Raw genomic sequence first — 57,671 nt, 5'->3', positions numbered from 1 at the left:
AGTTTAAAGAAGCCGTGGTTCTTTCAATATTATTTGTTTTAATAATACCATCTTGATTTAGATATCCTAAAGATAGTCTATATGGTAATCCTTTAATTCCTCCAGATAATGATACTGAATTATCAAATCCTAAAGCTTTCTGATAAATCTCATTCTGCCAATTAGTATTTGAATTACCCAACAATGCTTGATAGGAAGGAAGCGCCTTATTCAAGACTACATCTCTAAATTGTTCTGTAGATAACATATTGATATTACCCATTTTCTCATATAAAGAAGTTGTAGCTGTATAATTAACCTTTATTTTTCCTGAAGTTCCTTTTTTTGTTGTAATAATTATTACACCATTAGATGCTCTACTCCCATATATTGCCGTTGCAGAAGCATCTTTTAAAATACTGAAACTTTCAATATCATTTGGGTTAATTAAGGCCAATGGATTTGACGCTCCACTAATTCCATTATTATCCACAGGTACACCATCAATAACAATCAAAGGATCATTACTAGCATTTAAAGAAGCTCCTCCTCTAATCCTAATTGTTGCCCCTGAACCTGGTGCACCACCATTATTAGTAATTTGTAAACCTGAAGCCCTTCCTTGTATTAATTGTTCAGCTGAATTAATGCTCCCTTCATTAAAATCTTTAGCTGAAATAGCAGTAATAGATCCCGTTAGATCAGTCTTCTTCTGTTTACCATACCCAATCAGTACAACCTCCTCTATTTTTTTCTCTTTTGTGATAGAGTCTTTAGTTTGCGCATGAATTACTGTACTAGCCAATAAAAATGCAGGCGCGATTTTTAATACCGTTGTAAAATTTTTCACAATCTTGTTTTTATTTTATATAGTTTCTTTTATCCATAATCTGGTGAAAAACCAGACTTGCAATTTATAAAAAAAATAGAGTTATCATAATTTTAATCTATTTTTACATAATTTTTCTTAAATTAATTGCTAACCAACAATTAAAACACTGCTTTACAACCAGTTAAATTAAATTCCTAAATACAGAAGATATTTAAAAGTTAATAAAAAGTTAAACATACGTTTAACTAAATTTAATATCACACTTCAAACAAGGTTAAAAAGCATAAAAAAACTGTATCAATACTTTCTGGATTATCCTTATCTTTGCACAACAAAATTCAACTATAAATGTCAAACAGAAAGATGATTACGGCTGCTTTGCCTTATGCAAACGGACCGGTTCATATAGGACATTTAGCAGGAGTTTATATCCCTGCAGATGTTTACGCAAGATTTCAAAGAAGATTAGGAAAAGATGTAGCTTTTATTTGTGGTTCAGACGAACATGGGATTCCTATTACAATCAGAGCGAAAAAAGAAGGTGTCACACCTCAGGATATTGTAGATAAATACCATGAAATCATCAAAAAATCTTTCTCAGACTTAGGAATTTCTTTTGATGAATATTCAAGAACTACCTCAAAAAAACATTACGAGACAAGTCAGGACTTCTTTAAAGTTCTTTATGAAAAAGGAAAATTTACTGAAGAACTATCCGAACAATATTTTGACGAACAAGCTGGAGAATTTTTAGCTGACAGATACATTGTTGGAACATGTCCTAACTGTGGAAATGACAATGCTTATGGAGACCAGTGCGAAAAATGTGGCTCCACCCTTTCTCCATCAGAGCTTATCAATCCAAAATCAATGTTAAGTGGGAATGTACCAATTCTGAAAGAAACAAAAAACTGGTATCTTCCTTTAAATGAATATGAAAATTTCCTAAACGAATGGATTATTGAAGGTCATAAAGACGATTGGAAACCCAACGTTTACGGACAAGTAAAATCTTGGTTAAACGATGGTTTAAAACCTCGTGCCATGACCAGAGATTTGAACTGGGGAGTTCCTGTTCCGCTTCCGAATGCAGAAGGAAAAGTACTTTATGTATGGTTTGATGCACCAATCGGATATATTTCTTTCACCAAAGAATGGGCAGAAAAGAACGGAAAAAATTGGAAAGATTATTGGCAAAGTGAAGAAAGTGATTTGGTTCACTTTATCGGAAAAGATAATATTGTATTCCACTGTATTATTTTCCCTTCAATGATGAAAGCTCACGGAGATTACATCATGCCGAAAAATGTTCCTGCTTTCGAATTTTTGAACCTTGAAAACGATAAAATTTCTACTTCTAGAAACTGGGCGGTTTGGGCGCATGAATATGTAGAAGATTTCCCTGGACAGCAAGATGTTTTGAGATACGCTCTGCTTTCATCTGCTCCGGAAACCAAGGATAATAATTTTACGTGGAAGGATTTCCAGACGAAGAATAATTCTGAACTGGTAGGAATTTTCGGAAACTTCATCAACAGAGTTGCCGTTCTTATTCATAAATATTATGATGGAATTGTTCCTCAAGGAGATTCTAATACTCCTGAATTAGCAGAAATCAACAAAGCAGCTAAAGAAATTTCAGGATTCTTAGAAAATTATGAGTTTAGAAATTCTTTAACAGCATTAATGAATTTAGCTCGTTTCGGAAATCAATATCTTCAGACAGAAGAGCCTTGGAAAACAATTAAAGATAATCCTGAAAAAGCAGCACATTCATTATTTGTGGGAGCTCAAATTGCTGTGGCATTAGCACAACTTTCTGAGCCATTTATGCCTTTCAGCTCTGAGAAATTACTAAACATGTTCAATGTTGAAAAATCAAACTGGAATGATATTGAAACTAAAAATGTTTTAATTGAAACAGGTCACAAAATCAATGAAGCATCTCTTTTATTCTCAAAAATTGAAGATGATGTAATTGAAGCTCAGATTCAGAAACTGGAGAATACAAAGCAAAATAACAAAAAAACAAACCCTAACGCCAACCCTATGAAAAACGAAATCACTTTTGATGATTTTACGAAAATCGACTTGAGAACAGCAACAATTTTAGAAGCTGAAAAAGTAGAAAAAGCTGATAAATTGCTAAAGCTTACCGTTGATACTGGTGTAGATGTAAGAACTGTAGTTTCAGGGATTGCAGAAAGCTTCACTCCTGAAGAAGTCGTAGGTAAGCAAGTAATGATTTTATTAAATCTTGCACCAAGAAAAATCAGAGGAATTGAATCTCAGGGAATGTTATTGTTAACAACAAAATCAGACGGAAAACTATCTTTCGTTACTCCTGATGATAAAGTAGAAAATGGTATTGAAATAGGATAAATCTTAATCAGATCTATAATAAATGGGCATATAATATGCCCATTTTCTTTTAATCATGGTCAAAAAAAGTGCATTAATTAAACTTTCCGATGCTGAATTAGAAAAATATGTAAAAGACGGGAATCGTTTTGTACCCGAAGCGATAGAAATTGCCATGATTATCCTAGAAGAAAGAGGACGCCTTTTTACAGAAAAAGAAAAAGCTAAAATTCAGCAAATCATTCAGCATAAGAAACAGGTTGAAGAAGACAAACTCAATGAAGAGCGAGAACTCTGGAAAGATCATATTACAGAAGACCCAAATGCCATAAGACTTTATTCCAGAGAATTGATCTTAATTATCTCTTTATTTTTAGGTAGTATTCCAGGATCAATTTTATTAGCACTCAATTTTATTAAGTTAAAGAAAAATATCCCTGCTGCTTTAACCTTAATTTTTGGCTTTATTTTCTTACCAATTCAAAATTTCTTGGTTCCTTTTATATATGAAAACACCAACAAAAACTTTTTTACTTATAAATACAGTCCAGAATTTTTCGTTTCTAGTATTGGCTCATTAATTTTACTTGTATTTTGGGTAACTTTCACACCCAAAAAACTTCCTTATAAAGCCAAGTCTCCTATTCTTCCAATTATAATATCTTTAATAATACTTTATTTAATCATTATTAATTATCAAAACTGGTTTTCATCTTATTTCTTGGTAAGTTTTGCTAAATAAGAATCATCTTCCTGCAAAATCATTTCAATTTTAAACCCATTATTTTCAGCAGCATTTTTCAACGTATTAAAATCAAGATAAAGCCATTTTATCGGGTCTTCAGATTCACCTTTGTAATGAACTATATAATCTAATTCACCATAATACCCTTCTGCAGGAATATAAAATCCTCCATCTTCATCCTGGTCAAACATATATAAAATATCCGTACCATCAATCAAAACCTGACCTCCCGAGTTGAGTAAAGAATGAAGTTTTTTAAGATAAATATCGATTATCAAAAGACTTTGAAAAATTCCGGTTCCGTTCATTAATAACAGAATAGTATCAAAAGTTTCTTCCGAAAAATGAAGCACATTTTCAGAAACAGCCTTTTCAATTCCTCGGAGTTTACAGACTTCAATAGATTTTGGAGAAATATCTAATGCTGTAACATCCAATTCTTTTTCATTTTGAAGATATAAAGAATGGGAACCCGCTCCTGCTCCAACATCAAGAACTTTTCCTTTAGATAACTCTAAAGCCTTTCTTTCTATTGTATTCATTTCTTCAAAATCTCTGAAAAGATAATGTACCGGAAGTTCATCCAATTCCGAAATTGAAGTTTCAGTCTGCAAATCTTCAGGATTTTCATTGTGGTAATAGTCCCAAATTGCCTTACCCATTAAGTCTTTCATAGCTGTAATTATGATTACAAAGATAATGGTTTTTGAACTGATATTTCCGGGGGGTTTTCATTGAAATTACCCTTTATGGAATAAAATTTTCGCTACAAAATTTTATTAGCCCCGATAGAAACGGTTACCCCATAGCAAAGGCAGGATACAGCGTTGGAGCGAGGAGTAAAAGTGGATAGCGGGAAAAAGCTCCTAATAAAAAAGTAAAGCCAATTCTCAGGAACAAGAACTGACTTTACTCGTGAAAAACAAGGTATTTTTTTACATCGCAGGACCTGCGGCGTCCTTTATTTCTTCCATTAATTTTTTGCGTTCCTGAAGTCTTCTTCTGGCAATTACTGATTTTCCGCCCAATACTCTGATAAATCTTAAATATTGGAAACGTTCTTTTCCGAAGTGGTGAGTGAAAACATAAATCAAAACTCCAAAACCAACTAAAATAATATATCCGAATATTTTCTTATTGGCTACCAAAATGGCATTTAACTGAATGGCTTTCAGATTTGAAGCTACCGTTTGCGGAGTAATTGTCATTCCGTCCATATAAACCGCCAAATCTCCTATCGCAACCACCTGAAAACGATACTGAAACCAAGAGTAAAAAGCAGAGAAAAACCCGACAGCCAAAAAAGTTCTCCAAACCAAAACCAATCCGATTGCTGCAAGCATATCATTTATTTCAAGTTTATCCAGTGTATAAAACCAAACCGCAATGAAAAGCGAACACATACCATAACCTTTCAAAAACATCGGTAAATACCAGCCTTCAAAGTTAAATTCCAAAACCATCGAAAAATACATGATGATAGCATACCCCATCATTGCCGAAAACCCTGAAAAAATGTACATTTTCAACGGAAATTCTTTTTTGAACCAAAATAAAGCCACAATCCCAGCAAGAAGCAATCCCGGAATCATTAATAAACTTAATTTTGCGTTCGTGAGTTGGTCGTATCCTAAAACACCGATTGCAAAAGTATTTTGTATAGAAGCAGTTCCCAAAAACATTCCTATCCAAAACAACATAAACAAACCATGCTGTACATTATTTTTAGTAAAAATTTTAAATGACAAATACGGTCTTTTAAGAGTCAACTGACGAATTGTAAGACATGCAAAACTTATAAAAGCTGCAATACTTGCATTGATGATATTCTTTGAATTCCACCAATCCTGCTGTTTTCCGAATGAAAAAACATAGGCAGAAAACATAAATGTTGCCGCAAAAAGCAAAATACTCAGCCAATCGATATAATGCAACGGAACTTTCAGGGCAAAATATTTATCATGCATAACAACCCAATGCAAAAGAGCAAGAGCAAAGCATCCTATTGCCATAATAATATAGAAATGCTGCCAATTGTATTTGATTGAAATCTCAACCGCATAATATCCCGAAATCTGACTTATAACCAAAACAAAAGTATAGAAAGCGCCATAAAACATTCCTCTGTTCCCAATCATCATCATTAATGGTAAAAACAATTCTATAGTGGTCATCATCTTAAAAAAACCAATAAGCAATGACGAAAAAACGAAAATCATTGGTTCTAAAGTGGTAGAATTAATAAAACTCAACAATCCTAAAGCTACTAAGAGGAAAACCATTTTATCACGAACCTTAAATCTCATTTTCGTTCTGAGAACAATTGGCATACTCGCTCCCATCCCAATTGTAGTAGCATAATTTGCCCACATGAAATATTCAGACATCGCTCCGGTTCCACTTACCAGATAGCTTATATTTCCTGTATAAACCCCTCCAAGAGGCATCACTACAATAAGCAGCAATATGATAAATAATAGCTGTACAGGTTTTGGAACCCAATCATGATATAAGCCTTTATTATACATATTTTAATTACTTATTGATGTTTACATTTACATTCATTCCTGCACGGAGTTTAGCAACGTCTTCTTTTTTGTTAGCATCTGTAAACTCTATTCTCACAGGAATTCTTTGCTGTACTTTAATAAAATTACCTGTGGAGTTATCCGTCGGAACATTAGAATATCTTGAACCTGTTGCTGCTGAAATTGCTGTAACTACCCCTTCAAATTTTTCTCCACCTAATGCATCAACAGACAACGTCATTTTTTGACCTATTTTTATATTCGGCATCTGACTTTCAAGAAAATTAGCAGTTACCCATTTTTGCTCGTTTAAAACAATTGTAGCAACCTGTTGCCCCGGTTGAATCAACTGACCTTCAGAAATCGTTCTTCTTCCCATTACTCCGTCATAAGGAGCTGTAATCACTGTATAAGAAAGATTAATTTTTGCCATTTCCAGAGCAGACTTCGTTCTTTTGATTTCCGCATCAATAATTCCGAACTTACTTTTAACTTCTGTGGTAGAAAGATTGGCAGATTGTTTTTGATTTACCAATGTTTCATAAGCTGCTTTTTGAGCATCATATTCGGTTTTCACCTGGTCATATTGTTGTCTTGTTACCGCTTCGGAAGCCAAAAGATTTTTGTATCTGTTCAAATTTTGCTCAGCATTCCATAATCTTGCTTTTGCTCCTGCAATATTAGATTCCATAACGTTTACATTATTAGAAACCGTATTTACAGATGAACTCGTCGCTGCTCTTTGAGCCAAAGCATTTTGATAAGCAGCTTCAGCCTGTCCTAATTGTGTTAAAATTTCACTGTTATCAAGAATCACCAGAGTATCCCCTTTTTTTACATTTTGGTGTTCAATAAATTTAATTTCCTTGATGTAAGCTGAAACCCTCGTATTAATTGGATTAATAAATTCCTCAACCTGAGCTGCTTCTGTATATGTTTTGTTCCCGATGTGAAAATACTCACGAACCAGCCAAAATAATCCGAAACCTAGAACCAGAAATACGATAATGTTTGAAATAATCGCTCTTATTCTATTCTTTTTAGTTTCTTTTTTCTTAATCACTGCACTTGATTCAGCTGGAGTTGCCTGTGTATTTTGAGTATTTTGTTCTTTATTTTCCATTGTCTTGTTTTTCAGTTTAAAATAATTAAAGAGTTCCTGTAGATTTCAGAAGGTTATAATATTGGTACAATACATTGATTTCTGCATTTGCATAATCTAATTCTGATTGTAATTTTTGATTTTGCGCATCAATCATTTCTGCTTGTACAGCCAATTGGTTAAGATATTTAGCTTCGGTAATTTTGTAATTTTCTTCAGCTAATTTTTTAGCGTCATTCAAGATTTCAGCCTGTTGAATAGATTCCTGATGCTTCACATAAGCTGCATTTACCATCATATCAATATTTTGAGCAGTAAGAGTCATCGCATCATTTGCCTGATTCTTTTGAAGTTCACCCAATTTTACTTTTTCCTTTGTTTTGTAAAGGTTATCAATATTATAACTGATAGAAACTCCCGTTTGCCAACCTCCCGAATACATATCCAAAACAGGATTTCTTGTCGTAACAGGTCTTTGTAAAGTATATCCTCCAAAACCTGCTACAGTTGGCATTTTATCGGTTTTTATGATTTCTATATTTTTGTCGGCAACATCAATATTTGTTTTTACCGATTTCATCAAAGGATTGCTTTCATGAGCAAGACTCATGTAATAATCTAGCCCAATTCCGCTTTCTTTATTTTCTATATTTTCAATCGGAATAATTTCTGTGTCGGGCGGTAATCCTAATGCAATATTTAGATTGTAGTTAAGGATTTTTCTATTATTAGCTAAAGTCAGAATCCCTTGGTCTAAATTTTTAATTGCTAATTCAGCACGAATAACTTCGTTTCGGGTAAGCATACCTTGTTGATAGAATTTCTGAATATTTTTCAGGCGCTCCTGAGCCAGCTTTTTATTGTTTTCAAAAACTTGTTGCTGATTCAAAATTTTATAAATATCTAGATAATTAGAAATCACTAAAAGTTTAACATCCTGTTTGTTCTTTTCTAAATCTAACTCTGAAAGTTGCTCACGAAGTTCCGCCATCTCAATAGATTTATTTACCAACCCTCCTTTGAAAATTAGCTGACTTGCTTGAACGGCATAAGAACTTCCATAATGAGGCATTGGAATAGTCGTAGAATTGGAAAAATCTTTATCTATCGCTACAGCATCCCCCAAATAAAACTGACTTGTAGAGGCCGTCACAGTTGGTAATTTTTGAAGTTTAGCAACATTGGTGTTCTGTTTTGCTATACCAATATTTTGTTCTGTAACCTTTAGTTGTTGGTGATTTTGTATCGCAAGTTCTGCAACTTCACTTGCAGTCAACTTTTTTATTTCTTGTGAGAAAAATAGCGCAGGAAAAACTGCTATCAGTAGAGATAGTGCTTTTTTTACATTATTTGTCATTTTACCTTGTTTTACAGATGCAAAATTACAGCATCGTCAAAATCAAACAAATGTTTAATTTTTGGAAAAAGATGTTCAAATGTAAGATTTTAACTTTTAAACTGATTTCTATATTGTGAAGGGCTTTCGTCTACATGTTTCTTAAAAAAATGCGAAAATGAATATTGGTCACTAAAACCAAGAGTAGAAGAAATCTCTGAAATAGTCTTATTTGATGAGTTTAATAATACTTTTGCCTCATTCAGAACCACTAAAGCTATAATCTGGCTTGCAGATTTACCTGTAATTTCCTTTACAACAGACGAAAGATGTCTGGTTGTAATCGACTGCCGTTCAGCGTAAAACTCAACTGTACGTTCAGTATGATGATGTAAAGCAACATCATTTAAAAATTTAAAAACAATCTCTTCTTGCCTAGACATCTGAGTCATAGAATTATTATCCTCTTTTGAAATAATCCCAGCCATTTGATAACAAAAAACAGAGAAAAGATGCCTTACAATATCTTTCTTGTAAATCATATCTGTCTGAGAATCCAAAATATATTTGATGAAATCCAAACTTTTCCAGACAACCTCCAGCTCATCAGGGTGAAATGGCACACCTATATTCATCTGTTGCCTGAAATAACGATAAGTAATTAACCTATTGAACTTCAAAGATAAAGCCGAAATAAACTCTCTTTTATAAGCAACCATTCTCGATTGAAAATCATCACTCACAGAAATAACTTCATAAACAGTTTGTGGATCCGTCACCATAAACATATTTTCAGAAAGTTCTAAATCGTTGAAATGTTGTCTCAACTTCATTTTCCCTGACTTCACAAACATAAACGACGGGTTATCAGGACGAAAAGGCTTTGCAAGAGCTACCCTCTCGAATACATTAAACTGTGTAAAAATCTCAACTCCGAATTTTTCTAAGACAGACATAATACAAATGTAAGCAAACTCATGAACGGTTACAAAATTTTATTATTTTAGTGTATTCCAAATTCCTAACCATGAGAAAGATTGATTTATTACTAGCAGAATATGGCGAAAGTCACAGAAATTCAACCAATAAATTCATTCATTGGATTTGTGTTCCCTTGATTTTCTGGACAATTTTAGGGTTTATTTCTTATATTCCTACGCCTAATATGTATTTGAAATATTTTGGTTTTTTGAGTATTGCAAGTTTTATCTCTATAATTTTAGTCACAGTTTTTTACCTGCGATTGTCTTGGAGAATTGCATTCATTATGATTTTTGTGATGCTTTTAATGGAACATTTCGTTTCTTTAGTTAACGTAACTTTCGGAACAAAATCATGGATTTTATACCTATCAGTTTTTATAATAACCTGGATTTTTCAATTCATTGGTCATAAAATTGAAGGTAAAAAACCATCTTTTCTGAAAGATTTACAGTTTCTTCTAATCGGCCCGATATGGCTTTTAAGTTTTATTCTTAAAAAATTAGGAATCAGATATTAGTTTAATCTTCTAATGCATATACCGCAAAACTCGCCAACCAATGGTCGCCTCCATAATTTCCTTTGAATAAGAGAGGAAGTCCGTTATTTAAAAATACATTAGCTGTTTTCTGAAAATCTTTTTTCAGCGGATGATTTTCAGGAAGAGATTTCGCTATCCCCTTCATACACCAAGCTCTGGTAAAAGATAATCCTACTAAATGCACCGTTTGATAATCATTCAAATCACTTACCACAGGAATTTTTTCAATATTTTCTAAACTGCGTTTTTCGTAAAAATTATCCAGCCATTTTACATATTCCTTCTGAGGAAGAACTCTTCGCATCAAGTCTGCAATCTCTAAACTTGGAGAAAAAAAGTCTGAACCATCCGGTTCAAGATATGCCGGAGTTTTAGTATTACTCAAATAAAAATATTTTGCTTTCTCTGTTAATTGATTTTCAAAATCTTCATCTCCCGTTGCTCTTGCCCAATCTAGAGCAAAAACCATTGCAAAAGCAGTGTTGGGATGTACTCCAGTTCTATTAGGATACGTTTGTTTTGGTAAATAAGCCTTCCATGAACTTAGAATTTTATCCGTCAAAGGTTTTAGATTCTGATGCCAGATTTTTGCCTTCGGATTATCCCAAGTTGCTAATTCTTCGTCAAGTTTTAACAGCCATGCCCAACCATAGGTTCTTTCAAACGTTCCTGTCAATTGATATTTTGTAAAATAATCAGCTTCTGTTTGAAGGTTTTCTTTTTTAAAGGAATTTTCAAGAATATTTTCAATCTCTTTTGCAACCGACAGATTAGGTTTTGTTTTTAATAAACGAACCAACATCCAATGTCCGTGTACAGAACTATGCCAATCAAAACATCCATAAAAACTAGGATGCAAATCTTTTGGACTCAAAGGAACTTCACCTGCATTATTGATAATATGCGCCGTCTTATTCGGATATTCCTGATTGATACAATGAAGTGGTTTTTCTGATAATTTCACAGCCATCTCATCCGTAAGTTTCGGAATTTCTTGAGCATACATCAAAAACGGAGAAAATACAATTGCTAAAAGACTTTTTTTCATTCATTAAAATTAGGAAATAATTTCAATTTATAAATCAAAAAGATGGTTTTATAAATTCACAAATCAACCTTTAAAAAACTACTGAAAACTATCATTTTAAGTATAATATTTGTTGATAATTCTTAAAATATTTAGATATGAAAAAACTATTCTTAACATTATTCTGTTTTTCTCTTATTTATTGTAAGAAAAATGAAAATCTTAATGACAAATCAATAAGTTCTATGGTTGCCCTTGAAGATGTAGAGCTTAAATCTCCAGCTCCTTCACAAGCTATTTCTGAAAAAGCATTATCAGACAACTCATCTGCTTCAATTAATAATCCTTCTAAGATTGATAGTATTTCAAAAAAAATCATCAAAAATGGGGAAATGACCATTCAGGTGGGTGATATCAAAAAAGCTCAACAACAAGTCGGTGAAATCTTGTCAAAAAGCAATGCTTACGTTCAAAAAGAAGATTTCAGAAATACAGATACAGATGAGAGTTTAAACCTAATCATTCGTGTTCCGCATAAAAATTTCGACATTCTTATTGATTCTTTTTCAAATGGAGTTGGCTCAATTTTATCAAAAAACATCTCTTCTGACGATGTAACGGAAGAATATACAGATGTAACTATAAAACTTGCCAATAAGAAAATATATCTTGAAAAATATCGGGATATGCTAAGGTCTGCTTCTACAACTAAAGATATGATTGAAATTCAGGAGAAAATCCGTGAATTGGTAGATGAAATAGACATTGCAGAAGGTAGACTCCGATTTATTGACGACAGGGTAAAATACAGCACTTTCAATTTAACTTTGTATAAAGAGAAAATAAGAAGCTCAACAACATCAAAAATAGGCTTTGGAAGTCGTTTCGGAGATTCTTTTACCGAAGGATGGAATAGCTTTGTCTCTTTTTCCCTCGGAATAATTTCGTTTTGGCCATATTTCTTACTATTTCCTATCTTTATTCTGATTTGGAAAAAATGGAAACGCAAAACCAAGAAATAATTTATTATTTACCCAACACAAATACAGCCGGAATTTTATGAAGTTCCGGTTTTTGTTTTTGCCATTCTTTTATAGTTTTCGTTTTAATAAATTCCTGTTCCGGATCATTGATGTTTGCAGCAATACAAAGTTTGGTATTCGGTGACAAAAACTTACATAAATCATCAAACAGCTGATTATTTCTGTAAGGTGTTTCCATGAAAATCTGAGAATATCCTGTTTTCTGAACTAAACTTTCTAAATGCAAAATCTGTTTCTTTTTCTCTCCTTTGTCAATTGGTAAATATCCGTTGAAAGTAAATTCCTGACCATTAAAACCACTAGAAATCAATGCCAAAATAATTGAAGATGGCCCTGAAATCGGGATAACCTTGATGTTTTTTTCATGACACCATTTCACCATCAAATTCCCTGGATCCGCAATACAAGGAAGTCCTGCTTCAGACAACAATCCGAAATCCTGACCTTTTAACATTAGTTCCTGAGCTTCTTTGATATCAGCATTTTCAGTATACTTATCCAAAAGATAGAGTTTCAAATCCGACTGTTTTTTTTCCGGAGCAAAAAACTTAACAACTTTTCTCGCTGTTTTCTCATTTTCCACGAAAAAATAATCAGTTTGCATGATGTATTCTTTTATTACAGGCGAAAAATGAGTGATAGAAGTATTTTCTGAAAGATAAGCTGGAAGTAAGAAAAGCATTTTAGTATATTAAGTTCAAATTTTTGGCAAAGTTACGGGTAAATTGAATAAGGTTAAAAGCTTTTTCAATTAATTTAAAATTTGGTTCATTACCGCTTCACAACCACGATCTAAAAGTTGGAAAACATCTTCAAAATCACTCATACCTCCCCAATAAGGATCTGGTACTTCAACATTATTATCATCTCCTAAAGCATCTAAAAACAAAGAAACTTTCCGTCTTTCCTCATCATTTCGTGCCTTTGAAACAACGTCTTGATAAACACTTTTATCCATACAATAGATTTTGTCAAATGTTTCAAAATCTTCTTTTGTAATTGGTCTTGATTTTTGTTTTGAAATATCAATATTATGATTTGCAGCGGTCTTTATTGCTCTTTTATCCGGGTGCTCACCTTCATGCATAGATATTGTTCCAGCAGAATCAACTACAAAATTTTCAGGAAGTTTTTTTTTCATAATTCCTTCAGCCAAAGGGCTTCTGCAAATATTCCCTAAACAAACCATTAATATTTTCATATCTATCTTAAATTATACTTTTTCAGTTTACTAAAATAAGAAACCTAGTATTAATTCTACAATCGTCTAGATGTAATATTACATAAAAAATCTTTGTTTCAAAGTACTTTTGAACCCACAAATTAAAAAAACCTAAACAAATGAAAAAAAGCGTTTTGACCTTGCTCCTTTTATCATTAGGAGCAACAGCAACCTTTGCACAAGTAGGAGTCAACACCCAAAATCCACAAGCTGTGTTTCATGTAGACGGAGCTAAAGACAATGTTACTACAGGAATACCAACGGCTGCACAACAAAGTAATGATGTGGTGATAACATCACAAGGAAGATTGGGAGTAGGCACCAATACACCTACAAACAACCTGGAAGTAAACAGCGAAATAGCCGGAACTTCCGGCATAAAAATAACACAATTGCCCAAAGCCAATACTTTATCTACCGATGCAAACGGAAATATTATTGCACAGGATATAAAAACTGCCGGCGTTAATGTAACAAAACAACGTTTAGTTATTGCTAACTCATCCAATGTTATCAATAGCGGTTCTGGAGATTACTCATTCAGGTATAGCTCAAATGCAGCCGGAGGTTATTGGCAAATGAGAATTAATAATGGTACATCTAGACAATTTAATACCTGGGATGTTGAGTTTTATGGAAAAATAATGCTAATGGACAAGTATGGCAGGGAAGAAACTTGCAAACAATCAATCCGAATACCTGGACAAATGTAAGCCCCTCAAACCCAGCTGGAGGCACAAACGAATACAACACTATGCATATTTATGATTTAGGAACAGGAGCTATCATACGTCTTACAACAACCCTAATAAGCATAAATTCAACAACTTACGAATCTATGATTGCTGAAGAATTTTAACACCAATAAGTTTTAGTTAGTGATTTTCGGAAATATAAAACTAAATAATTTCATTTCTGTTAATTAGAATCGAAAGCTTAAGTATTAGAAATACTGTAAACTTAAAAAAGGAGAATAAAATTATTCTCCTTTTTTTAATATTTTGATTAAATATATTTTTAGTGCTTTATTTTTTCTGTAAGTTCCTTTACATACTTTTTCACTTCTTTATCAATCTTAGAAACGTCTTTTATCGTTTCGCAAGCATACATTACCGTAGAATGGTCTTTCCCTCCCATTTCTTCACCAATTTTTGTAAAAGTAGCATTGGTGAATTCCTTTGCAAAATACATAGCCAATTGTCTAGGAAGAGCAATTTCTCTTTTTCTTGTTTTTGATAAAAGTTGTTCTCTTTTTATACCAAAATAATCGCACACTACTTCCTGAATATAAGGAATATTGATAATTTTCTTTTGGTTTGCCGCAATCTTATTAATGGTCTCTTTTAGTAGTTCAAGACTCAAATCAGATTTATAAATCGTAGAATAAGCAATTACAGAATTAATAACTCCGATAAGCTCTCTTACATTTGTTTTCGCTTCAGAAGCTAAGAAATCAAGCATATCATCTGTAAGAACAATACCGTCTCTGCTTAACTTGTCAACAATAATTTTCTTACGAGTCTCTAAATCAGGAGATTTTATTTCTGCAGAAAGTCCCCATTTGAAACGGGAAACAATCCTGTCCTGAATATCCATAATATCAGCAGGAGCCTTATCTGAAGTCAAGATAATCTGCTTTCCGTTTTGATGTAAATAATCAAAAATATGGAAGAAGCTATCCTGAGTAGCAGACTTACCTGATAAGAACTGAATATCATCAATAATCAACACATCTACCATTTGATAGAAGTTGGCAAATTCCGTTTGTTTATGCGCTTTTGCAGCAGAAATAAATTGCTGGATAAATTTTTCTGATGATAAATACAAAACCACTTTATCAGGGAACTGACTTTTTACTTCCAAACCAACAGCCTGACCTAAGTGAGTTTTACCTACACCATATCCTCCATATAAAAATAATGGATTAAAAGCCGTTGCACCAGGTCTTTTGGCAATAGAACGAGCTACTGTTGCAGCAAATTTATTACTCTCACCTTCTACATAATTATCAAAAGAGAAATCAGATTTCAGGTTAGAGTCAATATTTACTTTTTTGATTCCAGGAACTACGAAAGGGTTCACAATATTAGCAGAAAAACCTTGAGGCATTGTTTCCTGAACTTTAGGAGTAGGAACACTCTTCCCTCTCATATTCATAGTAACAGGTTTCTCCATTCCAGAAGGCTTGTTTTCCATTACGGAATACCAAAGTTTCACACCTTTACCAATATTTTTTTTCAGGGCAGCAGAAAGTAGAGATAAATAATTATCTTCTATGTATTCTTTGTAAAAATCACTTGGCACCATTAGTGTCAGATTGTTATCAACCAAAGAAATTGGCTGTACTTTATCAAACAATAAATCGAAAGATTTCTCAAGCTTTTTCAAATCAGAATTGTCCTCAGCTGCGTTTAGATTATCTCGCATGAACTGAAGGCATTTCTGCCATATCAACATTAAATTTTCATCCATAATTTATGCCCTGATTAATTCTTTGGTTAGTACTTTTTGGAAGGAAGACAAAGGTCTCATTTTTTATCTTCAAAAAAAAATTTTGCAGGTATTGATTATTTAAAAATATATTTGTATGTATAATTTAGAAATAAAAATGATACACACAACACACTCAATACGAGTTCGTTACGGAGAAACAGATCCTATGAAATATGTATACTATGGCAACTATGCAGAATACTTTGAAGTAGCCCGAGTTGAACTTTTCAGAAGCATAGGAATGTCTTACAACGAGATTGAGAATCAGGGAATTTGGTTGCCTGTTTCAGAATATAAAATTAAGTATTTAAAACCAGCTTTATATGATCAAAATTTGGAAATACATACTTATATAAAAAAAATTCCAGGAGTAAAAATTGAGTTCGAATATGAGATTTACAATGAAGAGCATATTAAAATCACTGAAGCATCTACCACGCTTTTCTTTTTGGAGGCAAAAACCGGAAAAATCATTAAATGTCCTGAAGCTTTAATGAAGCTTATTGAACAAAATTGGAAAGAAGAAAAATTTTAACATAAACTACAATTAATATTTAAAAAATTCAATTCTCCGTTTTATTATATTATTTGCACATTTGCATATCTGTTTTTAATGATTACACGATGAAGATTGCATTTTTGGGACCACAAGCCAGCTTCACTCAGCTTGCAGCTGCACAACTTTTTTATGACGAAGAATTTCTACCTCAAGCCAATATTTTGGATTGTTTTACAGCAGTAGAAAATGGAGAGGTTGACAAAGCTGTTGTTCCGCTGGAAAACTCTATTGAAGGAACCGTTTCTATGACTTTGGATTATCTCTACAAAACTCCAAATATCAAAATAGAAGCTGAAGCTGTAATGCCGATTGCTCATCATCTAATGATACATCCTGAAAACAATATTGAAGACATTGAAAGAATATATTCACATCCACAGGCTTTAGCTCAAAGTTTCCACTTTTTAGATACGCATTATAAAAATATAGCAAGACAAGATTTTTCTTCCACTGCCGCTGCTGCAAAATTTGTTTCTGAAAATCCGCAAAATAAAATTGCCGCTGTTGCAAATCAGTTTGCGTCTAATTTGTATGGTTTAAAAATTATTAATCACAACATACAGGATTTTGAACAGAATCATACACGTTTTATCATCATATCTAAAAACCATACAAAATACAATAACAATAAACTTACAATACTTGGTGAAAAATCCGGATTATTAATAACTCTTCCTGAAGATCATGCCGGAGGTCTGCATCAGGTATTATCTGTTTTCGCATGGAGAAAGATGAATCTAAGTAAAATAGAATCCAGAACATTAAAAACAGGGCTTGGAAACTATTTTTTTTATATTAATGTAGTTGGAAACTGGGATGATGTTCTTCATAATAATTCTTTAGAAGAATTAAAATCCATCAATGTAGAAGTAGATTTTCTTGGAAATTACAAAGAATTTCTTTTAATGAGCTAAAGAACTTAATAAGTTAAATTATAAATCCTGCTAAAACCAGCAGGATTTCTCTTTCTATATAAAACTATTTCAAAATTTAATTTTTATAAACCTTAATATTTTATCACATACAATTGATATAATAACAACTATCAACAACAAAAAGACTTTTAACTAATTTCAAATAAATTTAATAAAAACACCATCATATTAATAACGTAGTAATAATTCTACAACAATAAGGTTTAATTTTTGCGTAATTTCAAAATGCCTAAATACCACGTTTTAATTATGAAAACCAAAATTTTTAAGCTTATTGGAGCAGTAATATCTGTTTCGGCTTTTTCTCAGGTCGGGATTGGAACACCTAATCCTACAGCCATGTTAGATGTAAATGGCACAATGAAAGTAAGACAAACTCCCATTGTCACCAACCTCACAGGTCAGCAAATCCTAACAGTAAATCAGAATTCTGGCGGAGATTTCCAAGTTAGCCAAATTGATCCTCAACTGTTAGTTAATGCTGCGAATACGGATATCTCTGTATATGCAGCAAAAAAAACAACAGGTATAAGTTTATTATCTTTAGCTCTATTTCCAAGTGGATTTAGAGCCGTTAATTTTCTTACTGCAGAAAAAACTGTTGGAAATAGCGCCTTATTCTCAGATACTGATAATACCTATATCATCCCGTCCCCAGGAGTATATGAAATAGGTTATCACTTTCGATACGGAACAGGTGTGCAAGCTTCTGTTCTAGCAAACTCACCAGGTATAGGAATCGTGAGAACTAGAAGTAATGTTGCAACCCTTATTGACAGTCAAACATTTGCCGGAGCAAATGTTCCGCTGGTACTCAGTGTAACAATTTCCGAGAGCAGCCTTAACTCTCTTTATACTTTTCAAGCAGGAGACAGAATTTCATTTGGACTGATAAGTTCAGCACTTCTTGACGACTCAATTTTAGGTTCTAGTTCCGGTTCTTTCTTTGTTCACAAAGTGTCTAATTAGATTTTTAACATTCTAATTTTTTAACCATTAAAATTAATCCATCATAATTGTTGATGGATTAATTATTTATAGACTTTACAATTGAGTATATTTGAAAAATAAAACCAATAAATGGAAGCCACAATCATCATATTAATAATAATCATCCTTTTTATTTATTTCAGGCTAAATAACAGAATCAATGAGCTGGAAAATAGAATTTCTCAGCTAGATTCAAAAAAAACAGAGCCTAAAACAGAAGCTGAATTTCAACAGACAAATCCCATACAACCTCAAACATCTTTTAAGACTACTCTTCCTGAAATTGAGCAACCTCAAAATCAAGTGAGGAAAAAAACTCCAGAGACACCTCAAAAAGATTGGAGCGCTCCAATTTTCGATTTTTTGAAACAAAATGCTTTAACAATTATCGGAATTATAACTCTTGTTTTAGGAATCGGGTATTTTGTAAAATATGCCATCGATAAAAACTGGATTGGAGAAACCACAAGAGTAGGAATCGGAATTGCAACCGGAACAATTATAATGGTAATCGGGCATTTTCTAAAAAAGAATTACAACGCTTTCTCATCAATTATTACCGGAGGCGGAATTGCAGTCTTATATTTCACAATCACCATTGCATTTAGAGAATATCATCTTTTCAGCCAAAATATTGCATTTATCCTGACTTGTATTACTACCCTACTTTCAATTACAGTTTCTTATTATTACAAAAGTGAAATTTTAATTATTTTTTCATTATTTGGTGGTTTTTTAGCTCCTTTAATGATAAGCTCAGGTCAAAGTAACTACCCTTTCCTATTTACCTATTTAATGGTTTTAAACATAGGAATGCTCATCATCGTTTTCCTCAAAAACTGGAGAAGCGTTGGTTGGATTTCTTTTGCTTTTACTAATGCTTATCTTTTCAATTGGACTATTGATAAAACAGAAAGCCTTTCCATCTTATTCTATATTCTGACTTATCTTATTTTCTACGCATATGCACTACAGAACTACTTTAAGTCGAATAAACTTTCATCAGGAGATATTCTGATGTTAGTATTAATCAACTTCTCAAGTATAATTGGGTTGGTTTATATTTTTAATGAATTAAAATACACTCCGATATTTATTTTCCCATTTATTTTTGCTCTCATAAATGGCTTTTTTCTTCTCAAAGAATATAAAAAGAAAGATTTTGGAACAAATTATTCTGTATTTACAGCAATTACAATCAGTCTTGTCACACTCACCATAGCTCTACAATTCAAAGCACATTTAATAACAAGTGTTTGGGCAATTGAAGCCTCTTTATTATTATTTATTTGGAAAAAAACCAGACAAAATATCTTCAAAAATTGTTTCTATGTTTTATTTCCATTGGTTATCATTTCACAATTAGTTACATGGACAGAATATTTTAATTCAAAAAATTTAAATATTATTTTCAATCCAGTATTTTTAACAACTTCCGTAACGGCAGTTACAACACTTTTTAATCTGATTTTATTAAGAAAACTCAGTGATAGTGATAAAGAAGAAAAAACTAATCTTTTTGAAGACCTTTTCACTTTTATAAGTTATGGGGTAATTTATCTTGCTTTACTATTTGAAATCATTTATCAGACCTCTGAAAAACTATATTCTGTGATTCTGAGTATAAGTTTTTTATACAGTCTTTGCTACATTCTTATATTATTACTTTTAAGAAAAATTCTAAAGCTTAATAAATTTCTCGAAACAGCCATTATCTACATCTTTATGTTATTGATAATCATTAATAGTGCTTTTGTTTCATCAGAAGTTATTGATTCTATTCTTGTCAATAAACTTCAGAAAGATTTTTATGCTTTTCATCTCTTGTATTTAATTCCTTTCATTTTTATAACTTGGAGAATTATTCCAAAATCAAATTTCACTAAAAACAGGTTCTCTTATTGGCTATTATCATTCGCTATAATCAATCTTATAAGCTTTGAACTTTATCATATATATCTTATCAAATGCAAAAAACATTGCAGAATCTTATGATCTTCAAAGCCATTTCAGCATTCTATATTTACCGATAATATGGGCGATTCTTTCAAGTATTTTCATTTATTTAGGATTAAAAAAATCTCTTTCTGAACTTAATAAAATAGGTTTTGTATTAATTGGAGTTATGATTTTAAAACTCTACACTTATGATGTTTGGCAGATGGATAATGTTTCTAGAATAATAGCTTTTATAATCTTAGGAATCATCTTGCTTTTAAGCTCATTTACATTCCAGAGATTAAAGAACATCATCAAAAATATGGTAGATAAAAAAGAAGAAAACCTTGAAAATAAGAATACAAAATCTCAATAAAATCTTTATTTTATGATTAATTATTAAATTTATAGGAAAATCTATTCAATTTTTATAAAAAATAACTATATTTATCGCAATTTTTAATTGATACATATTCTCCAGTTATGAAAAAAATCTTCTACTCTTTATTATTATTTGCTTCTGTAACTTTATTTGCTCAGAAGAACCCAACAACACGATTTGCTGTTGCCAATGATGTCATCGGAACAGTAGATATGTTTAATGCTAAAAAAAGCATTGTACAGAGCTCTAATGTTTATAAAACATCAGCCAACCTACCACAAAACCTTAAAAAATACAGTTCTATTGCTGAAAAAGGTTTAACGGAGTATAAAATCAAAAATGGTTTTGATGGCTTGGATAAAATAACTCTTGCACAGCTTAACGAACAATATCAATTACCAAACAATACACCTGTTTTCATTGATGGATATGAATTTTCAAATACTGAAACTAAAGTTTTTGGTGATATCTTAGCGAAAATGGAAGTAAAAGATAACAATGGTAAAAAATCTTTGTTCATCAGTACTTTAAGATAATTTCTCCAATTATACACTAAAAAAGGATACTCGATTGAGTATCCTTTTTTAATATTTATCATTCCATTTTTTCTTTAATTCTTCATAGATTTTTTTCTCTGTGCTATTGTTTCCAGGTTCATAAAGCTTAACATTTTTAATTTCCTCAGGAAGAAAATCCTGTTCCACAAAGCTCCCTTCATAAGAATGTGCATATTTGTATTCTTTTCCATAGTCCAAATCCTTCATTAGTTTTGTCGGAGCATTTCTCAAATGCAAAGGCACAGGCAAATTACCTGTTTGTTTCACCAAAGCCAAAGCATCATTTATAGCCATATAGGTAGAATTGCTTTTCGGAGAAACTGCCAAATAAACCGCAGTCTCACTCAAAATAATTCTCGCTTCAGGGTTTCCGATTACATTCACAGCCTGAAAACAATTATTAGCAATTACCAACGCATTCGGATTTGCCAACCCAATATCTTCTGCTGCTAAAATAACCATCCTTCTTGCTATAAATTTGATATCCTCACCTCCTGCAATCATTCTTGCCAACCAATAAACCGCTCCATTTGGGTCACTTCCTCTCATTGATTTTATAAATGCCGAAATAATATCGTAATGCTGCTCTCCGTTTTTATCATAAAGCGCCATTGTTTCCTGTAAAACTTCAAGCACATCATCATTTGTAATTTCTTTTTTACCTGAATTTTTATACTGGTTCAAAACCAATTCAACAGAATTAATCAGTTTCCTGCCATCTCCTCCGGAATATTGAATAAAAGCCTGTTTATCGACAATTTCAAAATCAGTTTTTTCATCCTGATTATATCTTTTAAGAGCAATATCGATTAGTTCTTCTAACTTCTCATAGCTCAAAGCCTTTAAAATATACACCTGACTTCTGGAAAGCAATGCAGAAACCACCTCAAAACTAGGATTTTCCGTAGTTGCACCAATCAAAACAATCCAGCCTTTTTCCACTGCATGAAGAAGAGAATCTTGCTGGGATTTATTAAAACGGTGAATTTCATCAATAAATAAAATTGGTGATTTTCCTGAAAACAAATTTTGTTTTTTCGCATCTTCAATCACATCCCGAACATCTTTCACCCCAGACGATACTGCCGAAAGTTTATAAAACTTTCTACCCGATTTTTCAGAAACAATCTCCGCAAGAGTTGTTTTTCCTGTTCCGGGAGGTCCCCAAAAAATAAGAGAATTCAAGGTATTATTATTAATCATTTTTCTAATAGTACCTTTTTCTCCGGTAAGATGCTCCTGCCCTAAAACATCATCTAAAGTTTTAGGTCTCAATTTTTCTGCTAAAGGAATATTTTGACTCAAGATTTTGATTTAATTTTAAAGTAAACTACAATATAAAGTTCAAAAAAAAAGCTTAAAAATCCAGTTTTCACACCATTGAAAACGCCTCATCGACAAACACCCGATTATATCCGACGAACCCCTGTTTACTGTCTCTAAACTTATAACAAAATTAAACTAATTTTCAATTTTTTACCCTATTTTTGCAATGTTTTGAAACTTACATTCAATAAAATAATCACTTTTCCTCTGGTAATTTTAATAAAATTTTACCAATGGTTTATTTCGCCTTTACTTCCCAAAAATTGCCGTTATGAGCCTACCTGTTCACATTATGTGCTAAAATCATTGCAGGTTCATGGTATTTTTAAAGGATTTTGGCTTGGTTTAAAAAGAATAGCAAGATGTCATCCTTGGGGAGGAAGTGGCTACGACCCAGTTCCACCAAAGAAATAAATTTTAATAAAAAACGTACTAAAAAAAATAAATATGAACAATATTTTTTTCAGAATCTACCTCACAATATTTGCCTTCTTAGTGCAATTTACTTTTGCGCAAAACTATCCGGAAGGTTTATCTGATGGAACTTTGAAAGTAAATTCTACAAACGTTCCCGTAAAAATATATTCTACAACCGAACTTGGAGACTTAAATATTTTCCCGGACAGAAAAGTTGACGGAAATACTTTAATTATATTGAATGAATCTAATGTTGAACCCAATCCGTACAACTCCAACATATTAACATTAAATAAACTAAAAGACTCAAAATACCAGTTTTTTGATAAAAATTTTAAATTAATTGATGTTCCTGCTTCACAAGAAAATGCTGAAAAGTTTAAATACGCTGTAAAATCTGACAAGCCAATCGCTTCTTCAGACAATGTAGAACTGGAAACATCTTTCAAAATCTGGGATCCCTCAAAAGGTATAAAACTGGGACCATTTACACTCCATTTTTATAGCTTAATGTTTGTTTTTGCATTTGGTCTCGGATATGTTTTAATGACGAAAATTTTTAAAATTGATAATGTAAATCAAAAATATCTTGAACCTCTTTTCACTTGGACATTGATAGGGACAATTCTTGGAGCAAGAATGGGACATGTAATTTTCTATCAACCAGAACTTTTCAAAGAAGATTTCTGGAGTGTCTTTTTACCAATAAGCACTAAAAATGGTATAAAATTCACTGGCTTTTCTGGTCTGGCAAGTCATGGAGCTACAATCGCATTAATTTTCACTACATTATATTATTCCTATAAAATTATCAAGAAAAATCCTTTCTGGGTATACGACAGATTAGGAATTGTGGTTGCATTAGGAGGAGCTTTTGTAAGAATGGGCAATTTCTTCAATTCTGAAATCATCGGAAAACAAGTTGATCCCAACTCTCCTTTTGCATTACTTTTCCCACAACAAAGCAGCGAATATGGTTTAACAGTTCCTCGTTATCCGGCACAATTATTTGAAGCCTTCGGATACGTTTGTTTATTTGTTCTTTTATGGATTTTGTATAGAAAAACTAACAAAAAATATCAGCAAGGATGGCTGTTCGGATTATTTTTTATTATTCTTTGGGCAATCAGGTTCTTTGTAGAGTTTTTAAAAGAACCTCAAGGTGATGAATTTATTCAATTTGCAGGGCTAAACACTGGACAAGTTCTTTCAATTCCTTTTATGATTGCAGGTTTTGTGATTATGTTTGTTTCTAAAAAATTTAAAATAACTCAGGCAGAAAACGAAAAGCCTCAATAGTTTTAAAATTAATAAAGAAAAAAGCAGATTTGTAAAATTTACAAATCTGCTTTTTTTGTATCTATTTTTCTACTATAATTCTGATTCTATCTTTCTGTTGATATCTTCAAAGACCTTTCCAAATTCATTAATCACATCTGTTGGAAGCATCGCTTCTTTAGAATACTTTTCAGCGGCAAAATCGGCTGCTCTACCATGTAAGTAAATTCCCAAAATTGCAGCGTGTTCTTCAGAATATCCTTGAGCTAAAAAAGAAGTAATAATACCCGTCAAAACATCTCCACTACCTCCTTTTGCTAACCCTGAATTTCCTGTAATATTATAATAAACCCTTCCTTCTGGAGTAATGATTTGAGTATGATGATCCTTCAAAACAATGATTATATCCAATTCTTTTGTTTTCTTCTTTGCTAATTCCAGTCTTTCAAATGAATTTTCAGTTTCACCAAATAGTCTTTCAAACTCTTTTGGGTGTGGAGTAATGATAGATTTTTTAGGAATAAGCTTAAAATTATCTTGATTTTGAGCAACGATATTTAATGCATCAGCATCTAAAACTAGAGGCTTAGAATTATTTTTAAGGAATTCCAAAACAGCTTCTTTAGTTTTCTCATCTGTTCCCAATCCTGGACCTATTCCATAAACACAATCTTCTTGTAAAGAAATTGTATCTACAATTTCGTTTCCTCCTTCAATAAATATAGCTTCCGGACAGGAAGTCTGAAGAATTTCATAACCACATTTTGGTGCATGTGCAAAAGCCAATCCAGCACCTGTTCTCAAAGCCGATTTTACAGCCAAGACAGCAGCTCCCATTTTACCATAACTTCCTGCAACTATCGTTACCTTGCCGTAAGTTCCCTTATGCGAAAAATCATTTCGTGGCTTTAAAATATTATTTACTCTATCGCAAATTACAAAATCATCTGTTTCTGTTTGGAGAATATATTCCTGGCTTAAATTAATATCTAAAATTTCAACTTTTCCTGTATATTGTCCTGTTTCAGGATGTAAAAAACTCTTTTTCCAAAACTGAAAACTTAAAGTATAATCAGCTCTAAAAACCGTTGAATTTTCATCTATATTTTTGTCTGCAAAAAGTCCAGAAGGAGTATCTATTGATATTTTGAAACTATTTTTCGAGTTTAAAGTATCAACCAAATCTTTAAATTCGCCTTCTAAATTTCGAGATAATCCTGTCCCAAACAAGGCATCAATAATAATTGTTCTACTATCAAAACGATAATTATCTACATCTTTAAAACTCTTTATTAAAATCCCTGAAACTTCTCTTAATTCTCTAAAGTTTATATTAGCATCATCTGAAAATTTTGCTTTTGAATCCACAAAAACATCAACATCAAACCCTTTGAAATAAAGCATTTTGGCAATAGCTAAACCATCACCTCCATTATTACCGTTACCACAAAATATTGCAAAATTTCTGTGGTTTTTGCAGTTTTCGGAAATCCAGTTAACACAGGCAAAAGCCGCCCTTTCCATTAGCTGTATTGATAAAATGGGTTCATTAGCAATCGTATATTGATCACAATTGCGAATCTGCTCTGCAGAGAAAATTTTCATAGAAATTGTTTTTTTTATTAAATTAAATTTACTCATTCTTTCCGAATCAGTAAATGTGAAATTGAAAAACTAACAAAAGTATCGAAAATTAAAGTTTTAAATTGTTACTTTTGTGTGTAAATTAATTAAAAAATATAAATTATGGGATTTGTCAAGGAATTTAAAGAGTTTGCTTTTAAGGGCAATGTATTAGATCTAGCTGTCGGTGTAATCATCGGTGGTGCATTCGGAAAAATTGTTTCGTCTTTAGTTGAGGACGTAGTAACTCCATTACTATTAAATCCTGCTCTTAAAGCTGCTGGTGCTGAAAATATTTCAAAACTTTCTTGGAATGGTGTAGCTTATGGTAATTTCCTTTCTGCAGTAATTAGCTTTTTGTGTATTGCAATGGTTCTTTTCTGGATCATAAAGGGAGCTAATAAGGTTGTAAAGAAAGAAGAAGCAGCTCCTGCGGGACCAACTGAAGATCAGAAGTTATTGACTGAAATCAGAGATTTACTTAAAAGTAAAAATAACATATAAAACATGAAAACACCTCAGTTCGAGGTGTTTTTTATGTTTTTAATTCCGGATTTTTCAGATTAATGAATCTGCAAAATACTTGAAATTTGTTCAGCTAAAGAAAGTCCGATTCTATCTTGAGCTTCCAAAGTAGATGCTCCTGTATGAGGAGTAAGAGAAATCTTAGCATGATTTAAAATCTCTTTTGAAGGAGTTGGCTCGTTAATAAATACATCAAGCCCAGCAAATCTTACTTTCCCTGAATCTAAAGCTTCAATTAGGGCAGCTTCATCAATAACTCCACCTCTTGAGCAGTTTACAATTGCTACCCCATCTTTCATGATTTCAAATTCACTTTTTCCAATCATATATCCGTCTTTTTGAGCAGGAACATGAAGTGTGATAAAATCTGAATGTTTTAAAACATCCTGAAGCGGTTCTGTTTCAATATCTACGTTAATAAACTGATTATTATAAAACTTCACCTTAATACTTGCTCTACCAACATTATTATCCGCAGCAATAACTCTCATACCAAGTCCTAAAGCAATTTTTGCAACTTCTTGACCAATTCTTCCCATTCCCACAATACCGATTGTTTTTCCTTTCAATTCGATACCTGCAGCATAAGATTTTTTAAGATTAGCAAACTCAGTATCACCCACTAAAGGCATTTTTCTATTTGAATCCTGTAAAAATCTTGCTCCTGAAAACAAATGTGCAAAAACCAGCTCAGCAACCGATTCTGATGATGCAGAAGGTGTATTGATAACATGAATCCCTTTCTCTCTTGCATAATCTACATCAATATTATCCATACCTACACCTCCTCTACCAATTATTTCCAAAGAAGGACAATTATCAATAATGTCTTTTCTTACTTGTGTAGCACTACGTACCAAAATTGTACGGATTTTGTGTTCATTAATGTAATCTACCAAAAATTCCTGCGGAACTTTAGTTGTAATTACTTCAAATCCTTTTTCAGTCAGTGCATCAATCCCAGATTGATCTAAACCATCGTTTGCTAAAACTTTCATAAATACCAATATATATTTAAAAACAAAAAGATTTAAAAACTAAAAGAAAAGCATTTGCTTTAATCGTTTTAATTTTTAAATCTTCAATTATATTTTTTTTAATCCTCTTTAAAAACTTCAATTGTAACTTGTTTTTCTACAAGATCTGTAAACTTACCTTTGTATCTTGTAGCTCTCACCAAGTGATTATCAATCCAGTGATAATTTCCTCCTCTTGGCTTTCCACAGAGTACACTGTGATATTTGAAGCCATGCTTATCCAACCAATCAATCGTAATTTGTTTTAAATTTTCAGTTCTTGAAGTAAAAAAACAAATTTGGTGACCTTCATCATACCATCTGTTGATAGTTTCCAACGCATCAGGAAAAGGCTCACAAGTCACCATTCTCTCCGGCTCTTCATTTGGAACATCTTCTGTAATTGTTCCATCTATGTCAATTAGATAATTTTTTATTCCGTCCTTCAGAATTGGACTTATATGCTCTATGTACTCTAATTCCATCGTAAAAAATTGAGTTGCAAAGTTACGCTTTTTACTTTCAAAAACTATAACGAAACTTAATTTTAATTATTTTTTTACATTAAAATTTATATTTTAAAGAATAAAATTAACTTTTTATTCTGTTTTATTCAATTCTAATTGAAATTTTTCTTTTTTTTAATTAATCACATTCACCTTCAAATATCCTCAAATTTTTCAATCTAATATCAAGTGAAAATCTTATTCCCTTGTTCTTTTCTACAAAATTTATGATGTTTAACCAAAAATTTCCAAAATACATTTATTACACTTACATTTGTAGAAATGGAAGAATTGGTAGTTTTAGTAAACCCTCAAGATGAAATTTTAGGACTAATGGAAAAACAACAAGCTCATATTAATGGTTTGTTGCATCGTGCTTTTTCTGTTTTTTTATTCAACGATAAAGGTGAAATGCTTTTACAAAAAAGAGCTGCAAATAAATACCATTCACCATTGAAATGGACTAATGCCGTGTGTTCACACCCTAAAAGTGGGGAAACTTATCTTGAAGGAGCCAAACGCAGACTGAAAGAAGAATTGGGTATTGAAACTGAACTATCAGAAAAATTCAATTTCATTTATAAAGCTGATGTTGGTGGTGGACTTTGGGAACATGAATTAGACCATGTTTTTGTAGGAAATTATGATGATGATTTTAATTTAAACAAAGATGAAGTTGAAGAAGTAAAATATATTTCTATGCAAGATTTAGACAACGAAATGTCTGAAAATCCTGAAAATTTCACAGAATGGTTCAAAATCATTTTGGAAGAATATAAACACCATTTTTAATTAATATGATGAAAAAAGGAATATTAGTTTTAACATTTTTAGCGGGATTTTTTGCCTTTGCCCAAAAAGTTACAACTTATGATACACAAAATTATACAATACAAGTTCCTGATGGATGGAAATCTACTAATGACAACGATATTGTAAACATTTTCCCTACTAGTGAAATCGGAGCAATTACCATTTCTGAATACCATGATTTGATTCTCCCGAAAGAGAAAACAAAAAAATTCATCCTTGCTCTTTATAAATCTTCTGACGATGAAAGCAAAATAAAAAGCAACAAAGGAAAAAAAGGTTATACAGAGTATTTTTACGAATATTTTGATGAAAAAGATAAACTCTTCTGGATAACTAAAGTTTTTCAAAAGGATAAAGATTTGTATCTGATTTCCATCAATTGTGGTCAAAAATTCTGGAACGGAAATTATATGTCACTTTTTAACGAAACTTTTAACAGTTTTAAAATAAAGAAATAAAAATTAAATATGAAGAAAACAGCCTTGTACGACAAACACGTTTCTTTAGGAGCTAAAATCGTACCTTTTGCAGGTTTTGAAATGCCTGTTCAATATTCTGGAGTTACAGAAGAACATTTTGCAGTAAGAGAAAAAGCAGGATTATTTGATGTTTCTCACATGGGACAATTTTTTATTGAAGGTGCTGGTTCTAAAGAACTTTTACAGTTGGTTACAACAAACAATGTAGATACTTTAGAAAACGGAAAAGCTCAATATTCTTGCCTTCCAAACGAAAACGGAGGCATTGTAGACGACCTTATTGTTTACAAAATGGAAGATGATAAATATTTCGTTGTTGTAAATGCTTCAAACATTGAAAAAGACTGGAATCATATTTCAAAATACAATACTTTTGGAGCTAAAATGACGAATGCTTCTGACGACATGTCTCTATTAGCAATCCAAGGTCCGAAAGCAACTGAAATTCTTCAAAAGCTTACAGAAACTAACCTTTCTGAAATTCCTTACTACAATTTTACAGTAGGCTCTGTTGCTGGAGTTAATGATGTAATTATTTCTAACACAGGATATACAGGAAGTGGTGGTTTTGAAATTTATTTCAAAAATGAAGATGCTGAAAAACTTTGGGACGAAATTATCAAAGCAGGTGAATCAGAAGGAATTATCCCATGCGGATTGGCAGCAAGAGACACTTTAAGACTTGAAAAAGGGTTCTGTCTTTACGGAAATGATATTGATGATACAACTTCACCAATTGAAGCTGGACTAGGTTGGATTACTAAATTTGATAAAGATTTTGTTTCCAAAGAAGTTTTCGCTAAACAAAAAGAGGAAGGTGTTACAAGAAAACTAGTTGGTTTTGAGCTAACAGATAAAGGTGTCCCAAGACACGATTACCCTGTTGTAGATGCTGAAGGAAACGTGATCGGAAAAGTAACTTCAGGAACTCAATCTCCAATGAAAAAAGTTGGTTTAGGATTAGCTTATGTTGATAAACCACACTTCAAATTAGGTTCTGAAATATTCATTCAGGTAAGAAATAAAAATATCCCTGCAAAAGTAGTAAAAGCTCCTTTTGTATAATTTGAATATACTAAAATATAGAAACCGCAGAATATTTCTGCGGTTTTTTTGTTATCCTTTCCATCGAAATTTACAAGAAAACCCCACTATTCATTTCAAACAATAATTAAAATTACCCTCATTAATACCTCATTAAGTTAAAAAATCATAAGATATAATTAAAGATGAGTTAATAAGTTTCATCTTTCGATTTTCTTTTTTTGTAACAAAAAATAATTGATGGACAACAACAATTCAATCAACAGAAGAAAATTTCTTAAAAATTCATTAATTGCAGCGGGAGGAGTTTTTATTGCTCCTTTAATTGAAAGTTGTATAAACGATTTCACCAATACAGAAAACACTCCGAATGATCTAAAAAACACGGGATTTGATACAGGGGTAGCAAGTTTTGACCCTTCAGAAACAGGAGTGATTATCTGGACAAGATATTCTGTAGGTGTTGATGCCGAAATTACTTGGGAAATAAGCAAAAACAGTAATTTTTCCGATACTGTAAGAACAGGAAAAGCAAATGTAACATCTCTAAATGATTTCACAGTCGCAGTAGATGTACAAAACATTCCTTCCCACACAAAATATTATTATAGATTTTATAATCGTAAAACTAAAGAAAGCAGTATCATAGGAGAAACAATTACCTTACCTTCAAAAACAGATTCAGTAAATGAAGTAAAAATGGCAGTCGTTTCCTGTTCCAACTTTCCGGCAGGACTTTTTAATGTATATGAAGCTATAGCTCAGTCTGATTCGGATGTAGTAGTTCATCTTGGAGATTACATCTATGAATATGCTCCAGGACAGTATGGGACAAATCCTTATACCAATCAACTAGGAAGAACACATAAACCGGCACGAGAAATTCTTACCTTAAACGATTACAGAGAAAGATACAGACAATACAGAGAAGATAAAAACCTAATGCTTTTGCATCAGAAAAAACCATTTATCTGCGTGTGGGATGACCATGAATTTGCCAATGATACCTATAAATCCGGTGCGGAAAACCATCAACCTAACGAAGGTGATTTTCAGGCTAGAAAAATGGCAGCATTTCAGGCTTACAGCGAATACATTCCTTTGAAAACAGGAAAGGATTTGAGAATATACAGAAGTTTCAATTTTGGAAATATTGTTTCGCTTTATATGTTAGATACGAGGGTTATAGCGAGAGATAAACAACTTGAATATTCAGATTATCTGGATGCTGACGGAAACTTTAATCAGGTACAATTTAAAACAGACTTTTTAAGTACCAGCAGAAAATTAATAGGAAATGAACAGATGTCATGGCTTGGCTCACAAATCAATACAGATACAACAAAATGGAAAGTTTTGGGACAGCAGATTTTAATGACTAAAATGATGATTCCTGCAGAAATGCTAATGTTATTAAATAAAATTCTGACAGAAATAAAACAGTTTGGAAGCGCACAGCCTTCTACAATGCAATTACTTAAAAGCACAATTTCTCAGCTTATTATTCTCAAAATGAGATATCAACAACAAGATCCTACTCTTACACCTCAGGAAATAGCAAGAATCACAACAACTTTACCTTATAATCTTGACGCATGGGACGGCTATTTTATGGAAAGAGAACAGCTATACTCTATTCTTGCAGGAAAAAAAGTAGTCGTTCTTGCAGGAGATACCCACAATGCATGGTTAGGAAAACTTACCAATGCTCAAGGAAATTTTATTGGGACAGAACTTGCATGTAGTTCAGTTTCTTCTCCCGGATTGGAAGGATATCTTGGTATTACTTCCGATCCTACACAAGCTATAGAACTGGCTCAGGCATTTTCGTTACTCATAGACGATCTTGAGTATGCTAATCTTTATAAAAGAGGATATCTACATGTAGAATTCACTTCTGGAAGTACTCATGCTGAATGGAGATTTGTAGACAATGTATTTTCAGAAACTTATAATATTGTAACCGAAAAAACACATACAATCACTTAATTCTAAAATCATTTAATTTTAATATAAAAAGAGCTGTAAAATATTCTACAGCTCTTGTATCTATAATCAATAACTTCTATTAATCCTTTACTTCCACTCCAAAAAACAATCTCAAGGCTTCCACATTTTTCTTGTCATTCCCAATAAATATTTCTTTATCAGTAATAAAAACCGGACGTTTTAAAAATGTATAATGCTCCAACAACAGTTTTTGAAAATCTTTTTCATCTAAAGACTTTACATCAAGCTCTCTTAATTTAATCTGAGTAGATTTTTTGCTAAATAATGCTTCATAAGATTTTGTTTTCTTATACATTTCAGCAAGTTCTTCTTTAGTGATAGGCTCTTTCTTTATCTCACGAAGTTCCCAGTCTGTAAGGTCAAATTCAGCTAAAATTTTCTTGCAGGTACCACAAGTATTAAGATAAAATACTTTTTTCATTGTATCTATTATATAATTATTTATTAAATTCACTTATAATTTTAATGCTTCAAAAGTAGGATTTAATCTAAAATATCCGAAATTATTAAGTATGTTTTTTAAAATAGCAGAAAATGGATAATAAACCTATCACCTTCCAATTCATATCAGAACCTTCAGATGTTAATTATGGAGGAAACGTACACGGAGGAAGTGTAATGAAATGGATTGATCAGGCTGGATATGCCTGCGCAACTACTTGGAGCGGAAATTATTCAGTGACTGTTTATGTTGGAGGAATACGTTTTTACGAACCGATAAAAATTGGCGAAATCGTAAAAGTTGAAGCTCAGGTGATTTATACAGGTTCATCAAGTATGCATATCTCCATCAACGTATTTTCAAGAAATCTGAAACAGCCAAAATTTGATAAAAAAACACATTGCATCATTGTTTTTGTAGCGGTAGACGAAAACGGAAAAAAGCTCCCTGTTCCTAAATGGGTTCCTGAAACAACAGAGGACAAGCAAAAAGAACAATATGCAATTCGTCTTATGGAACTAAGAACTCAAATTGAAGATGAAATGAAACCTTTTTTATAAAAAAATCAAAATAATTCAAATAATATTTATATTTGCATCACAAAAGGAAATGGTGCTCTTCCTTACCCAACCGCTTTTCAGAAGCTGATGACGCCTGATTAAATAAATTATTAACAGTAATTAATCAGGATTAGTATGTCTAAAAATCAAAGAACAATAAGCAATAAAGTTTTTTTTCAGTTTAAAATTTTCTTTCGAAAATTTCCCGCTCTGCCTTATATTTTCAAATGGCTTTTTATTAGTCTTATCATTGGAGTTTTAATCGGTTCTGCATCAGCAGGATTTTTACAATCATTAGAATGGGTTACCAATTTTCGAGAAAAACATATTTGGTTAATAGCATTTTTACCCGTTACAGGATTTTTGATTGGTCTTTTATATTATCATTTTGGGAAAGACATTGAAGCCGGAAATAATTTACTGATAGAAAATATTCACAATCCAAAGGCAACTATCCCATTCAAAATGGCTCCTTTTGTTTATTTAGGAACTATTGTCACTCATTTTTTTGGTGGTTCGGCAGGTCGTGAAGGAACTGCACTTCAAATGGCTGGAGCTATTGCAGACCAATTTACCAAACCTTTTAAGTTAGACAAAAACGAGAGAAGAACTTTAATTATTTCTGCTATTGCAGCAGGTTTTGGTTCCGTTTTCGGTACTCCTTTAGCCGGAGCAGTTTTTGGTCTTGAAGTTTTTCTGATTGGCAAAATTCGTTACAATGCTATGTTTCCTGCTTTTGCATCAGCAATTATTGCAGACCGGACAACTAATCTCTGGAATGTAAAACATACTCATTATCATATTGATTTCATTCCAAAATTTGATTTTTCATATTTTTTATACAGCATTTTAGCAGGTATTATTTTTGGATTCTGTGCTGCTGCATTTAGCAAAACGCTTCATTGGTTAAGCACAGTTTTTAAATCTAACATAAAATACTCTCCGTTACACCCTGTAATTGGAGGAACTATCGTTGCAATTGCTGTTTTTATGATAGGAACTACAAAATATATAGGTTTGGGAATTCCGACAATTTTAGAATCTTTCAAGACACAACTTCCTGTTTATGATTTTGCTTTAAAAATGATTTTTACAATAATTACCCTTTCGGCAGGTTTTAAAGGCGGAGAAGTAACTCCTTTGTTCTTCATCGGGGCAACTTTAGGGAGTGCTTTATCCCTATTTATTCCGCTTCCTTTCGGATTATTGGCAGGAATGGGGTTTGTTGCTGTTTTTGCCGGAGCCACAAATACACCTCTGGCTTGTATGCTGATGGGGATTGAATTGTTTGGTGCAGAAAGTGGAGTTTATATAGCAATTGCTTGTGTTGTTTCTTATTTGTTTTCAGGACATAGCAGTATTTATTCAAAACAAAAAATTGGAGAAGCAAAGAGTAAAAGATACGAAAGTTATCAGAATAAAAATATTTCTGATTTATGAGAATAACAAAAACCTTTTGGTATCCCAAAAGGTTTTTGCATAATAAATGTGGAAATGCTTATTTCAATTGAAATAATTCTGTTTAAACGTCAATTTAGCAAGTAATAACTTGTGTACAACGAATGTAGTCTAGGCAATATTTAGGACCTGTAACAGCTCCTGTACAGCTACATCCGCACAGAGATAAATCTGGTGGCCCGATAATTATTCCTCCAGAAATGTTTTTAAGGTCGTTTTTCTTTAATCTTTTGGCATTTTTCAAAATTTCTTGTGACATGATTTGATTTTTTTGAGATTAATAATATAGTTTTAGTGTATTTCAAAGTTAAACAAATATTAATTATTTTAAACTTAACTTAAGTTTAAATTTCATAATCAATTTATATTGTATTACTTATTTTACCTTAAACGAAAAACACATCATAATTATTTCTTAAACAAACTTTATTTATTCTATAAATTTAAAATCGTTATTATACTTATACCAAATATTTTTTCAACAATAGATTTCACCTTTAAAAACAAAAAAAACCTTCAAATTTTGAAAGGTCTTTTTATAATATCTTATGTTGTTTTCCATTTATTTGTGTATGGATCAAATGGACACTGACTTAATTTTCTCCATGAAGAACCATTAAATTCAATATCGGAATTATCAAAGCATATATAACGAAACTGACAGTCTTTACAAATATCTATACTATTATTATTAATAAACCATTTTTTAGTAAAATCAGAATCTTCAATTAACTCTGTAATGCTTTTACTATTAAAATTACCAAAAGTATTTCTATGCGCAAGAAAATTTTTAAAATTTCCTTCATTGTCTATACAAACTTTTCTATTTAAAGCAACATTGTACTTTTGAGCTTCGCAAAAGAAATCCATATTAATTATGAAATTTTCTTTACTTATTATGTCTGTTGTTGCGCTATTTACAATTTTTGAAGTAAACAAAAGTTTTTTTTGTTTATAAAATTTTGATTTTTTATATGATTCTTTTATTAAATTTTCGTCAGCAGCACTGTGAACCACAAATAAAGAAATTCTATTTTCAATATCTTCCATATAATTTACAAAAGAAATATCAAACAAAGTTTCGGGAAGTAAAATTTCAACGCTTCTAATTCTTGACATTCGAATGACATTAATAATTTCAGAGATAATATCAGCAACATTTGATTTACCAATCCTAATTTGTATGCTTGAACACCCCAAAGAACCTAATTCTTTAATTACTGAAATATAATTGTAGTTGCAGTTTTCGTTTATTTCCAGGATTGCATTATTTACCCTCAAAGGAGAATACCAATCTAAATTAAGTTCAGGAAAATTTTCAGGATTATCAAGGAAAAAACCATAATCTATTGTATTCAAATATTTAAAATAATGGTCTATACCATCATTCAGATCATTATTGAAGAAATTTTTAATTTCATTTACTGTATAAATGCTTGTTTTTTTAAGAACCTCGCCCAACAGGTTCGGGATATTGATGTATTCATTATTTTGTAAGTCCACGATTATACTTTCCTCACCACCCTTAACAGGTAAACAATTGGCATACAAATTAAAAAAACTATTCATACGATATTGGTTATTGGCTTATGATTATGAAAAATATCATAAACTGTTGTTTGATGAAAGGGGCTGTGTGCTGAATAATGCAGATTAAAACGCTTCACTTCTTCTTTGGTATAATACACATTTCTTATCAAATGATAATTTATTGGAAGGTGTTTATAGCTTTCATCTGTAAAAAGAGTAATAAACTCTTTTTTTTTATTATTTATTTTTTTCATTATTTATCGTATTAAATATTCGGCAATTTTTTTGTGCAAGTGATAATTACATGCACCGGAAACAAAGCCAAACTGCCCAACGGGATTAACTTCTAAAAAAACATACTTGTCCTTTGTTTTTACTATATCTAAAGAAGCGCAATTTAAATTCAATTCTTTCATTAACAAACGAATACGGTCTTCCAGAGTAGAGGGTAATTGATAAGGCACACGTCTGTTCATTCTTTTTCTATCATATCTTCTGAAATCAACCGTTGTTCGTTGATTTTTTTGAGAAAACATAGCCATGGAATAGAGTTCTCCATCTAAATAAAAAACTCTTATTTCATAGGCTTTTTCTAATTTTTCCTGAAAGTGCCCGATAAAAAAATAATCAGGCAGTTCATTAATAAAGCTTAATTCTATTTTTTCTGTGTAAGTTGCATAGGTACAATGCGTCTCATTAATATCACACAACAACATATCGTGCATTTTAGAGATGATTTCCCCATTGCATTCATTAAAAAAATCAATTAGCTTAGATTTGCTATTAGTGAGTATAGATTTTGGAATATCTATTCCAATACTATGTGCTATCCTTAAAACATCAAATTTATTAACTTCATATTTTAAAGCACCTCCCAAGACATTTTCCGCTTTGTATTTATAAGTTATATCATAGGAATTAATATTCTCTATTTCTTTATTAGCAGAATGCATTAATCTTGATTCAAGGTCTCTATTAGCAATGTTTTCTGAAAATAATCTTTCTGGTATCATTCTTATGGGCAGTGGTTTTCTTCCCGGTCTTCTGTACCATATAGATTTTACACCTATACTTTCACTAATGTCAAGGAAATAATCTTCCTTTGACATCCTGAAAAAATCGGTATTGAGTCTTTTTATTTCCCCATCGTATAAGATGGAAAGCCAGTCAATCACAAGGTTTGTGGTTATGTCATTATCTTCAGTATAAATAACTATCATTTTTTATTTATATACGCTTTATCAATTTCGTTTAAAGAATCACATACTCTAATATAATTTTCAATAGGATCCAGGTTCATTGATTTTCTTCTCGCATTAACATTTGATGAATCAATAAGATTTTCTATAAAAACTTTTCCATTATCTCTCATTGAATATTGTGTTCCATAGATTTGCTTTCTACCATTTGCCCATTCAACTCTATCAATTAAGCAAGCCAAATTTCTTTTGTCGGCATTTCCCTTTTTTACAGCTTCTTTCATTATAGGTAAGTACTTTTCCATTGTTGATAGTTCACGAGCATGTTGAATCGCTACAAACAAAGCAGTATTAGCATCTTCGCCTAATTTATCTTTCCCCAACCAACCTAAACTGTCAATTATCTTGGTCACAATTTGCTCATTCTTTCTGTCAAGGGGAGCTTGTTTTATACGATCGAAGATTGGAGTTCTATACTTTTGGTCATCTTCTAAGACCTTTTCCAAGGTTTTTCTTACTTCGGAATATTGATCCGATTTTTTACATCCGGAAAAACAAAGAAAAAGAAGTAATATTATATAATTAAGTTTTACAAGCATTATTGTAAAGTAAGATTATAGACTGTATTGTAATATTTAATAAACCTAAAAAAGAACAAACTTTGACAAAGTCCAAAACTTTGACAAAGTTGATTTAACTCTTATTACATGAATAATTTCTAATTAATGTTATCAGAGAGAGCCTTCCACCCATTATCTCCAGGAGTACTTATGTTATCATGGTTGCCATCCGATGTTAGACCTGTTTGAATATCGGTAGGAGAAGTTGGTAATTGCTGTCCACCTAAAACTTTATCAAGTTTAACTCTTTCAATTTTTGAAGCTTGAAACTTGTTTAATAATTCGTCTTTTTTCTTTAAATTTTTCATAATAATTTTTTTAAAATTGTTTTGTACCTTATTGACATATCAAATATATCAAGCATAATTGATATAATCTCAAAGTTTTTATGTGAATTTTATGTGAATCTCAACACATATGTGATATATTTATATATTTACAAAATCAAAAAAAACATAAATATGATAAAAAATAAGCTTATAAAAGCACGTAAGGAAAAATATACACAGGAAGGCATGGCTAAAATATTGCATATGACACAATCTCAATATCAAAGAAGGGAGAAAGGGGAAATTAAAATCTCTGATGAAGAATGGGAACGCATGGCAAAAGCACTGAATACCACAATAGAAGAAATCAAAGAAGATGATTCAACCCATCAAGTCATTAATCACTTTTACAATATTCCGGAATTTATTCTTGAGAATCAACAAGAATATATCAATCTACTGAAAAAACAAGTAGAAGAATTAAAAGAAGAAATTAGAATTTTAAAATCTTAAGTTAAAACAAAACCTTTCTTAAGTATTGACTAATTCACATAAAAAAAAAACCTTTCAAAATTTGAAAGGTTCTATCTAATATATTAGTTTAATATTATCTTGCAATGTTTACAGCTCTCGTTTCTCTGATAACGGTTACTTTTACTTGTCCTGGATAAGTCAGTTCATTTTGAATTTTTTCTGAAATATCATAAGACAATTGAGAAGCCACTTCATCATTTACTTTTCCGCTTTCCACCATTACTCTCAATTCTCTACCTGCCTGAATTGCATAAGCACTTGAAACACCTTCAAAACTTAACGCTGCAGATTCTAAATCTTTTAATCTTTGAATATAAGACTCCAAAACCTGTCTTCTTGCCCCTGGTCTTGCCCCTGAAATAGCATCCGCTACCTGAATAATTGGTGACAGCAATGACGTCATCTCAACTTCATCATGGTGAGCTCCAATCGCATTTACAACCTCCGCATTTTCACCATATTTCTCAGCCCATTGCATACCCAATAAAGCGTGAGGAAGTTCAGATTCCTGCTCTGGAACTTTCCCTATATCGTGTAAAAGACCTGCTCTTTTAGCTAATTTCACGTTTAATCCTAATTCAGCGGCCATTGTTGCAGCAATATTGGCAACTTCTCTAGAGTGCTGTAATAAGTTTTGGCCATAAGACGAACGATATTTCATTCTACCTACGATTTTTATTAATTCAGGATGCAATCCGTGGATTCCTAAATCAATAATTGTTCTTTTACCTACTTCAATAATCTCCTCTTCAATTTGTTTTCTTGTTTTTTCAACAACTTCTTCGATTCTTGCTGGGTGAATTCTACCGTCTGTAACCAATCTGTGAAGCGATAATCTTGCAATTTCTCTTCTTACAGGGTCAAAACATGAAAGAAGGATTGCTTCCGGAGTATCATCAACGATGATTTCAACACCTGTCACAGCTTCTAAAGCACGGATATTTCTACCTTCTCTACCAATAATTCTACCTTTTACTTCATCAGATTCAATATTGAAAACTGATACTGAGTTTTCGATAGCCTGTTCTGTTCCTATTCTCTGAATTGTCTGGATAACAATTTTTCTTGCTTCATTTTTAGCATTCAGCTGAGCTTCTTCCATAATACTCTGAACATGTGCCTGAGCTCTTGTTTTAGCTTCAGCTTTCATTGTCTCTACCAACTCAGCTCTAGCTTCATCTGCTGTATAATTAGCAATTTTCTCAAGAATTTCAACTTTTTTAGCTGTAGCTGTTTCTAGTTCATGCTGTTTTCTTTCTAGAATTTCATTTTTCTTAGCATAATCAGCAATCTGCTTGTCTAAATCTTTCTCAAGTTTTCCAGTTTTGCTAAGCTCATCATTTAACTTGTTCTCCTTATCCTTAATTCTCTTTTCAACCTCCTGCATTTTCTTTTCTCTCGATTGAATATCTGCATCGTGCTGAGATTTTAACTCCAAGAATTTTTCTTTAGCTTGAAGATTTTTTTCTTTTTTTATGGATTCGGCTTGTACGGTAGCTTTTTCTATAAGGTTTTCGGCATTCTTTTTTGCATCATCTATAATAAATTTCCCTTTCGCATTAAGTGAGCTTTTAGAAAAAAGTATTCCTATCACTGCACCAATTACCAGGCAAATAACGCCGACTATAATGGCTGTTGTCATAATTTATATTAAGTTTTAATTGTCTTTATCTTCAAATAAAAAAACCCACAATAATCCAGAGATTGAGAGTAAACTCCTAATCAACACGATTTGAACTGATTTCCATTGTCTGTAATCCGAAAAATCGGCACGCCATTCGATGGACATTTGTTCGGTAATTGTTTAGCGTTGAGTTTACCTTTAATGTGTTAGAATTATTGTAGGCAGTCTTTTTGGGAAAAAAAATCTATTTCCCAATTTCATTCAATGATTGATTAATCTGTGATAATCTTTCATTGGTAGAGTTTATCGTTTTTTCGTAGTTTGCAGATACTACTTCAGCATTAGTTCCCAATTTTAAGGCACACATTGCTAAAGCATCTTGTTTATCTCTCACATCGAAATTTTGTTCAAAATCTTTAATCATATTTTCAATTTGCTTCCCTACCTTGCGCAAAGTTTCCTCCTCTGCTGCCGGTACGTTGAGCGGATATACTCTTCCTGCAATGTTAATTGTAATTCTTCTTACATCCATTATAATCCACTGTTTTGAAGCTGTGCAATACAGAAATCTACTTCCTTCACTAATCTGTTGATATGATTTTTCATCAATCTGTTATGTTCCGGATTTCCTGATATTGCTGAGTAAAGTTTTATATTTTTTTGCTCTTCTGCTAATACCTGACCTTTTTTTCTTTCTTCATCATATTTCTTCTTCAATTCTTCATGCTCAATGCTTAATTCTGAGAACTTTTCAGCAAGATTTTTGTAATTCTTTTGTAAAAGCAAAATCTTTTTCTCTATTTCTGAAAAATTATTTTCTAAATTTTGGAGCATCTCAGGTTCTGTATATTCTAACTAATAGCAAAAATAACAAAATATTAATACTAACAAAAATAAAAGTCTCTATATTTTGATGTGACAATAAAAAAGAGGTACAAAATGCACCTCCTTTACTATATTTAAGCTTAATTTACTATTCAAATTTCAAAACAAACATCACCGCTCTAGTCTGTAATGTTGACATTGCAGAAGACCAATAAGGAGGCGTAGTAGCATTATCGGCAACAAGCTCATTATTCATAATAAATGTTCCTCTAACTGCCGGAGTAAGTTTAAATTTATTGAAATAAAACTGAATACCCATCTCTGCAGACCAAGCAAAATTATGTGTTGTAGATCTGAAAACCTGTTGCAAGTTATCATCTGTAGAATCTGCATTTGACTGTAAATTCACAATATAGTTCACACCTGCCGCAAAATATGGTCTAGAATTATACCATCTGTGTCCATGAACTTCTAGCATCACAGGTATATCAACCAATGTAGACTTTATTTGTCTAACTCTGTCTTTATCTGTTAACGGAATTGGAATAAAAGGATCATTCGTTAAAGTTCCTGCTGCGTACTGATCATTTGATTGTGTATTGAAAGTCAATTCCCTTTGAGCAAATTGTAAGCCTGGTTCAACTCTTAAATCCAAATAATCATTCAGTCTCCATTTTGCGATAAGTCCCGCACCAAAACTGTAACTTTCTTTAGATGTAACAAGATTTTGATTCTCATGCATCCCATATCTTGGATGCAAAACAATACGGTAATCTAGCCTGTTCCCGTTCAAATAAAAACCCCAACTGAATTTTTGTTCGTCAAAGTCTTCCAACTTATCCATTCTGTTTCGGGTTCTGAATTGCGCATCTGCAAAGATTGCAATATTTACTGAGGCTAAAACCAGTGCTTTTAATAAAAATTTATTCATAGGTTACTTTGTTGCTTTATAAATTGTGGCTATACCTAAACTTAGTTTTTTATATTCAACTTTTTTAAATCCTGTATCTAAAAGAATTTGCTTCATCTTTTCCCCGAAAGGAAATGCATTTACAGAATCCGGAAGGTATGTATATGCCCTATTATCTTTAGAAACCAATCTACCAATGGCTGGTAATATATTTTTGAAGTAAAACATATAAAATGGCCCTAAAAAACCCTCAACCTTTGAAAACTCCAGTATATAAACACTCTTGTTATCTTTAACTACTCTTCTTAACTCTGCTAAACCTTTTGTAAGATTCTCAAAATTCCTTACTCCAAATGCAACGGAAACAGCATCAAATCTATTGTCCTCGAAAGGTAAATTTTCTGCATCTCCTTTTTGCATGGAAATTTTGCCGTCTAATTTAAGTTTTTTTATTTTAATAACGCCAACATTTAACATTTGTTGCGATAAATCTAAACCAATTACTTTTGAACCTGTTCCCTTTTCAATAGTAATTGCCAGATCTCCCGTTCCTGTAGCCACATCCAGCACTTCCTGTGGATTATCATTTTTCATCCATTTCACCAATTTATTTCTCCATAAAACATCAATTTTCATAGATAAAACATGATTCAAAAGATCATATTTTGGTGCTATATTGTCGAACATATCCTCTACCTGACTTTTCTTTGTCGCATCAGAATTGTAGGGAGTAACTTTGGTAATATCTTTTGTCAAAACTTAAAACTTATAATATTCTTTATAATAATTAAGGTAATCCTGTTTTCTAAATATCTTAGATCTAGATTCTACCTTTTGTACATTTTTGATTAATTTATCATAATCTTCATCTACATTGTAGTAAAAATCTTCGGTGTAGAGCTTATTGAAATGTTTCGCACCTCCGAAATACGGCTTTCCGTCAATGATAGTTTTATCAAGCGCCAAAAGTAATGAATCTTTTTTAAGATTGTAACCATAATATTGATCATTGATATAATAATCCTGATGTGCAATATTGATAAGTCCACGAACTTTATTTACTTCAAAAGCAGAATCGTAAATTAATTTTTTGTTTGCGTCAAAAACTTTAATTGAGTTTTTTCCTTTTTTTAAGTCTACATTTACAAATTGTCCTGCAGAAATAACACCTTCAGAACCGTTATTAATCTTATAATAATATGTATTGGGAGTAGGATTATCTACTACATAGTAATTCTTTTTGGCTAAAAAAAGAAAATAAATACCAAAGGCCATGATAAACGCCACAACTGCAATAAGTAAGCCTTTCAACGACGGATTGTTTTTCATAGATTGTAAAGTACAATTTTTGCAAATTTAATAATATTTTTAATTCTCCGTTATTAATATTAATTATTAACTTTGCATCTTTAAAAAAATCATTTAAACGAATGCCGAATACGATCATTATTGGTTCTGGATCTTATATTCCTAATAGAGTTATTGGTAGAGATTATTTTTTAGATTCCGAATTCTATACAGATGAGGGTGAAAAAATTGAAAAACCTACTGAAGAAGTTATTGCAAAATTTGTAGAAATTACAGAAATTGAGAACAGGAGGTTCATTGATGAAGGGCTTTCAAATTCTCAAATCGGTTATGAAGCTGCAAAAATTGCTTTGGAGGATGCGAAAATAGATGGTGAAGATTTAGACTACATCATTTATGCAAGTAATTTCGGGGAAGTTACGGAGAACGGATACGCCGACTTTATGCCTACAATTGCAGCCAGAGTAAAGAATAAATTGGGCATTAAAAACAGGAAATGCGTAACGTACGATATGGTTTTCGGATGTCCAGGATGGGTAGAAGGTATGATTTTAGCTGATAATTTAATCAAAGCTAAATCAGCAAAAACAATTCTTGTAATAGGGGGTGAAACTCTAAGCCGCGTAACTGATCCACACGACAGAAACAGAATGATTTTCGCGGATGGAGCCGGAGCTGTAGTTGTACAAGCAACTGATGAAGAAAACGTAGGCATTATCGCCCACAATACAATTTGTGACAACGGTTCCGAATTAGAATATTTAGTAAATAAACCTTCTATCAATAAAAATGCAGACCAAACCCGTTTATTTGTGAGAATGCAGGGAAGAAAAATTTACGAGTACGCTCTTAAAAACGTCCCTTCCGCAATCAAAGAAACCATTGATGATGCAGGATTATCTATTGAAAACATCAACAAAATATTAATTCACCAGGCAAATGCCAAAATGGATTATGCCATGATTGAAAGACTTCATAAACTTTACAACGTTAAAGATTATGACCATGCAATCTCTCCTATGACTATCCAAATGTTCGGAAACTCTTCTGTAGCAACCATTCCTACCATGTATGATTTAATAATTAAAGGAAAAATGGAAGGTCAATCGTTTAAAGAAAAAGGTAACATTGTAATGACTTCAGTAGGTGCCGGAATGAACATTAATGCTATCGTTTACAGATTCCCTTAAAATATAATAATATTAAAAATATAAGCACAGGGAGTTATTCTTTGTGCTTTTTTTTGAACTTTACTTATGCAAAGAAATTTTTTAATTATAGTAGGTATTTTTCTGCTTTTAGAACTATATATTTATCAGGCAATAAGAACCTTGACAAATAATTTCTGGATAAAAACAGCTTATTGGGCTGTATCTTTAACAGCATACGGAATTTTCACCTATGAAATAATAAACATCCAGAAAGGCAGTAAAAATCCCATGAAATTCCATTTACTGATTTCTATTTTCACGATTGTTATCCTTCCTAAAATTTTAATCATTTTATTTCTACTGATTGATGATATTGTGAGAATTGCAACCTATCTATTCGGATTTACAAAACCAACAGAGAATTTCTTTCCCGAAAGAAGAAAATTTTTAAGTTTAGTAGGTTTAGGGCTTGGTGGAGTCCTTTCCGCATTATTTATTGACGGAATTACCTTTGGAAAATATCGACATACAGTAAGAAGAGTAAAAATAAAATTATCAAACCTTCCAAAAAGCTTCAAAGGATATAAAATCATTCAGATATCTGATGTTCATAGTGGTAGCTTTTCCGATCCTAGTAAACTTGAGCATGCAATCGAGCTTATAAATAAACAAAAACCCGACTTAGTACTATTTACCGGAGATATGGTAAACAACATTGCTGACGAATTCAAACCATTTATTCTGTTATTTTCTAAAATTAAAGCAAAAGACGGGAAGTTTGCAGTGCTTGGAAATCATGACTATGGCGATTACGTAACCTGGAGTTCTCCTGAAGAAAAAAAACAAAACCTTGAAACATTAATTGATTACGAAAGACAAGCAGGTTTTGATATACTTAGAAACGAAAACAGAATTATTGAAAAAAATGGTGAAAAACTTTATATTTTAGGAGTTGAAAACTGGGGAGAAAAACCATTTCCGCAATTTGGAAAAATTGACGATGCACTAAAAAACGTACCTGAATCTGCCCCAAAAATATTATTGAGTCATGACCCTACCCACTTTGACCATATTGTAAAAAAACATCCTGCAAACATTCAATTAACTCTTTCCGGACATACCCACGGAATGCAGTTCGGGATAGATTTAAAAAACATAAAATGGTCTCCCTCTCAATACCGCTATCCAAAATGGGCTGATTTATACGAGAGTGAAGGAAAATTATTGTACGTAAACAGAGGATTTGGTGTCATAGGATATCCTGGAAGAGTTGGCGTTTTACCCGAAATTACCCTTTTTGAACTTTCATAATTGAAGAATACTAAAAAATATAATCTTTCATACGGGAAGTAGCAAGTTCTTTCTCGTTAACAAAAGTAAGGAGGGCATCTAGTTTGTCCTCCATTTTTTTACCAGAAAACAATTTTCTGTAAAACGGAATATCAAATTGATATCTTTCAAAGTCTGTAAACTGCCAGGAATTAAGATAAATCAGAACAAAATCTTCATTTTTTAAGGTCTCAAAAACCATATTCTGATAATATTTCATGGGAAGAATCTGAAATACAAAATCATTATAAGGCAACTGACTATAAGGCGAAATGCTTTCAGGAACGATACTCAATCCATTTTCTTCATTGATTTCAGTATCTCTTTTCAAACGTTTAAAAGGAAAAAGAATATTGGCATTGTCAATATTTGACACATAATTAAACTCCAACAATTTTAAACTTTCCTGAGAATGTTTAAAATCCTTTTGACGAATTCCCCGAACTTGTTTTTCAAGAAAGTTCTCTGTCAGTTTTTTTGCCTCTTCAATTTTCTGAAGGCTTGAATTTTTATTATAAAAAGCAATTTCATACCCTTTGGATGAAATTGCTTTTATAAGATTTTGAAAATTTTCAACTATAGAAATTTCAATAAAAAAACTTGCTTTAACATCGTGAATTTCCAAAAGTCTAAGTAAAGACTTAGTATTGCTTTCTGTGATTTTCAATCTTTCATCATTTGAAATCTGAATTCCTTTTTTAGGTTCAGACTCTATGTTTGCAATATTGAAAGTTAACAAAATCATTTAAAGTTAATTTTATTTAAAATTTACAATTTACTGAAAATCAGATGTTAAAAACATATTTATTTAAAGTAAAATTTAAGTTATTTAATTTTTACCTAACTTTACTCTTAGATTTTTAATCATGTCTTTAGACATTTCTGAAATTCCGAAATCATAAGTTAATCCCCAATCTTTTTTTGCTACAGAATCATCAATTGAAGCAGGCCAAGAATCTGCAATTGCTTGTCTGAAATCAGGCTTATAATCAATTGTAAATTCAGGAATTTCTTTCTTAATTTCTTCCGCCAATTCTTTTGGGGTAAAAGACATTCCACCCAAATTATAAGACGAACGAACTGTAAGATTTTCAGCTGGAGCTTCCATTAATTTTAAAGTTGCATTGATGGCGTCATCCATATATAACATCGGCATTCCTGTATTTTCAGAAATAAAGCTTGTGTATTTTCCTTCTTCGATAGCTTCATAAAAAATCTCAACAGCATAATCTGTTGTACCACCTCCTGCAGGAGTTTTCCATGAAATCAATCCCGGATATCTTATACTTCTTACATCTACTCCATGCTTGTCAAAATAATATTCACACCACTTCTCTCCTGCCATTTTAGAAATTCCGTAAACTGTTGTCGGATTTAAAACTACATCTTGCTCAACATTTTCCTTTGGAATCCCTTTCCCGAATACCGCTATAGAACTCGGCCAAAAAATCTTCTTAATAAGCCCTTCTTTTGCCATTTCACAAAAATGAAGAAGAGGTTCAAGGTTCAGTTTCCAAGCAAAAATTGGCTGTTTTTCAGAAGTCCCTGACAAAAGCGAAGCTAAATGATAAACAGTAGTGATTTCATAGTCTTTAATCACCTGTCTTACTAACTGAGTATTAGTAACATCCATTCTCTCATAATGCCCTGCCGAAGTTATTCCTTTTTGCCATCTATCAAGGCCAGAAGCAACTACATTATCAGCCCCGTGAATTTCAACAAGTCTGTTCGTAAGTTCGGTACCAATTTGTCCTAAGGCACCGGTAATCAATATTTTTTCCGTATAAGACTCCATTTTTCTTATTATTGGTTGAATAAAGCAAAAATAAAGATTTTACCCCCTTGTCAAAAACAAAATTTGTAAATTCGATTACAATTTTTAATTATGAAAAAAATTATTTTAGTACTTATCCTTACAACTCAATCAATTTCAGCTCAGTACACAGATATTAACATCGTAAAAGAAGTAAAAGTTAAAAATAAAGGTGTTGTTGTATCAGCTCATCCATTAGCAAGTGAAGCTGGCGCACAAATTCTAAAAATGGGAGGAAACGCATATGATGCTGTTGTTGCAACACAATATGCACTAGCTGTAGTTTATCCACAAGCAGGAAATATAGGTGGTGGCGGATTTTTAGTTGGTGTAAAAAATAACGGTGAAAAATTTACATTAGATTATAGAGAAACAGCTCCCAAAAAAGCATCAAGAGATATGTATCTTGACAAAAACGGAAAAGCAAATACTGATTTATCTCAAAACGGAAGATTAGCTGTAGGAATACCAGGAAGTGTAGCTGGTTTTTTTGCGACTCTGAAATACTGTAAACTTCCAATGGAGCAAATCATTCAACCAGCTATTGATTTGGCAGAAAAGGGATTTGCCATTACCGAACAGGAAGCCAATCTCCTCAACTCTCATAAAGAACATTTTAGAAAACACAATATATCTTCAGTAGTTTTCGTAAAGGATACCCCTTGGAAAACAGGGGATATTTTGATTCAAAAAGAATTGGCTGAAACATTAAAGCTCATTCAAAAATATGGAGCTAAAGGTTTTTATGAAGGAAAGACTGCTGAATTACTAGTTTCAGAAATGAAAAAGGGCAATGGAATCATCTCTTTAGAAGATTTAAAAAATTACAAGGTTGTTGAAAGAAAAGCTTTAGAATTCGATTACAAAGGCAATCAGGTTGTTTCTATGCCTTTGCCTTCTAGTGGAGGAATTCTTTTAGCTCAAATGCTGAAAATGGCAAACTATGAAAATCTTGAAAAATACCAACAAAACTCAACTCAAGCCGTTCAGATTATGGTGGAATCCGAAAGAAGAGCGTTTGCAGACAGAGCAGAATATATGGGTGATCCAGACTTTATAGAAGATAAAACTTCCTATTTAATTTCTGACAATTATTTAAAAAACAGATGGAAAAGTTTCAGTTTTAGTAAAGCAACACCAAGCTCAGAGGTAGGAAAAATCATTAAACAACCCAAAGAATCAACAGAAACAACCCATATTTCTGTACTGGATAAAGAAGGAAATGCGGCTGCGGTTACTACAACGCTTAATGGTTTATATGGAAGTAAAGTCGTTGTTTCAGGAGCCGGATTTTTCTTAAATAACGAAATGGATGATTTTTCTATAAAACCAGGAGTTCCCAATATGTTTGGCGCTGTAGGCGGAGAAGCCAATTCCATTCAGCCCAACAAAAGAATGCTTTCATCGATGACACCTACCATCTTACTGAAAAACGGAAGACCTTACATGGTGGTAGGGACTCCCGGAGGAACAACCATTCCAACCTCAGTCTACCAATCTATTGTAAATGTTATTGATTTTAAGCAAAATGCAAATATTTCGGTGAATATGCCTAAGTTCCATCATCAATGGCTCCCTGAAACCATTGCTTTTGAAAAAAACTTCCCTGAAACTACTATCAAAGATTTAGAAAAATTAGGGTACAAAGCTGAGAAATGGAATCAAATCGGAAGAACAGAAATGATTCTTTTAGATGAAAACGGGAATATTCACGCAGTTGCAGACGGACGTGGAGATGATTCTGTAGCTGTGGAATAATCTATTATTAAAAATCTAGTTTCGGCGGGGCTTTCAGCCCCGCCGAACTTATAATGAACTTCATCATGTCTAAATAAAATAAATTTTCATAATTTCCGCTATTAAAATCCAAAGAAAGTTTTGAAAACAACTAAAATACACCACCAAATCTACTTTCAAGTTATCATTGCTATTATCGCAGGAATACTTTTAGGCAAATTTTACCCTGAAATTGGTGAAAAAATGAAACCTTTAGGTGACGGATTTATCAAATTGGTAAAAATGATTATTGCTCCTGTAATTTTCATTACACTTACTCTAGGAATTGCTCATATGACTGACCTAAAAAAAGTAGGGAGAATTGCCATAAAAGCAATGATTTATTTTTTCACTTTCTCCACTTTGGCATTGATAATAGGTTTAGTTGTTGGAAACCTTTTACAACCTGGTCATGGCTTAAATATTGACCCTTCCACTCTTTCAGGAGATGTTTCCCAATATCAGCAAAAAGCACATGAGACGACATTGACTGGTTTTATCATGAATATTATTCCTGAAACATTGTTCAGTCCGTTGGTTGGAGACAATATTTTACAGGTACTTTTAGTCGCAATTTTAATGGGAGTTGCCCTCGTCTTAACCAAAGAAAAGAGTCAAAAAATCACTGATTTTCTACACGATTTATCTACTCCGGTATTTAAAATTGTTCATATGTTGATGAAATTAGCCCCAATCGGAGCTTTTGGAGCAATGGCATTTACTATTGGTAAATATGGTATTGAATCTGTATTAAATCTAATATTTTTAGTCGGAACTTTTTACATTACCTCTATTCTATTTGTTGTTTTAGTTTTAGGAGCTGTAGCATGGTATAACGGATTCAATATTTTCAAACTGATGTTTTACCTTAAAGAAGAACTTCTATTGGTTTTAGGAACAAGTTCTTCAGAATCTGCACTTCCGGGAATCATGGAAAAACTGGAAAAAGCAGGTTGTTCCAGAGCAATTGTTGGCTTAGTAGTTCCTACAGGATATTCTTTCAATCTTGACGGAACCAATATTTACATGACTTTGGCATCACTTTTCATAGCACAAGCTCTTAATATTCACCTTCCTCTTGAAAAACAATTAATTTTGCTTTTGGTTGCTATGTTGAGTTCAAAAGGAGCTGCAGGTGTTACTGGAGCCGGGTTTGTTACTTTAGCTGCAACATTAGCCGTTGTTCCTGAAATTCCTCTTGCCGGAATGACTTTAATTTTAGGAATTGATAAATTCATGAGTGAGTGCAGGGCTTTAACCAACGTTATTGGAAATTCTGTAGCAACAGTAGTTGTAGCAAATTGGGAAAAGCAATTGGATAAAAAGCAACTTCAATATTCTTTAAATCATCCTGCTGAAATTGAAAAAGAAATGAACTAATTTTATAAAAAACAATATTTTCCTAGCCCCGATTGCAGTGGAAATCCTTTTTTTGAAAAAAAGATTGCAACGAAAAGCGGGAAAAAGCTCCTAAAAAATCTAGATTAAAATATTTAGGCTTGAAGGCAACACCTTCACATGAATCGGTGATTTTATCTTATTGAATTCACCATCAAGATGCCAATTTTTGGTATTGACTTTAAATTCTATCTCTGAAACAGGAAGATACGTAACATACTCGTCATCTTTCAGTTTTTTTGTAAACATTCGATAAGCAAAAAGTGCAGAATATCTCAATGGAAATTTTTTAACTAAAACCATATCTACCAAGCCATCACTTTTACTTGCTTGAGGAGCAATATAAGCGTTATTCCCAAATTGACGGGTGTTTGCAATATTTAACATCAAATACTTTCCGTTATACTTTTGATAGTTTTCGTCAAAAAATTTAACTTTGATCGGTTTGTAATTAAAAAATGTCTTCAAGCAAACTTTAATATAATTTTTAAAACCACGATTTGTTTTTTCAAATTCCTTTACTACTTTACCATCAAAACCACTTCCTGAAACATTTATTGAAAGCAGACCATTAACTGTAAATGTATCTATTTTACGGGATTTTTTGGCTTTTATCTTTTCTAAAAGCTCATCAAGGTTTTTATTAAACCTTGTCTCATTAGAAAAGCCATTTCCTGAACCCGCAGGAAAAATTGCTAAAATTTTATCTGTATTAATCAAACTTCTTGCAACTGTAGAAATTGTTCCGTCACCCCCAATTGCAACAAAAATATCAATTTTATTAAAATTTTCTTTGATAAACTCGTCTGTTCCCAAAATAGATTCAGAAACATAATACAAAGGATTTCCAACCTTTTTGATAAGTTCATTCAAAAAAGGTTGATAATTTTTTTTAGCCGAAAAAGGATTGATGATGAAAGCGACTTTTTCCATTGGCACAAAAATAAAAAATGCTTCCAGATTTGGAAGCATTAATTTATTTAATTTTCATTCTTTCTTTAAATTGCGGATTCAAAGTACCTTTCAGCTCATCCCAGGAAACAGGAATCACAATATCTCCCGCTGCATAGGCCGCAATTTCATACGGACTATAGTGGAAATACAGGTTTTTATTATCAAAATAAAAATTTTCAGTTGCAGGAATTATCTCTACCAAAAGCATTTCAGAATTTTTAACCTCTCCATCTGAATCTGTAGTTTCACTTGGCACTTTATTAATATTCTTCATCAAAAGCTCTTCCAATTTCTTAGAAGACATTGTTGTAATATCTTTAAGTTCCAACTTTCTAAGATTCTTTAAATCAAAAACTCTTTCCGAAAAACTATAATTGCCATGCGCTCCCCCTTCATAAGAACTTGTTAAATACTGAATATGCATATAATCATTCACATTAGATTTTAAATTCATAGAAAAATCAGAATTCCAAGTCTGTGCAAATCCGATATTTGAAACCCAATCTTTAGATTCATTTTTAACAGCCAAAAAATAATCGTTCTTTTCTTTTTGTAGAAGGTTCTGTAAACTCTGTTTAGAATAATCTTTCATTCCTTTATTTCCCCAATAAACACTATCTAAAAGTTTCTTATCTTTTATACTTGGAAAGACAAGATATTTAGAGAAATATTTCACGGATAAAGAATCATTAATTTTAATAGAATCATTAACCTGAACAGAATCAACAACTAATGTTTGAACTGTATCGATATTAGAAATTGTATTGTTCTTATTTTCGGTCTTTTTACAAGCAGAAAAAATAAAGAATAATGAGAGGGTAAAAGAAACAAAAATATTTTTCATAATTTTAATTTCTCATATCAATGCAAAAACCATTCAAAAATGAATGGTTTTTATAAATATTTTTTAATTTTTAATCTAGAGAAATTAAATTTCAACTGATTGAACTACTATTTTTTCACAAGACTAATAACCTGATTTTCCTATTTAGATGCAACTCCCCAAATTTGTTTGAAAGCAGGATAATATTCCTTAGGATAGTCTGAACTTAAAATTTTGGTAGTCGATACTATTTCTAATTTATTGCCCTTTTGCTCTGTTACATAGCTATATTCGATTTCTTTATCTTCCGTCACAATTTTCTTACTTTTTGGTAATTCTTCTATGACATATCCATCGGGAATTTCTAGAGTTACTTTCTTAATTCTTGTAAAAGGTGCTAAAAAATCAATTCTGTATTTTCTTTCTTCTGCTTGGTCAAATTCATTGGAGTTTTTATTTAAAAACAATATTGGATTGATAATCATCTTTTTACCTACTCTATCAATCAAATTTTCAGAAGAAAAACTCATTGTGCTTTCAAAATCCCCCGATTCCAACACTTTTGAATCAACATTGTTAAAATCAATAGCAAAGTTTTCTTTATATTGTTTCTTATACTTTTCAGAATTTTCATCAAAGCTTTCTTTAGCAAACATCGCAAATGCACCCGTATCTTTATCGGAATAATTTCCGGAAATACTTCCGTCTTCATTAATTTTCGCATTTACAGTCAGGTAAGTAAAACTTGGGCTAGAATTTGAAATCTGTAATTGTTGAGCCTTATCTTTTGTTATTAAAATACCGAAATCATTCCAATCTCTTGGTGGTAAATTATCAACCGAAGATTGTTTTGAAGTTGCATCAAATACATGAAACTCATTATCTTTTATCTTCAAAGAAGCTATCACGAAATTAACACTGGATAAGCTTGGAGAAGCTAAATTTATAAGTCCATTATCAACTGTTGAAATTAATAAAGGATCTGCTTTCAGCCCTGCTTCTCTTAACAACATTACTAAAAAAAGGTTAATTTCTGCAGCATTTCCTGTTTTCGTCTCTATCAGTTTCTTAATTCCATTTTCTGTATAAATTCCTCTATCTTTATTCCAAGTGTAGGTATTTTTCACATAATCAAAGATTGCATTTGCCTTTTCCATATCTGTTTTTAGTCCGGAAATAGCTGTTGGAATATTTTCTTTTGCCAATCTTGTTTTCTTTAATTCTCCTCCGAAATCTTCTTCTTCATAAAGTTTCTTACTAATGTTTTCCCAAGAAGAAGAATGTAGTTTCAACTCTTTAAAATTAGTAGAATGTAGCTCTGCACTTATTTTGGTTCTGTAATTCCTATCATTTTTAACAAACTTTTCAGCTTTAAAAGCTTTAACATTTACGAAACCAAACCTATATGTTCTATGCAAAAGTCCGTATAAATCTCGCTCTTCTACTGTTCGATGTTTTGGAGTTAGACTTCCTGTATAATTTACATTGTAAGATACATTATTAGGAGCATCCAACACATATTCTGTATACAATGACGGAGTATCTGTTTCTATTAAAACCTGAGGTATTGCATAGAGAAATGGAGAGTAAACCTCATATTGATATTCTATCACTGATCCGTTCTTCACATTCGGAAAAGCAAACTTTGTAATTGTAACATATTTACTTTCCTTACTTTTATATTTAGAACTTTTGTCAACTTTTGTAGAAACAACATTTCCATTTTCTAAATTGTATGTAAAAGCCTTAATTTTTTGTAAGTTTTCTACGTTCGAACCATTTTGATAAAGGGGTATTTCTAAATTCAACCAATCTTCAGCCTTATCTTTATCATAAATTTTCACTCTGTAAAAAGTACTTTTACGAAGATTTCCTGTATTTATATCAATGTTAAAATGAACTGATCTATATAAAATTTCTGCGGGAGCAGTTTCATCCAATGTAGATTTAACTTTTGAAAGATCAGCTTCATTAAATTTTGGAGGACTTAAAAACTCATGCTTTTGAGCTTCAATAAAAATGAAGTTTACTGAAGTAAGAGCAATTAGAATAATTTTTTTCATGCTTAAATTTTAGTTATTAAGATTTTTGAGTTATCAGAATTAAGTGTTTTTCTTCTGAAACTGACATATTCGTTATATTTTTCTTTTGGAAAGATCCCTTTGTTTACTTTGATACTTCTTATTACTTTTAATTCCTCTCCATTTTTCACAAAGTTTAATTTATAAGTCCCAAATTCTGAATTGATTGTAACATCATTGGGGATTTCATCAATTTTGTAATTTTTAGGAATTATGAAATTAATTTCATACTCATCATTAAAGGATTGTCCGATTTCAAAAGGAAGTTCTCTGCTTTCTTCTGTTTTGTAAAAATTATTTGTAAAAATAGGCACAGCTCTAAATAATAAACTACTTCCCATATTTTTAGAATAATTATTCGCCTTAAAATCAATATCAAATTTCCCTACAGCATTATCTTTGTCATTAATAAAATCTTTCATTTCGATTCTTTCAAAATTTAAGACATCTATTCTATTTTTAAGAGCTTCATTTTTCTCTTTTTGAGATAAATATGCAAATCTTAAGCAATAATCATACTGGCTTCCTGTATAAGAAAATTTACCTTCGCCTGTAATACTATTATCTTCATTAAGTTTAATATTCAATTTCTGAGTTTCTTTATTCTGCTCAGCTTTATAAGAAGGTGTGTTTACAATATCGATTCCGTTTTTGGTAACAGAAAGAACATTTCTGTCTGTTGTAGTATAACTTAAATGATTAAAAGCCAATTGTTGGGAAGTATTTTCAAGCCAGATATTTCCTTTTTCTGTAGGTACCATTAAAATAACGTGATTTCCTCCCATTTTTGGAAAATCAGGGTCAAAGGAAACTTCTGATGAATTAGAATTGATTACAGAATAATATGATGGAATTCCTGCTTCATCTAATAAAGTTTTCATATAGTTTGTAAGACCTTTACAATCTCCATATCCTTTCTTCTGTACTTCATCAGGTAACATAGGTTGCCAACCTCCAATCCCTAATGCTACAAAAATATAACGGGTTTTTGTCTGCATATGCTGATAAAGCTTTTTAACTTTTTCTTCTGTTGAACCTTGTAAATTTAATGCAGCAACTTCAGCTTTAATAGCAGGAGAAGAAACAGAAACAGGCTGTAAAATACTATTATAATACCACGCTCCGAAATCTTTCCATGTATTAATACTTCCCTGTTTGCCTTCAAGATTAAATTTTGTCAGAGCAAAACTTACTTTAGGTAAAATATTTACAGGTTTAGGTACCATCAATGCATCATCAATTGCCGGAACGTTTTTATAATTATAAACTTTTTCTCCAGCATTATTACTTTCAATCACTGAAGTATAGTTATATTTTGAGGGATATGTTTTTGTTTTTAACTCAATTCCAGATTTGTTAATAATCCTAAATTCTCCATTTTCCAATGATGTGTTGGTTGTAGAAAAAGGAACAAAATCAGGAATAAAAACCGTATTTTCGTTTGTAATCTGATAAGAAAAATCAATTGTATAAGGGTATTGAGAAGGCGTATAAGATAAAGCTAAAACTCGATTATCCGAATAAAATACCCCTTGATTATTATTAGCAAAATCACCAAAATCAGATTTGGAAAAGCTTTTTATTTTCTTCCCTGATTCGTCGTATATTGTAACTTTTACATCTGAAATATTATCTCCTTTTTCATAAGGAATATAAGCCATTGCTTTTTCGTTACCATCTTTATTTAAAACTGTAGTAACAGTATTAATTTGATATTTTATTTCGTCAATCTTATTTATTTGAACCGTAGTAAAGTCTTTTCTGATAACGACATTAGCATTTTTTTTCAAACCTTCGGGAATTGCAGAAGCCGGATATGTCTGAGCATAATATATTGAAGCCAATGAAAAAGCCCCAACACAGAATATTTTCATCATAGTTATTAAAAATTAGGCAAATCTAGTAAAATCTTAATAACTGTTAAAATTATTTTTCATTAAAGCAAATTCTCCAATGCATCTTCAATATTCGGATAAGAAAACTGGAACTGATTTTTAATTAGTTTTTCTGGAAAAACATTTCTACTTTTTAATAATAATTCAGTTTCTGTTTTAAGAAATAATGAAGCCAACTCCAGTTGCCAAACAGGTGCATTTAACCCAAACGGAATTTTCATTTTTTTTCTTAATATCTGCATGAAATCTTTATTTTGCAACGGATTGGGAGCGGTAATATTAATTGCTCCAAAAGTATTTTCATTATTAATAACATATTCAACCGCTCTGCAAAAATCATCAATGTGAATCCAGCTTATATATTGATTACCTTTTCCTTGTTTTCCTCCTAAACCAAGTTTGGTAATCATTTTCAATTTCGGAAAAGCACCTCCGTTATTGCCCAATACAATTGAGGTTCTCAATGCTACTTTTCTTATTTTTTGATTTTCTACTTCAAAAAATTCTTTCTCCCAACTTTTACAAATATTCATTGAAAAATCATCTCCTATAATTCCGTTTTCTTCAGTATTCAAATGGGTTTC

Annotated in this window: 60 protein-coding genes and 1 riboswitch (2 of these 61 cut by a window edge); of the genes, 26 read left to right on the top strand and 34 right to left on the bottom strand. The window is 31.8% G+C overall.

Annotated elements, in window-relative coordinates; all coding sequences use genetic code 11:
• Nucleotides 1-829, bottom strand: partial view of a SusC/RagA family TonB-linked outer membrane protein gene (locus OH806_RS15150; protein ID WP_264744520.1) — the 5' end (the start) only. 1,898 nt of this gene lie to the left of the window's left edge; only the first 829 of its 2,727 coding nucleotides appear in the window; it begins with the start codon at nucleotides 827-829; its stop codon lies off the left edge, out of view.
• 330 nt (nucleotides 830-1,159) lie between these two features.
• On the opposite strand from OH806_RS15150, the gene metG reads away from it, so the two are divergent.
• A complete protein-coding gene (metG, locus tag OH806_RS15145; RefSeq protein ID WP_264744519.1) occupies nucleotides 1,160-3,193 on the top strand; it encodes a methionine--tRNA ligase in 2,034 nt (677 codons plus the stop codon).
• 55 nt (nucleotides 3,194-3,248) lie between these two features.
• The gene (locus OH806_RS15140) at nucleotides 3,249-3,914 is read left to right on the top strand and encodes a hypothetical protein (protein WP_264744518.1); all 666 of its coding nucleotides are present in this window, start codon (nucleotides 3,249-3,251) and stop codon (nucleotides 3,912-3,914) included.
• Here the strand turns inward: OH806_RS15140 and OH806_RS15135 are convergent.
• From OH806_RS15135 to OH806_RS15115, 5 genes are all read right to left on the bottom strand, one after another.
• Nucleotides 3,887-4,591: a class I SAM-dependent methyltransferase gene (locus OH806_RS15135; protein ID WP_264744517.1), complete on the bottom strand. Its 705-nt coding sequence runs from the start codon at nucleotides 4,589-4,591 to the stop codon at nucleotides 3,887-3,889. The genes OH806_RS15140 and OH806_RS15135 overlap by 28 nt on opposite strands.
• Nucleotides 4,592-4,852: 261 nt before the next feature.
• Nucleotides 4,853-6,445: an MFS transporter gene (locus OH806_RS15130; protein ID WP_264744516.1), complete on the bottom strand. Its 1,593-nt coding sequence runs from the start codon at nucleotides 6,443-6,445 to the stop codon at nucleotides 4,853-4,855.
• A 7-nt stretch (nucleotides 6,446-6,452) separates the two neighbouring features.
• On the bottom strand, nucleotides 6,453-7,568 hold the full coding sequence (locus OH806_RS15125; protein ID WP_264744515.1) for an HlyD family secretion protein: 1,116 nt from the start codon (nucleotides 7,566-7,568) through the stop codon (nucleotides 6,453-6,455).
• A 25-nt stretch (nucleotides 7,569-7,593) separates the two neighbouring features.
• The gene (locus OH806_RS15120) at nucleotides 7,594-8,904 is read right to left on the bottom strand and encodes a TolC family protein (RefSeq protein WP_264744514.1); all 1,311 of its coding nucleotides are present in this window, start codon (nucleotides 8,902-8,904) and stop codon (nucleotides 7,594-7,596) included.
• 89 nt (nucleotides 8,905-8,993) lie between these two features.
• Nucleotides 8,994-9,839, bottom strand: a complete 846-nt coding sequence (locus tag OH806_RS15115; protein ID WP_264744513.1) for a helix-turn-helix domain-containing protein — start codon at nucleotides 9,837-9,839, stop codon at nucleotides 8,994-8,996.
• A gap of 71 nt (nucleotides 9,840-9,910) precedes the next feature.
• Between OH806_RS15115 and OH806_RS15110 the strand changes: the two genes are divergently transcribed.
• A complete protein-coding gene (locus tag OH806_RS15110) occupies nucleotides 9,911-10,384 on the top strand; it encodes an Mpo1 family 2-hydroxy fatty acid dioxygenase (protein ID WP_264744512.1) in 474 nt (157 codons plus the stop codon).
• A 1-nt stretch (nucleotide 10,385) separates the two neighbouring features.
• Here OH806_RS15110 and OH806_RS15105 read toward each other — a convergent pair whose 3' ends face one another.
• Complete coding sequence (locus OH806_RS15105; RefSeq protein ID WP_264744511.1) at nucleotides 10,386-11,453, bottom strand: DUF2891 domain-containing protein; 1,068 nt, start codon at nucleotides 11,451-11,453, stop codon at nucleotides 10,386-10,388.
• A 137-nt stretch (nucleotides 11,454-11,590) separates the two neighbouring features.
• On the opposite strand from OH806_RS15105, the gene OH806_RS15100 reads away from it, so the two are divergent.
• Nucleotides 11,591-12,454, top strand: a complete 864-nt coding sequence (locus OH806_RS15100) for a DUF4349 domain-containing protein (protein ID WP_264744510.1) — start codon at nucleotides 11,591-11,593, stop codon at nucleotides 12,452-12,454.
• 4 nt (nucleotides 12,455-12,458) lie between these two features.
• On the opposite strand, the gene OH806_RS15095 is transcribed toward OH806_RS15100, so the two are convergent.
• Together OH806_RS15095 and OH806_RS15090 are read right to left on the bottom strand one after the other, a co-directional pair.
• A complete protein-coding gene (locus OH806_RS15095; RefSeq protein ID WP_264744509.1) occupies nucleotides 12,459-13,157 on the bottom strand; it encodes an SAM-dependent methyltransferase in 699 nt (232 codons plus the stop codon).
• Nucleotides 13,158-13,226: 69 nt separating this feature from the next.
• Complete coding sequence (locus OH806_RS15090; protein ID WP_264744508.1) at nucleotides 13,227-13,676, bottom strand: low molecular weight protein-tyrosine-phosphatase; 450 nt, start codon at nucleotides 13,674-13,676, stop codon at nucleotides 13,227-13,229.
• A gap of 140 nt (nucleotides 13,677-13,816) precedes the next feature.
• Here OH806_RS15090 and OH806_RS15085 point away from each other — a divergent pair, with 140 nt between their 5' ends.
• Together OH806_RS15085 and OH806_RS15080 are read left to right on the top strand one after the other, a co-directional pair.
• On the top strand, nucleotides 13,817-14,410 hold the full coding sequence (locus OH806_RS15085) for a hypothetical protein (RefSeq protein ID WP_264744507.1): 594 nt from the start codon (nucleotides 13,817-13,819) through the stop codon (nucleotides 14,408-14,410).
• On the top strand, nucleotides 14,374-14,556 hold the full coding sequence (locus tag OH806_RS15080; RefSeq protein ID WP_264744506.1) for a hypothetical protein: 183 nt from the start codon (nucleotides 14,374-14,376) through the stop codon (nucleotides 14,554-14,556). The genes OH806_RS15085 and OH806_RS15080 overlap by 37 nt, the downstream gene beginning before the upstream one ends.
• Before the next feature lie 158 nt (nucleotides 14,557-14,714).
• On the opposite strand, the gene dnaA is transcribed toward OH806_RS15080, so the two are convergent.
• On the bottom strand, nucleotides 14,715-16,169 hold the full coding sequence (gene dnaA, locus OH806_RS15075) for a chromosomal replication initiator protein DnaA (protein ID WP_264744505.1): 1,455 nt from the start codon (nucleotides 16,167-16,169) through the stop codon (nucleotides 14,715-14,717).
• A gap of 136 nt (nucleotides 16,170-16,305) precedes the next feature.
• Between dnaA and OH806_RS15070 the strand changes: the two genes are divergently transcribed.
• The 6 genes from OH806_RS15070 to OH806_RS15045 all read left to right on the top strand — a co-directional run bounded on the left by OH806_RS15070 (nucleotide 16,306) and on the right by OH806_RS15045 (nucleotide 21,530).
• The gene (locus tag OH806_RS15070; protein WP_264744504.1) at nucleotides 16,306-16,725 is read left to right on the top strand and encodes an acyl-CoA thioesterase; all 420 of its coding nucleotides are present in this window, start codon (nucleotides 16,306-16,308) and stop codon (nucleotides 16,723-16,725) included.
• A gap of 89 nt (nucleotides 16,726-16,814) precedes the next feature.
• A complete protein-coding gene (gene pheA, locus OH806_RS15065) occupies nucleotides 16,815-17,663 on the top strand; it encodes a prephenate dehydratase (protein ID WP_264744503.1) in 849 nt (282 codons plus the stop codon).
• A gap of 270 nt (nucleotides 17,664-17,933) precedes the next feature.
• Complete coding sequence (locus OH806_RS15060) at nucleotides 17,934-18,653, top strand: hypothetical protein (protein WP_264744502.1); 720 nt, start codon at nucleotides 17,934-17,936, stop codon at nucleotides 18,651-18,653.
• 111 nt (nucleotides 18,654-18,764) lie between these two features.
• Nucleotides 18,765-20,669, top strand: coding sequence for a DUF2339 domain-containing protein (locus tag OH806_RS15055; protein WP_264744501.1), 1,905 nt, complete (start codon nucleotides 18,765-18,767; stop codon nucleotides 20,667-20,669).
• Entirely contained in the window at nucleotides 20,614-20,988 is a 375-nt protein-coding gene (locus OH806_RS15050; RefSeq protein ID WP_264744500.1) for a DUF2339 domain-containing protein, read from the top strand. Before OH806_RS15055 ends, OH806_RS15050 begins: the two co-directional genes overlap by 56 nt.
• A gap of 107 nt (nucleotides 20,989-21,095) precedes the next feature.
• Nucleotides 21,096-21,530, top strand: a complete 435-nt coding sequence (locus OH806_RS15045) for a hypothetical protein (RefSeq protein WP_264744499.1) — start codon at nucleotides 21,096-21,098, stop codon at nucleotides 21,528-21,530.
• Between the two features lie 48 nt (nucleotides 21,531-21,578).
• Here OH806_RS15045 and OH806_RS15040 read toward each other — a convergent pair whose 3' ends face one another.
• On the bottom strand, nucleotides 21,579-22,856 hold the full coding sequence (locus tag OH806_RS15040) for a replication-associated recombination protein A (protein ID WP_264744498.1): 1,278 nt from the start codon (nucleotides 22,854-22,856) through the stop codon (nucleotides 21,579-21,581).
• A gap of 192 nt (nucleotides 22,857-23,048) precedes the next feature.
• On the opposite strand from OH806_RS15040, the gene yidD reads away from it, so the two are divergent.
• Together yidD and lgt are read left to right on the top strand one after the other, a co-directional pair.
• Nucleotides 23,049-23,291 carry a membrane protein insertion efficiency factor YidD gene (gene yidD / locus OH806_RS15035; RefSeq protein ID WP_264744497.1) on the top strand — a complete coding sequence of 81 codons (243 nt, stop codon included), beginning with the start codon at nucleotides 23,049-23,051 and terminating at the stop codon, nucleotides 23,289-23,291.
• 435 nt (nucleotides 23,292-23,726) lie between these two features.
• On the top strand, nucleotides 23,727-24,593 hold the full coding sequence (gene lgt / locus OH806_RS15030) for a prolipoprotein diacylglyceryl transferase (protein ID WP_406567647.1): 867 nt from the start codon (nucleotides 23,727-23,729) through the stop codon (nucleotides 24,591-24,593).
• 72 nt (nucleotides 24,594-24,665) lie between these two features.
• On the opposite strand, the gene OH806_RS15025 is transcribed toward lgt, so the two are convergent.
• Nucleotides 24,666-26,177 carry an NAD(P)H-hydrate dehydratase gene (locus OH806_RS15025; RefSeq protein ID WP_264744496.1) on the bottom strand — a complete coding sequence of 504 codons (1,512 nt, stop codon included), beginning with the start codon at nucleotides 26,175-26,177 and terminating at the stop codon, nucleotides 24,666-24,668.
• A gap of 141 nt (nucleotides 26,178-26,318) precedes the next feature.
• Between OH806_RS15025 and mscL the strand changes: the two genes are divergently transcribed.
• Complete coding sequence (mscL, locus tag OH806_RS15020) at nucleotides 26,319-26,699, top strand: large conductance mechanosensitive channel protein MscL (protein ID WP_264744495.1); 381 nt, start codon at nucleotides 26,319-26,321, stop codon at nucleotides 26,697-26,699.
• Nucleotides 26,700-26,758: 59 nt separating this feature from the next.
• On the opposite strand, the gene OH806_RS15015 is transcribed toward mscL, so the two are convergent.
• Together OH806_RS15015 and OH806_RS15010 are read right to left on the bottom strand one after the other, a co-directional pair.
• The gene (locus tag OH806_RS15015; RefSeq protein ID WP_264744494.1) at nucleotides 26,759-27,718 is read right to left on the bottom strand and encodes a D-2-hydroxyacid dehydrogenase; all 960 of its coding nucleotides are present in this window, start codon (nucleotides 27,716-27,718) and stop codon (nucleotides 26,759-26,761) included.
• A gap of 98 nt (nucleotides 27,719-27,816) precedes the next feature.
• A complete protein-coding gene (locus OH806_RS15010) occupies nucleotides 27,817-28,221 on the bottom strand; it encodes an LNS2 domain-containing protein (protein ID WP_264744493.1) in 405 nt (134 codons plus the stop codon).
• A 303-nt stretch (nucleotides 28,222-28,524) separates the two neighbouring features.
• On the opposite strand from OH806_RS15010, the gene idi reads away from it, so the two are divergent.
• From idi to OH806_RS14990, 4 genes are all read left to right on the top strand, one after another.
• On the top strand, nucleotides 28,525-29,034 hold the full coding sequence (gene idi, locus OH806_RS15005; RefSeq protein WP_264744492.1) for an isopentenyl-diphosphate Delta-isomerase: 510 nt from the start codon (nucleotides 28,525-28,527) through the stop codon (nucleotides 29,032-29,034).
• Nucleotides 29,035-29,042: 8 nt separating this feature from the next.
• Nucleotides 29,043-29,513 (top strand): hypothetical protein, encoded by a 471-nt coding sequence (locus OH806_RS15000; RefSeq protein WP_264744491.1) that lies wholly within the window; start codon nucleotides 29,043-29,045, stop codon nucleotides 29,511-29,513.
• Between the two features lie 9 nt (nucleotides 29,514-29,522).
• Entirely contained in the window at nucleotides 29,523-30,599 is a 1,077-nt protein-coding gene (gene gcvT / locus OH806_RS14995) for a glycine cleavage system aminomethyltransferase GcvT (RefSeq protein ID WP_264744490.1), read from the top strand.
• Nucleotides 30,600-30,818: 219 nt separating this feature from the next.
• On the top strand, nucleotides 30,819-32,567 hold the full coding sequence (locus OH806_RS14990; RefSeq protein ID WP_264744489.1) for an alkaline phosphatase D family protein: 1,749 nt from the start codon (nucleotides 30,819-30,821) through the stop codon (nucleotides 32,565-32,567).
• Nucleotides 32,568-32,646: 79 nt separating this feature from the next.
• Here the strand turns inward: OH806_RS14990 and OH806_RS14985 are convergent, their stop codons facing one another.
• A complete protein-coding gene (locus tag OH806_RS14985; RefSeq protein ID WP_264744488.1) occupies nucleotides 32,647-33,009 on the bottom strand; it encodes an arsenate reductase family protein in 363 nt (120 codons plus the stop codon).
• 113 nt (nucleotides 33,010-33,122) lie between these two features.
• Between OH806_RS14985 and OH806_RS14980 the strand changes: the two genes are divergently transcribed.
• Together OH806_RS14980 and OH806_RS14975 are read left to right on the top strand one after the other, a co-directional pair.
• Nucleotides 33,123-33,590 carry an acyl-CoA thioesterase gene (locus OH806_RS14980; protein ID WP_264744487.1) on the top strand — a complete coding sequence of 156 codons (468 nt, stop codon included), beginning with the start codon at nucleotides 33,123-33,125 and terminating at the stop codon, nucleotides 33,588-33,590.
• 36 nt (nucleotides 33,591-33,626) lie between these two features.
• A riboswitch (Fluoride riboswitch) is annotated at nucleotides 33,627-33,694 on the top strand.
• A gap of 31 nt (nucleotides 33,695-33,725) precedes the next feature.
• Nucleotides 33,726-35,030 (top strand): voltage-gated chloride channel family protein, encoded by a 1,305-nt coding sequence (locus tag OH806_RS14975; protein ID WP_264744486.1) that lies wholly within the window; start codon nucleotides 33,726-33,728, stop codon nucleotides 35,028-35,030.
• Between the two features lie 94 nt (nucleotides 35,031-35,124).
• Here OH806_RS14975 and OH806_RS14970 read toward each other — a convergent pair whose 3' ends face one another.
• The 6 genes from OH806_RS14970 to OH806_RS14945 form a co-directional block, all read right to left on the bottom strand.
• Entirely contained in the window at nucleotides 35,125-35,307 is a 183-nt protein-coding gene (locus OH806_RS14970) for a hypothetical protein (RefSeq protein WP_264744485.1), read from the bottom strand.
• Between the two features lie 287 nt (nucleotides 35,308-35,594).
• Nucleotides 35,595-36,617, bottom strand: a complete 1,023-nt coding sequence (gene gwsS, locus OH806_RS14965) for a grasp-with-spasm system SPASM domain peptide maturase (protein ID WP_264744484.1) — start codon at nucleotides 36,615-36,617, stop codon at nucleotides 35,595-35,597.
• Nucleotides 36,614-36,832 carry a hypothetical protein gene (locus OH806_RS14960; RefSeq protein ID WP_264744483.1) on the bottom strand — a complete coding sequence of 73 codons (219 nt, stop codon included), beginning with the start codon at nucleotides 36,830-36,832 and terminating at the stop codon, nucleotides 36,614-36,616. Before OH806_RS14960 ends, gwsS begins: the two co-directional genes overlap by 4 nt.
• Nucleotides 36,833-36,835: 3 nt before the next feature.
• Nucleotides 36,836-37,798, bottom strand: coding sequence for a grasp-with-spasm system ATP-grasp peptide maturase (gwsG, locus tag OH806_RS14955; RefSeq protein WP_264744482.1), 963 nt, complete (start codon nucleotides 37,796-37,798; stop codon nucleotides 36,836-36,838).
• Nucleotides 37,795-38,283, bottom strand: coding sequence for a DUF6624 domain-containing protein (locus OH806_RS14950; protein ID WP_264744481.1), 489 nt, complete (start codon nucleotides 38,281-38,283; stop codon nucleotides 37,795-37,797). The genes gwsG and OH806_RS14950 overlap by 4 nt, the downstream gene beginning before the upstream one ends.
• 212 nt (nucleotides 38,284-38,495) lie before the next feature.
• A complete protein-coding gene (locus OH806_RS14945; protein ID WP_264744480.1) occupies nucleotides 38,496-38,705 on the bottom strand; it encodes a hypothetical protein in 210 nt (69 codons plus the stop codon).
• Nucleotides 38,706-38,858: 153 nt separating this feature from the next.
• On the opposite strand from OH806_RS14945, the gene OH806_RS14940 reads away from it, so the two are divergent.
• Entirely contained in the window at nucleotides 38,859-39,179 is a 321-nt protein-coding gene (locus OH806_RS14940; protein ID WP_264744479.1) for a helix-turn-helix transcriptional regulator, read from the top strand.
• Between the two features lie 94 nt (nucleotides 39,180-39,273).
• Here the strand turns inward: OH806_RS14940 and rny are convergent, their stop codons facing one another.
• The 6 genes from rny to OH806_RS14910 all read right to left on the bottom strand — a co-directional run bounded on the left by rny (nucleotide 39,274) and on the right by OH806_RS14910 (nucleotide 43,888).
• Nucleotides 39,274-40,842, bottom strand: coding sequence for a ribonuclease Y (rny, locus tag OH806_RS14935; protein WP_264744478.1), 1,569 nt, complete (start codon nucleotides 40,840-40,842; stop codon nucleotides 39,274-39,276).
• 226 nt (nucleotides 40,843-41,068) lie between these two features.
• On the bottom strand, nucleotides 41,069-41,356 hold the full coding sequence (locus OH806_RS14930; protein WP_264744477.1) for a cell division protein ZapA: 288 nt from the start codon (nucleotides 41,354-41,356) through the stop codon (nucleotides 41,069-41,071).
• Nucleotides 41,356-41,658: a hypothetical protein gene (locus tag OH806_RS14925; RefSeq protein ID WP_264744476.1), complete on the bottom strand. Its 303-nt coding sequence runs from the start codon at nucleotides 41,656-41,658 to the stop codon at nucleotides 41,356-41,358. Before OH806_RS14925 ends, OH806_RS14930 begins: the two co-directional genes overlap by 1 nt.
• 139 nt (nucleotides 41,659-41,797) lie before the next feature.
• Entirely contained in the window at nucleotides 41,798-42,580 is a 783-nt protein-coding gene (porT, locus tag OH806_RS14920; protein WP_264744475.1) for a type IX secretion/gliding motility protein PorT/SprT, read from the bottom strand.
• Nucleotides 42,581-42,583: 3 nt separating this feature from the next.
• Nucleotides 42,584-43,315, bottom strand: a complete 732-nt coding sequence (gene ubiE, locus OH806_RS14915) for a bifunctional demethylmenaquinone methyltransferase/2-methoxy-6-polyprenyl-1,4-benzoquinol methylase UbiE (RefSeq protein ID WP_264744474.1) — start codon at nucleotides 43,313-43,315, stop codon at nucleotides 42,584-42,586.
• A 3-nt stretch (nucleotides 43,316-43,318) separates the two neighbouring features.
• The gene (locus tag OH806_RS14910) at nucleotides 43,319-43,888 is read right to left on the bottom strand and encodes a hypothetical protein (protein ID WP_264744473.1); all 570 of its coding nucleotides are present in this window, start codon (nucleotides 43,886-43,888) and stop codon (nucleotides 43,319-43,321) included.
• Between the two features lie 101 nt (nucleotides 43,889-43,989).
• On the opposite strand from OH806_RS14910, the gene OH806_RS14905 reads away from it, so the two are divergent.
• Together OH806_RS14905 and OH806_RS14900 are read left to right on the top strand one after the other, a co-directional pair.
• The gene (locus tag OH806_RS14905; protein WP_264744472.1) at nucleotides 43,990-45,057 is read left to right on the top strand and encodes a 3-oxoacyl-ACP synthase III family protein; all 1,068 of its coding nucleotides are present in this window, start codon (nucleotides 43,990-43,992) and stop codon (nucleotides 45,055-45,057) included.
• A gap of 66 nt (nucleotides 45,058-45,123) precedes the next feature.
• Nucleotides 45,124-46,329, top strand: a complete 1,206-nt coding sequence (locus tag OH806_RS14900) for a metallophosphoesterase (RefSeq protein WP_264744471.1) — start codon at nucleotides 45,124-45,126, stop codon at nucleotides 46,327-46,329.
• A 10-nt stretch (nucleotides 46,330-46,339) separates the two neighbouring features.
• On the opposite strand, the gene OH806_RS14895 is transcribed toward OH806_RS14900, so the two are convergent.
• Both OH806_RS14895 and OH806_RS14890 read right to left on the bottom strand, forming a co-directional pair.
• A complete protein-coding gene (locus OH806_RS14895; RefSeq protein WP_264744470.1) occupies nucleotides 46,340-47,092 on the bottom strand; it encodes a polysaccharide deacetylase family protein in 753 nt (250 codons plus the stop codon).
• A gap of 84 nt (nucleotides 47,093-47,176) precedes the next feature.
• A complete protein-coding gene (locus OH806_RS14890) occupies nucleotides 47,177-48,142 on the bottom strand; it encodes an NAD-dependent epimerase/dehydratase family protein (protein ID WP_264744469.1) in 966 nt (321 codons plus the stop codon).
• Between the two features lie 90 nt (nucleotides 48,143-48,232).
• Between OH806_RS14890 and ggt the strand changes: the two genes are divergently transcribed.
• Nucleotides 48,233-49,918 (top strand): gamma-glutamyltransferase, encoded by a 1,686-nt coding sequence (gene ggt / locus OH806_RS14885; protein WP_264744468.1) that lies wholly within the window; start codon nucleotides 48,233-48,235, stop codon nucleotides 49,916-49,918.
• A gap of 120 nt (nucleotides 49,919-50,038) precedes the next feature.
• Nucleotides 50,039-51,316: a dicarboxylate/amino acid:cation symporter gene (locus OH806_RS14880; RefSeq protein WP_264744467.1), complete on the top strand. Its 1,278-nt coding sequence runs from the start codon at nucleotides 50,039-50,041 to the stop codon at nucleotides 51,314-51,316.
• Nucleotides 51,317-51,415: 99 nt separating this feature from the next.
• Here the strand turns inward: OH806_RS14880 and OH806_RS14875 are convergent, their stop codons facing one another.
• From OH806_RS14875 to OH806_RS14855, 5 genes are all read right to left on the bottom strand, one after another.
• Nucleotides 51,416-52,267 (bottom strand): diacylglycerol/lipid kinase family protein, encoded by an 852-nt coding sequence (locus tag OH806_RS14875; RefSeq protein WP_264744547.1) that lies wholly within the window; start codon nucleotides 52,265-52,267, stop codon nucleotides 51,416-51,418.
• 43 nt (nucleotides 52,268-52,310) lie between these two features.
• Nucleotides 52,311-53,132 carry an RsiV family protein gene (locus OH806_RS14870; protein WP_264744466.1) on the bottom strand — a complete coding sequence of 274 codons (822 nt, stop codon included), beginning with the start codon at nucleotides 53,130-53,132 and terminating at the stop codon, nucleotides 52,311-52,313.
• Between the two features lie 140 nt (nucleotides 53,133-53,272).
• On the bottom strand, nucleotides 53,273-55,174 hold the full coding sequence (locus OH806_RS14865; protein WP_264744465.1) for a transglutaminase-like domain-containing protein: 1,902 nt from the start codon (nucleotides 55,172-55,174) through the stop codon (nucleotides 53,273-53,275).
• A gap of 2 nt (nucleotides 55,175-55,176) precedes the next feature.
• Nucleotides 55,177-57,069, bottom strand: a complete 1,893-nt coding sequence (locus tag OH806_RS14860) for a DUF3857 domain-containing protein (RefSeq protein ID WP_264744464.1) — start codon at nucleotides 57,067-57,069, stop codon at nucleotides 55,177-55,179.
• Between the two features lie 59 nt (nucleotides 57,070-57,128).
• Nucleotides 57,129-57,671: the 3' portion of a TIGR01777 family oxidoreductase gene (locus OH806_RS14855; RefSeq protein WP_264744463.1), read on the bottom strand. Its footprint extends 351 nt past the window's final position; 543 of the gene's 894 nt are visible here — the last part of the coding sequence; its start codon lies beyond the right edge, outside the window; the stop codon is at nucleotides 57,129-57,131.

Origin of the sequence: Chryseobacterium oryctis, assembly GCF_025971925.1 — a bacterium.
GTDB lineage: Bacteria > Bacteroidota > Bacteroidia > Flavobacteriales > Weeksellaceae > Chryseobacterium > Chryseobacterium oryctis.
Note: the sequence above shows the minus strand (reverse complement) of the source record. Positions and strands in the feature narration are given on the sequence as shown.

What these genes read in the sequence shown, in the direction of transcription:
- OH806_RS15060 (WP_264744502.1), top strand. Translation starts at nt 17,934, where the DNA reads ATGAAAACCAAAATTTTTAAGCTTATTGGAGCAGTAATATCTGTTTCG.
- OH806_RS15135 (WP_264744517.1), bottom strand. Translation starts at nt 4,591, where the DNA reads ATGAAAGACTTAATGGGTAAGGCAATTTGGGACTATTACCACAATGAA.
- OH806_RS14985 (WP_264744488.1), bottom strand. Translation starts at nt 33,009, where the DNA reads ATGAAAAAAGTATTTTATCTTAATACTTGTGGTACCTGCAAGAAAATT.
- OH806_RS14990 (WP_264744489.1), top strand. Translation starts at nt 30,819, where the DNA reads ATGGACAACAACAATTCAATCAACAGAAGAAAATTTCTTAAAAATTCA.
- OH806_RS15000 (WP_264744491.1), top strand. Translation starts at nt 29,043, where the DNA reads ATGAAAAAAGGAATATTAGTTTTAACATTTTTAGCGGGATTTTTTGCC.
- OH806_RS15010 (WP_264744493.1), bottom strand. Translation starts at nt 28,221, where the DNA reads ATGGAATTAGAGTACATAGAGCATATAAGTCCAATTCTGAAGGACGGA.
- gwsS (WP_264744484.1), bottom strand. Translation starts at nt 36,617, where the DNA reads ATGAATAGTTTTTTTAATTTGTATGCCAATTGTTTACCTGTTAAGGGT.
- OH806_RS14900 (WP_264744471.1), top strand. Translation starts at nt 45,124, where the DNA reads ATGCAAAGAAATTTTTTAATTATAGTAGGTATTTTTCTGCTTTTAGAA.
- OH806_RS15015 (WP_264744494.1), bottom strand. Translation starts at nt 27,718, where the DNA reads ATGAAAGTTTTAGCAAACGATGGTTTAGATCAATCTGGGATTGATGCA.
- OH806_RS15025 (WP_264744496.1), bottom strand. Translation starts at nt 26,177, where the DNA reads ATGAAAATTTTCTCTGCAGAGCAGATTCGCAATTGTGATCAATATACG.
- OH806_RS14870 (WP_264744466.1), bottom strand. Translation starts at nt 53,132, where the DNA reads ATGAAAAATATTTTTGTTTCTTTTACCCTCTCATTATTCTTTATTTTT.
- OH806_RS15130 (WP_264744516.1), bottom strand. Translation starts at nt 6,445, where the DNA reads ATGTATAATAAAGGCTTATATCATGATTGGGTTCCAAAACCTGTACAG.
- OH806_RS14980 (WP_264744487.1), top strand. Translation starts at nt 33,123, where the DNA reads ATGGATAATAAACCTATCACCTTCCAATTCATATCAGAACCTTCAGAT.
- metG (WP_264744519.1), top strand. Translation starts at nt 1,160, where the DNA reads ATGTCAAACAGAAAGATGATTACGGCTGCTTTGCCTTATGCAAACGGA.
- rny (WP_264744478.1), bottom strand. Translation starts at nt 40,842, where the DNA reads ATGACAACAGCCATTATAGTCGGCGTTATTTGCCTGGTAATTGGTGCA.
- OH806_RS14865 (WP_264744465.1), bottom strand. Translation starts at nt 55,174, where the DNA reads ATGAAAAAAATTATTCTAATTGCTCTTACTTCAGTAAACTTCATTTTT.
- OH806_RS15115 (WP_264744513.1), bottom strand. Translation starts at nt 9,839, where the DNA reads ATGTCTGTCTTAGAAAAATTCGGAGTTGAGATTTTTACACAGTTTAAT.
- OH806_RS15105 (WP_264744511.1), bottom strand. Translation starts at nt 11,453, where the DNA reads ATGAAAAAAAGTCTTTTAGCAATTGTATTTTCTCCGTTTTTGATGTAT.
- OH806_RS15085 (WP_264744507.1), top strand. Translation starts at nt 13,817, where the DNA reads ATGAAAAAAAGCGTTTTGACCTTGCTCCTTTTATCATTAGGAGCAACA.
- OH806_RS14860 (WP_264744464.1), bottom strand. Translation starts at nt 57,069, where the DNA reads ATGATGAAAATATTCTGTGTTGGGGCTTTTTCATTGGCTTCAATATAT.
- OH806_RS14875 (WP_264744547.1), bottom strand. Translation starts at nt 52,267, where the DNA reads ATGGAAAAAGTCGCTTTCATCATCAATCCTTTTTCGGCTAAAAAAAAT.
- OH806_RS15055 (WP_264744501.1), top strand. Translation starts at nt 18,765, where the DNA reads ATGGAAGCCACAATCATCATATTAATAATAATCATCCTTTTTATTTAT.
- OH806_RS14960 (WP_264744483.1), bottom strand. Translation starts at nt 36,832, where the DNA reads ATGAAAAAAATAAATAATAAAAAAAAAGAGTTTATTACTCTTTTTACA.
- OH806_RS14910 (WP_264744473.1), bottom strand. Translation starts at nt 43,888, where the DNA reads ATGAAAAACAATCCGTCGTTGAAAGGCTTACTTATTGCAGTTGTGGCG.
- OH806_RS15070 (WP_264744504.1), top strand. Translation starts at nt 16,306, where the DNA reads ATGATACACACAACACACTCAATACGAGTTCGTTACGGAGAAACAGAT.
- OH806_RS14970 (WP_264744485.1), bottom strand. Translation starts at nt 35,307, where the DNA reads ATGTCACAAGAAATTTTGAAAAATGCCAAAAGATTAAAGAAAAACGAC.
- OH806_RS14895 (WP_264744470.1), bottom strand. Translation starts at nt 47,092, where the DNA reads ATGATTTTGTTAACTTTCAATATTGCAAACATAGAGTCTGAACCTAAA.
- OH806_RS15095 (WP_264744509.1), bottom strand. Translation starts at nt 13,157, where the DNA reads ATGCTTTTCTTACTTCCAGCTTATCTTTCAGAAAATACTTCTATCACT.
- OH806_RS15125 (WP_264744515.1), bottom strand. Translation starts at nt 7,568, where the DNA reads ATGGAAAATAAAGAACAAAATACTCAAAATACACAGGCAACTCCAGCT.
- OH806_RS15090 (WP_264744508.1), bottom strand. Translation starts at nt 13,676, where the DNA reads ATGAAAATATTAATGGTTTGTTTAGGGAATATTTGCAGAAGCCCTTTG.
- OH806_RS14930 (WP_264744477.1), bottom strand. Translation starts at nt 41,356, where the DNA reads ATGGATGTAAGAAGAATTACAATTAACATTGCAGGAAGAGTATATCCG.
- OH806_RS14975 (WP_264744486.1), top strand. Translation starts at nt 33,726, where the DNA reads ATGTCTAAAAATCAAAGAACAATAAGCAATAAAGTTTTTTTTCAGTTT.
- OH806_RS14925 (WP_264744476.1), bottom strand. Translation starts at nt 41,658, where the DNA reads ATGCTCCAAAATTTAGAAAATAATTTTTCAGAAATAGAGAAAAAGATT.
- OH806_RS15110 (WP_264744512.1), top strand. Translation starts at nt 9,911, where the DNA reads ATGAGAAAGATTGATTTATTACTAGCAGAATATGGCGAAAGTCACAGA.
- gwsG (WP_264744482.1), bottom strand. Translation starts at nt 37,798, where the DNA reads ATGATAGTTATTTATACTGAAGATAATGACATAACCACAAACCTTGTG.
- OH806_RS14940 (WP_264744479.1), top strand. Translation starts at nt 38,859, where the DNA reads ATGATAAAAAATAAGCTTATAAAAGCACGTAAGGAAAAATATACACAG.
- OH806_RS15140 (WP_264744518.1), top strand. Translation starts at nt 3,249, where the DNA reads ATGGTCAAAAAAAGTGCATTAATTAAACTTTCCGATGCTGAATTAGAA.
- ggt (WP_264744468.1), top strand. Translation starts at nt 48,233, where the DNA reads ATGAAAAAAATTATTTTAGTACTTATCCTTACAACTCAATCAATTTCA.
- mscL (WP_264744495.1), top strand. Translation starts at nt 26,319, where the DNA reads ATGGGATTTGTCAAGGAATTTAAAGAGTTTGCTTTTAAGGGCAATGTA.
- gcvT (WP_264744490.1), top strand. Translation starts at nt 29,523, where the DNA reads ATGAAGAAAACAGCCTTGTACGACAAACACGTTTCTTTAGGAGCTAAA.
- OH806_RS15120 (WP_264744514.1), bottom strand. Translation starts at nt 8,904, where the DNA reads ATGACAAATAATGTAAAAAAAGCACTATCTCTACTGATAGCAGTTTTT.
- OH806_RS14945 (WP_264744480.1), bottom strand. Translation starts at nt 38,705, where the DNA reads ATGAAAAATTTAAAGAAAAAAGACGAATTATTAAACAAGTTTCAAGCT.
- idi (WP_264744492.1), top strand. Translation starts at nt 28,525, where the DNA reads ATGGAAGAATTGGTAGTTTTAGTAAACCCTCAAGATGAAATTTTAGGA.
- pheA (WP_264744503.1), top strand. Translation starts at nt 16,815, where the DNA reads ATGAAGATTGCATTTTTGGGACCACAAGCCAGCTTCACTCAGCTTGCA.
- porT (WP_264744475.1), bottom strand. Translation starts at nt 42,580, where the DNA reads ATGAATAAATTTTTATTAAAAGCACTGGTTTTAGCCTCAGTAAATATT.
- OH806_RS15100 (WP_264744510.1), top strand. Translation starts at nt 11,591, where the DNA reads ATGAAAAAACTATTCTTAACATTATTCTGTTTTTCTCTTATTTATTGT.
- OH806_RS15045 (WP_264744499.1), top strand. Translation starts at nt 21,096, where the DNA reads ATGAAAAAAATCTTCTACTCTTTATTATTATTTGCTTCTGTAACTTTA.
- OH806_RS14890 (WP_264744469.1), bottom strand. Translation starts at nt 48,142, where the DNA reads ATGGAGTCTTATACGGAAAAAATATTGATTACCGGTGCCTTAGGACAA.
- dnaA (WP_264744505.1), bottom strand. Translation starts at nt 16,169, where the DNA reads ATGGATGAAAATTTAATGTTGATATGGCAGAAATGCCTTCAGTTCATG.
- OH806_RS14905 (WP_264744472.1), top strand. Translation starts at nt 43,990, where the DNA reads ATGCCGAATACGATCATTATTGGTTCTGGATCTTATATTCCTAATAGA.